Raw genomic sequence first — 55,023 nt, 5'->3', positions numbered from 1 at the left:
TCGCTCTGGAAGCACAGGTACTGCAACCTGAAGATCTGCTCCGCGTCCTGCTCGGCCGCCGCAGAGATGGTCACGCTCATGCCCATGTGCGCATGCCTCCCGCTCACCTGATCACCTGTCGTCCCCCACTCCTATCCCCGTCCTCAACGCGCCGCAACCTCCGCCGCGAGTAAACGACGCAGACATCCCAGGCATCTGGAACGTTCCGGGCCGAGACTGCCCTGTGAGATACCCAACTCCCCTGCGATTTCCCGGTAGGTCGGATCGCTCGGGGACAACAGCGCGGCGAGCAGACCGGGGCAGCGGCCGGGGAGCCGGCGCACGGCGTCGCGCAGGGCACGGCGGTGGGCGGCGAGGAGCGCGAGCCGTTCCGGGTCGTGCCGGTCCGCGTCGGCGGGTTCGCGGGTCAGCGCCGTCTCGCGGCGGGCCGTGCGGCGGATCCGGCGGGCCTCCGCGCGGACGGTCCGGCGCAGCCACAGCGGCGGGTCGCGCGGCGGTCCGTCGCGGCGGAGCCGCTCGAGCAGCCGGAGCCACACCGTCTGTTCCAGGTCGCCCGGTTCGGCGCCGCTGCCGGACGCCTCGGCGGCGGCCTCCGCGGCGAGCAGCGGGCCGAGCAGGGCGATCAGGTCGTGGGCGGAGAGCGGGTCGTGCGCGGAGAGCGGGTCGGTTCTCACACGCGCAACGACCCGTGCGCCCCGGGCGGGGTTGCCCGGGGTGTCCGTACCTCACCCCTTCCGGGGCGGGGCGGGTCAGCGGTTGACGAAGTCCTCGCGGGCCAGCAGGCCGGTGTCCGGGTGGTCGGTGAAGACGCCGTCGATGCCGGTGGCGAAGTAGGCGCGGTAGGCGCCGAAGACGTCGCCGTAGGCGTCGGGGCCGGCGCCCTTGCGGAACTCCGCGGGCAGGAACGGGTTCTCGTTGCGCAGGGTGTAGGGGTGCAGGATCAGGCCCGCGCGGTGGGCGTCGCGGACCAGGGTGGTGGGCTCGGTGAGCCGGCCCGCCGCGTCGCGCGGGACGACCAGGTCGAGGGTGGGGCCGATGCCCTGCGCGTAGGAGGCGATCTCCTTCAGGCCCTTCGGCGTGATCAGGTCGTCGACGGTGCGCGGATCGCCGGCCTCGGTGAAGTCCCAGGGGCGGGTGCCCGCCGCGCCGAGCAGGACGACGAGCGGGTTGCCGACCAGTCCGCTCAGCCGCTCGACGGCCGTCGGCTCGAACGACTGCAGGATGACGGGTGAGTTCCTGCGGTCCTTGCCGTGCCGGCGCAGCAGTCTCGCCACCCGCTCCTCCAGGCCGAGGCCGAGCGCGCGGAAGTAGGTGGGGTGCTTGAGCTCGGGGTAGATCCACACCTGCTTGCCGCGCCTCCGGGTCTGCTCGTCCTGCCAGCGCAGCACCTCCTCGAAGGTGGGGATCTCCCAGCGGCCGTCGTACAGCGTGTTGTGCGGGCGGTTGGCCGGGATGCGCTCCACGGCGCGCAGCCGCTTCAGCTCGGCGAGCGTGAAGTCCTCGGTGAACCAGCCGGTGACCCGGACGCCGTCCAGCGTCTTGGTGGTGCGGCGGCCGGCGAACTCGGGGTGGTCGGCGACGTCGGTGGTGCCGCCGATCTCCGGCTCGTGCCGGCAGACGAGGTGACCGTCCTTGGTGGGGACGAGGTCGCCGGCCTCGACGATGTCCGCGCCCATGTCGAGGGCGAGCTGGTACGAGCCGAGGGTGTGCTCGGGCCGGTAGCCGCTGGCGCCCCGGTGGCCGATGATCGTCGGCACGGGCAGGCTGCCCAGACCCCGGCCGCGTCCGTGCCCGGCGCCCTGGGCCGCCCGGGCCGTGCCGCCCAGTCCGAGGACGGTCCCGCCCGCGCCGAGGACCGCCGCCCCGAGCAGGGCCCGCCGGCCGGTCCCGCTCGCCTGCTCGTTCGACTCCCGTGTCGCCATGAACGCCTCCTGTGTCGGCTCGTCCGGTGCGGGCCGATCGTAGGTGCGCGTGGTTGACGCACGGGAGACCGTGAGCCGAACACACGGGTGGTGTCGCATGACGTACGCCCCTCCTGCGGACGACGTGCGTCTGCCGTGTTCCGGCGGCGATGTGACGGCGCGTCCGGTTCGTTCCGGCGGAGCGGGGGTACCCGGGCGGAGCACGGGACCGGGCGAGTTCCGTCACAGCGTGACGGCCGTGCCGCGTGCCGGCCGCGGACGCGGCCGCGCAGGTGAACCCGGGTCAAGAGACCGTAAGACCTCGGTCGCCTGCCACGTGCCCGACGTGCGCGACTCCCCGGACCGCGAGTAATGTCCTCACCTGCACAGACTCATACCGCATTCGTCGACGTCCGCTTCCCACCGGAGGGCCCGTTGTCCCGCTTCGCGCTCATCAAGGCAGTGCTCGGTCCGATCATGCGCCTGATGTTCCGCCCACGGGTGGAGGGCGCGGAGCACATCCCGGGCGACGGTCCGGTGATCCTGGCCGGCAACCATCTCACGTTCATCGACTCGATGATCCTGCCGCTCGTCTGCGACCGGCAGGTCTTCTTCATCGGCAAGGACGAGTACGTCACCGGCAAGGGCCTCAAGGGGCGGCTGATGGCGTGGTTCTTCACCGGCGTCGGCATGATCCCCGTCGACCGCGACGGCGGCCGGGGCGGGGTGGCCGCGCTGATGACCGGGCGCCGGGTGCTGGAGGAGGGCAACGTCTTCGGGATCTACCCGGAGGGCACCCGCTCCCCCGACGGCCGTCTGTACCGCGGCCGCACCGGCATCGCCCGGCTCACGCTGATGACCGGCGCGCCGGTGGTCCCGTTCGCCATGATCGGCACGGACAAGCTGCAGCCGGGCGGCGCGGGTCTGCCCCGGCCGGGGCGGGTCACCGTGCGGTTCGGCGAGGCGATGGAGTTCTCCCGCTACGAGGGCATGGACCGCGACCGGTACGTGCTGCGGGCGGTCACCGACTCGGTGATGGCGGAGGTCATGCGGCTGTCGGGACAGGAGTACGTGGACATGTACGCGAGCAAGGCGAAGGAAGCGGCGTAGTTTTCGGCGGGGCCGACGTTCCTTTCCGGCGGGAGCCGGCGGAGTCTCTCCGCCGGCTCCCGTCGCGTTTCGGAGTTTTCCGCGGGTGAGCGGGGGCTTGCCGCGCGGTTCCCCGCGCCCCTTCAGGAATTGTCCAGCTGCTGGTTCTTCAGCATCAGCCACGCCGCCGCCGAGGCTGACAGGAGGATCGCCGCTCCTGCTCCCGCCGCCAGGGTGAGGCCGTTCACGAAGGCCTCGCGGGCCGCGTCGAGCATGGGCCCCGCGGTGGCAGCGGGCATGTGGGTCGCCGCTTCCACCGCGCTGCCCAGGGACTCGTGGGCGGCTGCCGGGGTGCCCGGTGGGGCGGGGAAGTCGCGGTAGACGCCGGTGACGATGGAGCCGAGTACGGCGATGCCCAGGGCCGCGCCCAGCTCGTACGCCGTCTCGGAGACGGCGGAGGCCGCGCCGGCCTGTTCCTTCGGGACGCTGGAGAGGATCACGTCCGCGGTCACCGTGAACGAGAAGCCCGCGCCCGCGCCGACCACCAGCAGGGCCGCCCCGAGCAGGGGGTAGCCGGTGGACTGGCCGATGACGGTGAGGGCGGCCAGGGACAGGCCGATGGCCGCCAGCCCCCCGGCGACGACCGAGCGCACCGAGAAGCGGCGGGCGGTCCGGCCGGCGATCAGGCCGGCCGCCACCGCGCCGATCGCGGCGGGGAGTTCCGCGAGTCCGGCCTCGAACGGGCGCCGTCCCTGGACCAGTTGGAAGTACTGGGAGAGGAAGAAGACGAGTCCGGACAGGCCGAGGACGGTCAGCAGGTCGGCCAGCACCGCGCCGCTGAACCCCCGGCTGCGGAACAGCCGCATGTCCAGGAGGGGCTTCGGAAGGACGAACTGGCGGCGGACGAACAGGTACAGGGCCGCCGCGCCCAGCAGACCCACGGCCGGGGCGGACGCGCCGAACCCGTGGCTCGCGGTCTCCTTCACCGCGTAGACCACGCCGATCATGCCGGCCAGCGACAGGGCCACGCTCGTCAGGTCCCACGGGCCGGGCTCCGGCGTGCGGGACTCCGGCAGCAGCTTGATGCCGACGACCACGAGGACCGCCATGACCGGCAGGTTGATCAGGAAGACCGAACCCCACCAGAAGTGTTCGAGCAGCAGCCCGCCGAGGATCGGGCCGACCGCCGTGCCCGCGGAGGCGGTCGCGCCCCAGACGCCGATGGCGAGGCTGCGCTCGCGCGGGTCGTGGAAGAGGTTGCGGATCAGGGCGAGGGTGGCCGGCATCAGCGTGGCCCCGGCGACGCCGAGCAGGGCACGCGCCGCGATCATCACCTCGGGCGTGTGCGCGTAGGCGTTGAGCACGGAGACCACGCCGAACGCGGCGGCGCCGTACAGCAGGATCCGCTTGCGGCCGATGCGGTCGCCCAGGCTGCCCATCGACACGAGGAGTCCGGCGAGCACGAACGAGTAGACGTCGCCGATCCACAGCAGCTGGGAGCCGGTGGGCGCGAGGTCCTCGCTGATGTAGGGGGTGGCGAGGCCGAGGACGGTCGCGTCGACGGCCACCAGCAGGACGGCGAGCACGAGGACCGACAGGGCGAGCCAGCGGCCGGGGCGGCGCCCCTCCTCGGCCGGGGTCTGCGGCCGTATGGCGCTGGTCATGATTCCTTCCTGGCCGCCGGTGCTTCCGGCGTCGCCGGTTCCTGCGGGCGTCGTACGCCGCCGAGCAGCAGCTCGACGATCATGTGGGTGAAGTCCTTGGGGGCGACCCTGCCCTCGGCGACCGCCCAGGCGGCGGAGGCGAGCAGGCCGTAGAGGGCCTCGGTGAGCCAGGCCGGGGTGAGGTCGATGCGGAACTCGCCGCTCGACTGACCGCGCCGGAACAGGTCCGCGATGCTCTCGTCGATCCTGGCCCAGCCCTCGTTCTGCTCCTCGCCCTCGAACAGCTCGTTCTCGGAGTAGAGGAAGGCGAGCAGGCCCGCCTGCGGTTCGATCTCGGCGACCAGGCGCCGCACGGCGTCGGTGGCGGGCCCCTCGTCGATGCGGGCGGCGGTGAGGGCGGCCTCGCACTCGGCGATGCCCAGTGCCTCGAGGGCGCGGACCAGCGCGTCCCGGCCGGCGAACTGCCGGTGCAGGGTGGCGCGGCTGATCCCGGCCGCCTTGGCGACCTCGTCCATGGTCGCGGTGGATCTACGGGCCAGCAGTGCGGCGGCGCTGCGCAGCACGTGGTCTCGGTCGACAGCCATGAGACGACGGTACCGCATGTGAGACGCTTATGTCTCACTAGAGGTATGGACGTCTCACGATCACGACGTCACGCGGGATGAGGCTCAGTGCCAGGGCAGGCTGCCGCGGTGCTGCCAGTACGCCTCGGGGTTCTCGGCCAGCGGGGCCAGGCGGGCGAGCTGGTCGTCGGTGAGGTCGACGGCCGCGGCGTGCAGGTTGGAGGCGAGCTGGACGACCGTCGCCGCGCCGGACAGGACGACGCCCGCCCACGGCCGGCGCAGGACGGCGGCGAGGGCGACCGCGTCACAGCCGAGGCCCGTCTCCTCGGCGACGGCGCGCAGCGGCTCGGGGGCGTGCGGTCCGGCCAGGCGGCCGTTGGCCATGCCCTCCTTGACGATCACCGTGAGTCCGGCGTCGTGGGCCTCGGCCAGCGCGGGGCCGGCGGAGGTCTCCAGGATGTTGTAGGTGGACTGCACCGTGCGGAAGAGGGGTGCGCCGTCGACGGTGACGGCGAGGGCCGCGCGGACGGCGTCCGCCTGGCGGGGGCCGCTGGTGGAGAAGCCGACGGTGAGGCCCTGCGCCACCGCCTCGGCGAGCCGGGCGTGCAGGTCCTTGTCGGTGAGGGCCGGGCTGTCCGGGGTGACCGAGTGGATCTGGTAGAGGTCGAGACGGTCGCCGAGGACCGCGTCGGACTCGGCGCGCTGGCGCTCGTACGCGGCGAGGGAGTGGTCCTTGACCTCGTGGTGCTCGGCGTCGGTGGTCCAGCCGGCGGTGTAGGTGTAGCCCCACTTGCTGCCGACCACCACGTCGGCGGCGTCGGGGCGGCTCCTCAGCCAGTCCGCGAGGAACTCCTCGCTGCGGCCGTAGGAGCGGGCCGCGTCGATGTAGCGCACGCCTTGGGCGTAGGCGGCGTCGAGGAGTTCGTGGGTGCGGGTGCGGAGGGTTTCGACGCTGCGGTCGTCGCCGAGGTCGGCCTCCCGGCCGAGGGTGATGTAGCCGGGGCGGCCGACCGCGGCGAGGCCGAGGCCGAGGTGGGCGGTGGGGGTGGTGGCGGTGGCCAGGCGGGCGAAGGGCATCTCGGCTCCGTCGGTCGGCTGCGGTGTGGCTGTGCCAACGTAACCCGGGATGCGGCTTCGCCACGCCTTGCGGCGGGAGCGGCTGTGCGGGGGCGGGTGCGGGTGTGCCGGGGGTGTTCGCGCAGTTCCCCGCGCCCCTGGAGGGGGTCTCCGTGGCACGGCGGGGGCGGCGGCACGGCGACCGGGCGCGCCGTTCCCCGCGCCCTGAGGGCGTCGGCACGTGCGGCGCCGTCGTGGCCGGGCCCGCCGTTCCCCGCGCCCCCGCGGAAGCTGCTCTACCGCTTCTTCGCCGTGGCCCACTCGTGCTGGAGGGCCACGTTCTCCTTCACCTCCGCCAGCTGGACCGCCACCGCGCTGGGGGCCGTGCCGCCTCGGCCGTTGCGGGAGGCCAGGGCGCCGGGGACGTCGAGGACCGTGCGGACCTCCGGGGTGAGGTGGGCGGAGATCTTCGCGAACTGCTCGTCGGTCAGCTCGTCCAGCTCCTTGCCCTCCGCCTCGGCGACCTTGACGCACTCGCCGGCGACCTCGTGCGCGACCCGGAAGGGCACACCCTGCCGGACCAGCCACTCGGCGATGTCGGTGGCGAGGGAGAAACCGGCCGGGGCCAGTTCCTCCATGCGCTCGCGGTGCACGGTGAGGGTGGCCATCATCCCGGTGAAGGCGGGCAGCAGGATCTCGAGCTGGTCGATGGAGTCGAAGACCGGCTCCTTGTCCTCCTGGAGGTCGCGGTTGTACGCGAGCGGGAGGGCCTTGAGGGTGGCCATCAGGCCGGTGAGGTTGCCGATCAGGCGGCCGGACTTGCCGCGCGCCAGCTCGGCGATGTCCGGGTTCTTCTTCTGCGGCATGATCGACGAGCCCGTGGAGAAGGCGTCGTGCAGGGTCACGAAGGAGAACTCCTTCGTGTTCCAGATGATGACCTCCTCGGCGATCCGGGAGACGTTCACACCGATCATCGCGGTGATGAAGGCGAACTCGGCGACGAAGTCCCGGGAGGCCGTGCCGTCGATGGAGTTGGCGGCGCTGCCGTGCTCGAAGCCGAGGTCCTTGGCGACCGCCTCGGGGTCCAGGCCGAGGGAGGAGCCCGCGAGGGCGCCCGAGCCGTAGGGGGAGACGGCGGTGCGCTCGTCCCACTGGCGCAGCCGCTCGGCGTCCCGGGAGAGGGACTGGACGTGGGCGAGGACGTGGTGGGCGAAGAGCACCGGCTGGGCGTGCTGGAGGTGGGTGCGGCCGGGCATCGCCACGTCCGGGTGGGCCTCGGCGAGCCCGATCAGCGCGTCCTGGAGGTCGGCGACGAGACCGCCGATCGTCCGGGCGTGGTCGCGCAGGTACATCCGGAAGAGGGTGGCGACCTGGTCGTTGCGGGACCGTCCGGCGCGCAGCTTGCCGCCGAGGTCGGGGCCGAGCCGCTCCAGCAGGCCGCGCTCGAGGGCGGTGTGGACGTCCTCGTCGGCGATGGTGCCGGTGAAGGCGCCGGAGGCGACGTCGGCCTCGAGCCGGTCGAGGCCCTCGAGCATGCGGGTCAGCTCGTCCTCGGTGAGCAGGCCCGCCGTGTGCAGCACGCGCGCGTGGGCGCGGGAGCCGGCGATGTCGTAGGGGGCGAGCCGCCAGTCGAAGTGGACGGACGCGGACAGCTTCGCCAGGGCCTCGGCGGGGCCGTCGGCGAAACGGCCGCCCCAGAGCCGGACGTCACCGCTGTTGCTGCTCACTTGCGTGCTCCTCGAGGGTTCCGGATGTGGCGCCGCCTCCCCACGGGCGTGTGGGGAGGCGGCTGTCGGGCCAGTGCGTGTGAGGGGTCGTCAGGCGCCGCGCGCTCAGGCGAGGTCGCGCTTGGCCGCGATCTTCGACGACAGGCTGTAGATGTCGATGAAGCCCTTGGCCGCGGCCTGGTCGAAGGTGTCGCCGGTGTCGTAGGTGGCCAGGTTGAAGTCGTACAGCGACGACTCCGAGCGCCGGCCGGTGACGACGGCGCGGCCGCCGTGCAGGGTCATCCGGATGTCGCCGTTGACGTGCTGGTTGGCCTCGGCGATGAAGCCGTCGAGGGCGCGCTTCAGCGGGGAGAACCACTGGCCGTCGTAGACCAGCTCGCCCCAGCGCTGCTCGACCTGCCGCTTGTAGCGGGCCAGCTCGCGCTCGACCGTGACGTTCTCCAGCTCCTGGTGGGCGGTGATCAGGGCGATCGCGCCGGGGGCCTCGTAGACCTCGCGGGACTTGATGCCGACGAGGCGGTCCTCGACCATGTCGATCCGGCCCACGCCGTGGGCGCCGGCGCGCTCGTTGAGCTGCTGGATCGCCTGGAGGACGGTGACGGGCCTGCCGTCGACGGCGACCGGGACGCCCTCCTTGAAGGTGATGATCACCTCGTCGGGCTCCCGGGTCACGGCCGGGTTCTGGGTGTACTCGTAGACGTCCTCGATGGGCGCGTTCCAGATGTCTTCGAGGAAGCCGGTCTCGACGGCGCGTCCGAAGACGTTCTGGTCGATGGAGTACGGGGACTTCTTGGTGGTGGCGATCGGCAGGCCCTTGGCCTCGCAGAAGGCGATGGCCTTGTCGCGGGTCATCGCGTAGTCGCGGACCGGGGCGATGCACTTCAGGTCGGGGGCGAGGGCGACGATGCCGGCCTCGAAGCGGACCTGGTCGTTGCCCTTGCCGGTGCAGCCGTGGGCGACGGTGGTGGCGCCGTGCTTCTGGGCGGCGGCGACGAGGTGCTTGACGATCGTCGGCCGGGACAGCGCGGAGACCAGCGGGTAGCGGTCCATGTAGAGGGCGTTGGCCTTGATCGCCGGGAGGCAGTACTCCTCGGCGAACTCGTCCTTGGCGTCCGCGACCTCGGCCTCGACGGCACCGCAGGCGAGCGCGCGCTTGCGGATGACGTCCAGGTCCTCGCCACCCTGGCCGACGTCGACCGCAACGGCGATGACCTCGGCGCCCGTCTCCTCGGCGATCCAGCCGATGGCGACGGAGGTGTCCAGACCGCCAGAGTAGGCGAGTACGACGCGCTCGGTCACGGGTTTCTCCTCACAGTGCATTCGCTGATATGCATGAGTATGCAGTAGTCCGCATGATTCGTCAATCCGCCTGTTCGCAGGGGCCCGCCGGGACTCCGCGGCGGCCCTTCCGCACGGAAGGTGAACGCGGGAGACCGCCGGCGCGTACGACTCACCGAACACAGACGCTGCGGCCGCCCCGCGTACGCGCCGGCCGGGGCGGCCACAGCCCTTTCCGCCCCTCCGCTCCTTCGCTCCTCGGGCCGAGGGTCGTCAAATGCTTAGACAGGCGAAAGATCTGCCCGGATAATCGGTGGACATGGGAAAAACGTATGAGCGCATCGACGGGCGGCTCCGCACCTTCATCGAGGAGCAGCCCGTCTTCTTCACCGCCACCGCCCCCCTGTCCGCCGACGGCACGGTCAACCTCTCCCCCAAGGGGCTCAAGGGATCCTTCGCGGTCCTCGACGACCTCACCGTCGCCTACCTCGACTTCGCGGGATCCAACGCCGAGACCATCGCCCACCTCCGCGAGAACGGCCGGATCACCCTGATGTGGTGCGCCTTCCAGGGGCCGCCGACCATCGTGCGCGTGCACGGCCGCGGGGAGCCCGTGTTCCGTGACGACCCGCGGTTCACGGAACTGCTCGCCCGCTTCCCCACCATCGACCCGTGGACCCACGGCCTGCGCGCGATCGTCGTCGTGCGGGCCGAGCTGATCCGCGACACCTGCGGGTACGCCGTGCCCTTCCTGGCGTACGAGGGCGAACGGGACCTGCACGAGAAGCGGTTCGCCAGGGAGGACGACGCCTCCCTCGACGCGTACTTCACCAGGAAGGAGCACGTCGCGACCAGCCTGGACGGGCTTCCCGGGCTGCCGTTGCCGCTGCCCCCGTCCGGCATGTGAGCCGGCCGGGCCGCGCGCCTGATCACCTACCGGGGCACGCCCACGCCCTGGTGGCGGACCTCACCCACCACCGCCCGGTGCGTGTCCGTGCCGAAGAGCGCGACGCGGAAGATCCCGCGCCGGGCCTCCCCCGCGCGGGCCCCGCGCCTCGCGACCGGCGGGCGTGCCGCGACCACCCGCCGCCGAAACGGGCGGCGAATCCACGGTTCCCGCTGAACACCTCGGCGTGGCGGCACGTATGTGAGGGCCAAGGGCCGAGTCCCACGGAGGAACCGTGACCACCACGCTCGCCGGCGGCCGTGCCGCCCGCCGCCAGACGATGCGCCGCATCCGTCCGCGCCGCTCCCCCGCCGTGCCGCTGCTGCTCGCCGTGGCCGCGGGCGCGGTGGCCGTGCTGTGGCTGTGGTGGACCAGCACACCGTCCATCGCGGACACCACCGGGAGGATCATCGCCGCCGGCCGGATCACCGGCCTGCTCGCCGGGTACCTGATGGCCCTGGTCGTGCTGCAGATGGCGCGGGTGCCCGCACTGGAACGGCGGGTGGGCTCGGACCGGGTCGCCCGCTGGCACGCGATGAGCGGCCGCTACACCGTCAGCCTGGTGATCGCCCACGTCTTCCTGATCATGTGGGGCTACGCCCGGCAGGCCGGCCGGACCCTCACCGGCATCGTGACGCAGACGATCACCTCCGTCGACACGCTGCCGGACATGGGCAAGGCCGCCCTCGGCACCGGTCTGCTGTTCGTGATCGCCCTGCTGTCGGCCGGCCCGGTCCGGCGCCGGCTGCCGTACGACGGCTGGTACCACGTGCACCTGCTGACGTACGCGGCGGTGTTCCTGACGTTCTGGCACCAGATCACCACCGGCAACGAGTTCGCCGTCACCCCGTCCGCGAAGACCTTCTGGTACGGGCTCTACGGCGCCGTGACCGTGCTGGTCCTGTGGTACCGGATCATCACCCCGATCCAGCTGAACCTGCGGCACCGGATGCGGGTCCAGGCGGTCGTCGAGGAGACGCCGGGCGTCGTGTCGGTGCTGATCGGCGGGCGCAGGCTGCACCGGATGGGCGCGGAGGCCGGGCAGTTCTTCCGCTGGCGGTTCCTGGCGCCCGGGATGCGGTTCAGCTCCCACCCGTACTCGCTGTCCGCGGCGCCCCGCCCGGACATGCTGCGGATCACCGTCAAGGCGGTCGGCGACCACAGCTCCCGGCTGCGCGAGCTGGAGCCCGGCACCCGGGTGTGGGCGGAGGGCCCGTACGGGGCGCTGACCGCGCAGCGCCGCAGCCGCGGCAAGGTGCTGCTGGTCGCGGGCGGGGTGGGCATCACCCCGATGCGCGCCCTGTTCGAGACGCTGCCCGGCGCCTCCGGGGACATCACCCTGCTGTACCGGGCCAACAGCACGCAGGACCTGGCGCTGTGGGGCGAGCTGGCGAAGATCGCCGACGAGCGGGGCGCCCGGCTGATGTACGCGGTGAACAGCCCCGGCGGGGAGCGTCCGGACATCTCGGCGGAGAGCCTGCGGCGCAAGATCCCGGACATCGACCGCCACGACGTCTTCATGTGCGGGCCGCCCGGATTCGCCCAGCAGGTGTACGCGGCCCTGCGCGACGCGGGGGTCCCCGCGCGCCGTATCCACCACGAGTCGTTCGAGATGTGAGCGGCGGGCCGTCGGCCCCGGTCGCCCGTTACCCGTCAGGAGCCTGAGAAGCGATGAGGAAGAGTCACCCCGTCCGGCGTGCCGTTCTGGCGACCGCCGCCACCGTCTCCGGGATCGTGCTGCTGCTGTCGCTGAAACCCGCGTCCGACCCGGGGCCGGCCGCGGCGGCGGGCGGCGCCCCGCCCGCGGCGGAGTCCGTGCAGGGCGGCGCCCGGCCCATCGGGGACGGCACGGTCACCGGTGACGCGGTGCGGACCCGGTACGGTCCGGTGCAGGTGCGGATCACCGTCAGCGGTGGCAGGATCACCGAGGCCGAAGCCGTCCAGGCCCCCCAGGGCGGCCGGAGCGACCAGATCACCTCCACCGCCGTGCCCAAGCTCAACCAGGCGGCGGTGGCGGCCGGCAGCGCGGACATCGACGCCGTCTCGGGCGCCACGTACACCAGCGCCGGCTACCAGCGGTCCCTCCAGTCGGCCCTGGACAAGGCGCGCGCCGCCGCGCCGGCCGGCACGGGAGGCGGTGACGCCGCCCCGGCGCGGACCGTCACCGGTGACGTCGCGCGGACCCGGTACGGTCCGGTGCAGGTGCGGATCACCGTCAGCGGCGGCAGGATCACCGAGGCCGAAGCGGTCCAGGCCCCCCAGGGCGGCCGGAGCGACCAGATCACCTCCACCGCCGTGCCCAAGCTCAACCAGGCGGCGATGGCGGCCCGCAGCGCGGACATCGACGCCGTGTCGGGCGCCACCTACACCAGCGCCGGTTACCAGGAGTCCCTCCAGTCGGCCCTGGACAAGGCCGGTGGCTGACGCGGTGACGGGACCCGTTGAGGCGCCCGCCGCGGTGCGTCAGGTGGTGGAGACGATGGGGACCGTCTTCTCCCTCGACGTCCGCGGCGGGGAACCCGGCGCGGTACGCGCGGCGCTGGAGGCGGCCGCGGCCGGACTGCGCCGGGTCGACGAGGTCTTCAGCACCTACCGCGAGGACAGCCGGATCTCCCGGCTGGCGCGCGGCGAGCTGGACACCGGCGCCTGCGGTCCCGAGGTCGCGGAGGTGCTGGAGCTGGCCGCGGAGGCGGAACGGACCAGCGAGGGCTGGTTCAGCACGCGGTACCGGGGGCGGCTCGACCCGACCGGGATCGTCAAGGGCTGGGCCACCGAGCGCGCGGCGCGGCAGCTCCTGGCGGCGGGGGCCTCGGGGGTGAGCGTCAACGGCGGCGGCGACGTCCAGCTGCTCGGCTCACCCGGTGCGGGCCGGCCCTGGCGGGTCGGGGTGGCGGACCCGCTGCGTCCGGGCGGCCTCGCCGCGGTGGTCTCCGCGGCCGGGGCGCGGGAGCTGGCGGTGGCGACGTCCGGGACCGCGGAGCGCGGCGCCCACATCGTGGACCCGCGCACGGGCCGCTCCGCGGTGACCGACCTGGTCGCGGTGACGGTGGTCACCCCCCGTCTGACCTGGGCGGACTGCTGGGCCACGGCGGCCTTCGCGATGGGTTCCAGGGAGGGCCTGCGCTGGCTGGACTCCCTGCCCGACACGGAGGGCCTCCTGATCACCACGGGCGACGAGGTCCGCTGCACCGGCAACCTCGCCGACTGGCTGGGCTGACCAGCGCCCCGCGAGGGGCGCGGGAACCGTGTGACCGGTCCCCGCGGACCCGCGCCCGGCAGCGGGCCGAAGCGTCCCCTCACTGCCCGTTCTGAGCCAGCCGCAGCATGTGGTCGGCGAGCGCCTGCCCACCCGTGGGTTCCCTGCTGATCAGCAACAACGTGTCGTCCCCGGCGATGGTGCCGAGGATGTCGTGCAGCTCGGCCTGGTCGATCGCGGACGCGAGGAACTGCGCGGCCCCCGGAGGCGTCCGCAGCACGACCAGGTTCGCGGAAGCCTCCGCGGAGATCAGCAGCTCCTGCGAGAGCCGCCGCATCCGCTCCTCCTTGGCGGACTCCCCCAAGGGCGCGCGCGGCGTGCGAAAACCCCCCTCGCTCGGCACCGCGTAGATCAGATCCCCGTCGTTGTTGCGGATCTTCACCGCGTTCAGCTCGTCGAGGTCGCGGGAGAGCGTCGCCTGGGTGACGCTCAGTCCGTCGTCGGCGAGCAGCTTCGCGAGCTGGCTCTGGGACCGCACCGGCTGCCGGTTGAGGATGTCCACGATCCGGCGGTGGCGCGCGGTACGGGTCTGCGGCACGGCGGGCCCGGCCTGACCGCCCTGCTCCGCCTGTCCGGCCGTACGCCCCTGATCCTGCTGGCTCATCGTCGTCTCATTCCCCGGCTCGTCCTTCCCCGTCCGCGCGTCCGGCGGCGTCCAGGATGCCGGGCAGCGCCCCGAGGAACGCGGCCACCGCGTCGTCCCCGAGGTTCAGCGGCGGCATCAGCCGTACGACGTCGGGGGCGGCGGCGTTCACGAGGAACCCGGCGTCCTGAGCCGCCTGTTGCGCCTGGGGCGCGAGCGGCTCGGTGAGCACGATACCCAGGAGCAGGCCCGCTCCCCGGACGTGGTCGATCAAGGCGTGCCCGAGGCCCTCGATCCCCTGGCGGAGCTTCTCGCCCTGGCGCTTGGCGTTCTCCAGCAGTCCCTCGCCGGCGATGGTGTCGAGCACCGCGAGTCCGGCGGCGCAGGCGACCGGGTTGCCGCCGAAGGTCGTGCCGTGGTGGCCGGGCTGGAGCAGCTGGGCCGCGCGGCCGAAGGCGACGGTGGCGCCGAGCGGCAGTCCGCCGCCGAGCTGCTTGGCGAGGGTGACGACGTCCGGCAGCACGCCCTCGTGGGCCTGGTACGCGAACCAGTCGCCGGTCCGGCCCACGCCGGTCTGCACCTCGTCGAGCACGAGCAGCGCGCCCTTGGCGGCCGTGATGGCGCGGGCCGCCTTGAGGTAGCCGGCGGGCGGGACCACGACGCCCAGTTCGCCCTGGACGGGTTCGAGGATGACCAGGGCCGTGTCCTCGGTGACGGCCGCGTCCAGCGCCTGGGCGTCCCCGAACGGCACGTGGGTGACGTCGCCGGGCAGCGGCAGGAACGGCTCCCGTTTGCCGGCCTGCCCGGTGAGCGCCAGGGCGCCCATGGTGCGGCCGTGGAAGGCGCCCTCCGTCGCGACGACGTGGGTGCGGCCGGTGAGCCGGCCGATCTTGAAGGCGGCCTCGTTGGCCTCGGCCCCGGAGTTGCAGAAGAAGATCCTGCCGTCCCGGCCGAAGAGCTGCAGCAGCCGCTCGGCCAGGGCCACGGTCGGCTCGGCGAGGAAGAGGTTGGAGATGTGGCCGAGGGAGGAGATCTGCCGGGTGACGGCCTCGACGACCGCCGGGTGGGCGTGGCCGAGGGCGTTGGTCGCGATGCCCCCGACGAAGTCGAGGTACTCCGTGCCGTCGGCGTCCCAGAGCCGCTGGCCCTCGCCGCGCACGAGGGGGAGGCGGGGCGTGCCGTAATTGTTCATCAGCGCGCCCTGCCAGCGGGCGGTCAGTTCCGCGTTGCTCACGACTCCCCCTGTTCGTCGGGCACGACCATGGTGCCGATGCCCTCGTCCGTGAAGATCTCCAGCAGGATCGAGTGCTGGACCCGGCCGTCGATGACGCGGGCGGTGGTCACGCCGTTGCGCACGGCGTGCAGGCAGCCCTCCATCTTGGGCACCATGCCCGAGGACAGCTCCGGCAGGAGCTTCTCGAGCTGGGACGCGGTGAGACGGCTGATCACCTCGTCGCTGTGGGGCCAGTCCTCGTAGAGGCCTTCGACGTCCGTGAGGACCATGAGGGTTTCGGCGCCCAGAGCAGCAGCGAGTGCCGCAGCCGCCGTATCAGCATTGACGTTGTAGACATGGTGGTCGTCCTGGCTGCGGGCGATCGACGAGACGACCGGTATGCGGCCGTCGGCGAGCAGGGCCTCGATCGCGCCCGTGTCGATCTCGGTGATCTCGCCCACCCGCCCGATGTCGACCGCTTCTCCGTCGATCCGGGGCCGGTGCTTGGTGGCGGTGAGGGTGTGCGCGTCCTCGCCGGTGAGGCCGACGGCGAGCGGGCCGTGCCGGTTGAGCAGTCCGACCAGCTCCCGCTGGACCTGTCCGGCGAGCACCATGCGCACGACGTCCATGGCGTCCTCGGTGGTGACGCGCAGGCCGGCCTTGAACTCGCTGACGATGCCGTGGGTCTCGAGCGCGCGGCTGATCTGCGGGCCGCCGCCGTGCACGACGACGGGTTTCAGCCCGGCGTGCCGCAGGAAGACGACGTCCTGGGCGAACGCGGCCTTCAGGTCCTCGTCGACCATGGCGTTGCCGCCGAACTTGATGACGACGGTCCTGCCGTGGTGCCGGGTCAGCCAGGGCAGCGCCTCGATGAGGATCTGCGCCTTGGGCAGCGCGGTGTGCTTACGGGTGACGGTCATGAGGAATAGGCGCTGTTCTCGTGGACGTAGTCGGCGGTGAGGTCGTTGGTCCAGATGGTGGCGGTGGCGTCGCCGGCGGCCAGGTCGGCGACGATGTGCACCTCGCGGTAGCGCATGTCGACCTGGTCGCGGTCCTCGCCGACGCCGCCGTTCTTGCACACCCAGACGCCGTTGATGGCGACGTTGAGCCGGTCGGGCTCGAAGGCGGCCTTCGTGGTGCCGATGGCGGAGAGGACGCGGCCCCAGTTGGGGTCCTCGCCGTGGATGGCGCACTTCAGGAGGTTGTTGCGGGCGATGGAACGGCCCACCTCGACGGCGTCGTCCTCGCTCGCGGCGCCCACCACCTCGACCCTGATGTCCTTGCTGGCGCCCTCGGCGTCGCGGATGAGCTGCTGGCCGAGGTCGTCGCAGACGGCCCGTACGGCTTCGGCGAAGTCATCGTGCTCCGGGGTGACGCCGGAGGCGCCGGAGGCGAGCAGCAGCACGGTGTCGTTGGTGGACATGCAGCCGTCGGAGTCGACGCGGTCGAAGGTGACCCGGGTGGCGGCGCGGAGCGCCCGGTCCAGGGTCTCGCTGTCGACGTCGGCGTCGGTGGTGAGGACGACGAGCATGGTGGCGAGGCCGGGGGCGAGCATGCCCGCGCCCTTGGCCATGCCGCCGACGGTCCAGCCTCCCCCGGACACGACGGACGTCTTGTGGACGGTGTCCGTGGTCTTGATGGCGATGGCGGCCTTCTCGCCGCCGTGCTCCGAGAGCTGGGCGACGGCGGCCCCGACGCCCGGGAGCAGCTTGTCCATGGGCAGCAGGACGCCGATGAGGCCGGTGGAACAGACGGCCACCTCGCCCGCGCCGACGCCCAGCAGCTCAGCGGCCTTCTCGGCGGTGGCGTGGGTGTCCTGGAAACCCTTGGGTCCGGTGCAGGCGTTGGCGCCGCCGGAGTTGAGGACGACCGCGGACAGCTGCCCGCTCTTGAGGACCTGTTCGGACCAGAGCACGGGCGCGGCCTTGACGCGGTTGGAGGTGAAGACGCCGGCGGCGGCGCGCCGGGGGCCGTTGTTGACCACGAGGGCCAGGTCGGGGTTGCCGTTCTCCTTGATCCCGGCGGCGATGCCCGCCGCCGTGAATCCCTTTGCTGCCGTCACACTCACTGTGTCTCCTCGTTCGCTTCTCCGCCCGTGCAGCGCAGAGGTGCGGGCATCGTGACCGTCTGCGGCCCGGCGGCTGCGCGTGCGTCGCTCACGGCGCAACTCCGATCGTCGTCAGCCCGGTGGTCTCGTCGAGACCCAGGGCGATGTTCATGCTCTGGACGGCACCGCCCGCGGTGCCCTTGGTGAGGTTGTCGATGGCGCTGACCGCGACGACCCGGCCGGCGGCGGCGTCGTGGGCCACCTGCACCTGCACGGCGTTGGAGCCGTACACGGAGGCGGTGGCGGGCCACTGTCCCTCGGGGAGGAGGCGCACGAACGGTTCGTCGGCGAACGCCTTCTCGTAGGCGGCGCGCACGGACTCGGCGGTGGCGCCGGGCCTGGCCTTCGCGGAGCAGGTGGCGAGGATGCCGCGGGGCATCGGCGCCAGGGTGGGCGTGAAGGACACGGTGACGCGCTCGCCGGCCGCCGCGCTGAGGTTCTGGATCATCTCGGGGGTGTGCCGGTGCCCGCCGCCCACGCCGTACGGCGACATGGAGCCCATGACCTCGCTGCCCAGCAGGTGCGGCTTGGCCGCCTTGCCCGCGCCGGAGGTGCCGGACGCGGCGACGATCACGGCCTCGGCCTCGGCGAGTCCCGCGGCGTAGGCCGGGAACAGGGCGAGGGAGACGGCGGTGGGGTAGCAACCGGGCACCGCGACGCGCTTGGACCCCTCCAGCGCGGCGCGGGCACCCGGCAGTTCGGGCAGGCCGTAGGGCCAGGTGCCGGCGTGCGGGGAACCGTAGAAGGTCTCCCAGTCGGCGGCGTCCTTCAACCGGAAGTCGGCACCCATGTCGATCACCAGCACCTCGTCGCCGAGCTGCTCGGCGACGGCGGCGGACCGGCCGTGCGGCAGCGCGAGGAAGACGACGTCGTGCCCGGCGAGCGCCTCGGGGGCGGTCGGTTCCAGCACCCGGTCGGCCAGCGGCGCCAGATGCGGCTGGAGCGCACCGAGGCGCTGTCCGGCGTTGGAGTTCCCGGTCAGGGCGCCGATCTCGACCCCGGGGTGGGTCAGGAGCAGACGCAGCAGCTCACCGCCCGCGTACCCGCTCGCTCCGGCCACCGCCGCACGTACCGCCATGGAAAACCCTCCTCCTGGATGGCATGACTATACGTTTCTCTGCACGTTTATGCAACGGGTGCCGGGAGCGGGAGGAGGGGGCCGGGCAGCCGGGCCGGCGGGGGCGGGCGCGGGCGGGGCAGGACGGAGCACCGGGGGACGGTCGCCCCGTCGTCGGCCGGGCGGTCCCCCACGACGTCGTGCGGGGAGCCGGCCGCCCGGTGGTCCGGAGACGTGCCGCACTCGGGTGGGCATGCCGGAGAGCGAGCCCCACGCGGTCGCGCGGACGCCGTCCGCATGCGCTCGTCGTGCCGTACGGGAAGCCTGGGCACCCCGCCGCGGCCCTGCTCCCGGAGGGCCGGAACGCGGGGGCGCCCCCTCTCCGGGAACGGCCGCGCCGCAAGGGTCAGCGGGCGCCGCCGGAGTCGCGGGGCGGCGCGGTGCTCGACCGGACGACGAGGCGCGGCTCCACCGACTTCGGTTCCGACAGGGCGCCCGGAGCCGCGATGGCCCGCAGCAGGTGCGTCACCGCCAGCGCCCCCATCTCCGCGAACGGCTGTGCCACGGTGGTGAGCGGCGGCCAGCTGTACTCGGCGAGTTCGATGTTGTCCACGCCCACCACCGAGATGTCCTCGGGGACCCGCCGGCCCGTCTCGTGCAGCGCCTTGATCACTCCGAAGGCCATTTCGTCGCTGGCGACGAAGACGGCGGTCACGTCGGGGATGCGCCCCAGAACGAGACCGTTGCGGTACCCGGACGCGGGGGACCAGTCGCCTTCCAGCGCGGGAGGCACGGGGCGGCCGGCCTCCTCGAGGGTGTCGCGCCAGCCGTCACGCCTGCTGGCGGCCTCCAGCCACTCCTCGGGACCGGTCACGTGCCACACCGAGTCGTGCCCGAGGTCGAGCAGGTGCTGTGTGGCCAGACGCGCAGCGAGCGCCTGGTCGACGGCCACCACCTCGGTCGCGGAGGTGCGGGACCCGTCGATCGTGACGGTGGGGACCGACTCGGTCAGCTGCTCGATCCGGCGGCTGGTGTGGATGAGCGGCACGGCCAGGACGACGCCCTCGACGTCCTGGTCGGCCAGCCGGGACAGCGCGTCCTCGATGGCGGACGTGTCGAGCGAGGAGGTCGTGACGGCGTTGACGGTGTACCCGGCCGCCCTGGCCGCGTTCTCGATGCCCGAGGTGACGAGCCCGCCCGAGTAGTAGTGGGTGCGCAGCGTCACCACGCCGATGGTGCGGCTGCGGCCCGAGGACAGCACCCGGGCGGCGTTGTTGCGCCGGTACCCCAGCTCCTCCACGGCGGCCATGACCTTGGCACGCGTGTGCTCCTGGACGTTCGGATGGCCCGAGAGCACTCGGGACACCGTCTGCGCGGACACTCCGGCGGCTCGCGCCACGTCCGCCATCCCGGGTGGCCGCTTCGCGTCGGCACTCTGCTTCACCATGGGTCCTTCCTCGTGACCGTGGCCCTCGATGATATCGCTCACAGAATCGGTCGGCGTTGCGCGTGCAGCCTTCGCCGGTTTCTTGCTTGTGAACCGTTGGCATCGATAACAACTTCTGCCATAGTTCGAGCCGTCGACGGTCACTTCGCATAGCACCGCACGCCGCCTGCGCCACGGACGCCTGACGGTCTTCCCGTGCCTCACCTCCCTGGAAGAGGAGTCATGAAGAGATCAATCACCCGGTCCGCCGGAATCATCGGCACCCTGACCCTGGCCCTGACGGCCACCGCATGCGGCGGATCGGACTCGGACCCGGCCTCCTCGTCCGGCAAGGCATCGATAACATTCTGGGGCTGGGCCCCGGGTTACGAGGACGCGGTCGAGGCGTTCAACCGGAGTCACCCGGACATCAAGGTCACGTACCAGTCGGTGCAGCCGGGAGCCAAGGGCGGCTACCAGAAGATGCTGAACGCCGTCACGGCGGGCAACGCCCCCTGCCTGGCCCAGGTCGGTTACGAGACGCTTCCCAGTTTCGCCGCCCAGGGGGCCCTGCTGGACGTCGCCGAGCACGCCTCCGGGGCCGAGGGCGACTTCCAGGAAGCGGCCTGGAAGTCGGTGACCCTCGGCGACCAGGTCTACGGAGCGCCCGTGGACACCGGACCGATGGTGATGTTCTACAACAAGGAGGTCTTCGACTCGCTCGACCTCGCGCCGCCGACCACGTGGGCCGAGTACGAGGAGGCGGCCAGGAAGATCCACGCCTCCGGTCCCGAGCGGTACATCACGTCGCCGTACATGGACTACGACTACGCGGGCCTCGCCTGGCAGGCGGACGCCGGCTGGTTCGGGATCAAGGACGACGCCTGGCAGGTGACCATGGCCTCGAAGGCCAACCGGAAGGTCGCCGACTACTGGCAGGGGCTGGTGGACGAGGGCCTGGTGAGCAACGCCCCGATGTACGACCAGGCCTGGTACACCGGTCTCGGCGACGGTGACATCGCCACCGTCGTGGGCGCGGTGTGGCAGGCCGGCGTCATCAAGGGCGGCGCGGCGAAGGGGGCCGGCAAGTGGGCGGTGGCCCCCATGCCGCAGTGGACCGAGGGGGGCGACCAGGTCGGCAACGCCGGGGGTTCCGCCACCGCCGTCCTCGCCGGCTGCGCCGCGCCGGAGGCGGCCTGGACGTTCGCGCACTGGCTCAGCACCGACCGGGAGGCGTTCGGTGACCTCGTCGACAAGGCCGCGCTCTACCCGGCGGCCAAGGACCTGCTCGACCTCCCCCGGCTGAGCGGGGCGGACGAGTACTTCGGCGGACAGAAGATCTACGACGTCGTCGCCGAGGCGGCCCCGCGCGTCAGCTCCTTCTGGACCTGGGGCCCGATGATGACCAGGACCTCGGCCGACCTCAACGACGGCCTCGGCAAGGCGTGGGCGGGCAAGGGCACGCTCGCCGGAGCCCTGAGGACCGCGCAGCAGGCGACGGTGAGCGAGATGAAGAAGCAGGGCATGGAGGTCGCCGGGTGACCGGCCCGCCGCACCGACGAGCCCGCCCGGTCCACCGCGCACAGTGAGGAACAGCCCCGTGAGCAACGCCGCCGCTCCGGCGGACGTCCGAAGCAGCAGACGCTCCACCGGCGGGCCGCCGCCCGCCGGCGGTGCCCGCCCCGTCCCCGGGGGCCCGCGGAAGAGCCGGCCGGGGGCGCTGAGGCCCCTGCTGTTCTGCGCCCCGTTCATCGTCCTGTTCCTCGGCATGTACGTCGCGCCGATCGTCTACGCCGTGGTCAAGAGCCTGTACACCGTCCGACGGTCGGGACTCGGCCTGACGGCGCCGACCGAGGAGTTCGACCCGCTCGGGAACTACCTGCGGGTGTTCGACGACGGCGCGTTCCTCTCCTCCCTCGGCCGGGTCGCCCTGTTCGGTGTGGTCCAGGTCCCCCTGATGCTGGGCGCGGCCCTCGTCCTCGCCCTGCTGATCGACTCCCGGTCCGCGCGCGGCAAGGGCTTCTTCCGCCTCTCCAGCTTCCTCCCCTACGCGATCCCCGGGGTGAGCGCCGCGCTGGTCTGGTCGTTCATGTACTCACCGCAGTCGAGCCCGATCAACCGGATGCTGGAGCCGACCGGCGTCGGCATCCCGTTCTTCGACGGTGATCTGGTGCTGTGGTCGGTGGCGAACATCGTCACCTGGAGCTGGACCGGCTACAACATGATCATCATCTACGCGGCGTTGCAGTCGATTCCCGCGGAGGTGCTGGAGGCCGCCAGGATGGACGGCGCCTCGGCCGTGCGCATCGCCTGGAGCATCAAGGTGCCGGCGGTGCGCGGCGCGCTCGTGCTCACCGCCGTCTTCTCGATCATCGGCTCGGCCCAGCTCTACAACGAGCCGGTGGTGCTCCAGCCCGTCTCCGACGGCGCGGTCTCCTCCACGTTCACCCCGATCATGTCCGCGCAGAGCGCGATCGCCGCCGGCAACTACCCGTACGCGGCCGCCCAGTCCGTCCTCCTCGCCGTGCTGGTGGGTGTCGTGTCGTTCGTCTTCTTCACGTTCACGGCCCGGGGAGAGCAGGAATGAGCGCGACCGCCACGAACGCGGCCACCACGAAACCGCCCACGATCCGCTCGCGGCGCGACGCGAGCGTGCCGAGCCGGGTCACGGTCACGGCACTGCTGGCCCTGTCGGCCTTCTACTTCCTGCTTCCCCTGTGGTGGCTGCTCGTGTCCGCCACGAAGCCGTTCGGCGAGCAGTTCTCCGGCACCGGCCTGTGGTTCGACGGCTTCGGCCTCTTCGGCAACGTCGCGCGGCTCGGCAGCCATGACGGCGGCATCTTCTGGCGCTGGATGCTCAACAGCGTGCTGTACTGCGGCATCGGAGCGCTGCTGGGCACGGCCTTCTCGGCGCTGGCCGGCTACGCCCTGGCCAAGTACCGCTTCCCCGGCCGCGGGCTGCTGTTCGGGGTGGTGCTGGCGGCGGTACTCATCCCGAAGGTGCTGTTCACCCTGCCGCTGTACCTGATGTTCTCCGGCGTGGGCCTGATGGACAACCCGCTGGCCGTGCTGCTGCCGAGCATGGTCAGCCCGTTCGGTGTCTACCTCTGCCGGGTGTTCGCCGCGCAGAGCGTGCCGGACGAGGTGCTGGAAGCCGGCCGGATCGACGGAGCGGGCGAGTTCCGCGTCTTCCGCTCCCTCTCGGTACGGATGATGCTGCCCGCTCTGGTGACCGTCCTGCTGTTCCAGTTCGTGGAGATCTGGAACAACTACCTGCTGCCCTCGATGGTCCTCGGCGACGACCGGCTGCAGCCCGTCACGGTGGGCCTGGTCGGCTGGAACGCCAGCCATGTCGCGGTACCGCCCGCGCTCGTCGTCGTGGGCTCGCTCGTGTCCCTCGTCCCCCTCCTGCTCGCCTTCCTCTCGCTGCAGCGGTTCTGGCGCGCGGGCATGACCGCGGGAGCCGTGAAATGACCGCATCGGAGCCCGGCACCATGGGACATGCGTCCCCCCGCGGCGGACCGGCCGCCCTCACCTTCCGGGACGGAACGCTGCTGCGGGAGGGACGGCCGCACCGCGTCCTGTCCGGCTCCCTGCACTACTTCCGGGTCCATCCGGACCAGTGGACCGACCGGCTCCGGCGGCTGGCCGCCCTCGGACTCAACACCGTCGACACCTACGTGGCCTGGAACTTCCACGAGCGCACTCCGGGCGACGCGGACTTCGAGGGCCCGCGCGACCTGGAGCGCTTCGTCCGGCTCGCCCGGGAGGAGGGGCTGGACGTCATCGTGCGACCGGGCCCCTACATCTGCGCGGAATGGGACAACGGCGGCCTGCCCGCCTGGCTCACGGACACCCCCGGCATGCGGCTGCGCACCTCCCACCCGCCCTTCCTGGACGCGGTGGGGCGCTGGTTCGACGAGCTGATCCCCCGGATCGCCGCCCTCCAGGCCGGCCGGGACGGACCGGTGGTGGCCGTGCAGATCGAGAACGAGTACGGCAGTTACGGCGACGACCACTCCTACGTCCGCTGGGTGCGGGACGCACTGGTCGAGCGTGGCGTCACCGAACTGCTCTACACCGCCGACGGCCCGACGGCGCTCATGCAGGACGGCGGCTCCCTGGCCGGGGAACTGGCCGCCGCCACGTTCGGTTCCAGACCCGCGCAGGCCGCGGCGCTGCTGCGGGAGCGACGGCGGGGCGAGCCCTTCTTCTGCGCGGAGTTCTGGAACGGCTGGTTCGACCACTGGGGGGAGCACCACCACGTCCGGTCGGCCGACAGCGCGGCGGACGCCCTGGACGGCATCCTCGCCGAGGGTGGTTCGGTCAGTCTGTACATGGCGCACGGTGGCACCAACTTCGGCCTCTGGTCGGGCGCCAATCATGACGGCGAGCGGATCCAGCCGACCGTCACCAGCTACGACTCGGACGCCCCGATCGCCGAACACGGGGCCCTCACCCCGAAGTTCTTCGCGGTGCGGGAGCGGCTGGCCGCCGTCGACCCCACCGTGGCGGACCGGCCCGTTCCCGCGGACCCGCCCCTGCTGGAGCCGCGCTCCCTGGAGCTGACCCGGCGTGCGGCCCTGCTGGAGGGACTGCGCGCCACCGCCGAGCCGGTACGCGCACCGGTACCGCTGAGCTTCGGCGAACTGGGGCAGGCCGCGGGACTGGTGCTGTACGCGGCCGAACCGCTCCTCCCCCCGGGGCCCGTCGACCTGTCCGTGCGGGACCTGCACGATCGTGCCCAGCTGTTCGTCGACGGTGAGCCCGTGGCCGTGCTGGACGACGACAGCTCCGCGGTCACCGTCCGCGGCGCCGGACGACGCGTCCGGCTGGAACTGCTGGTGGAGAACCAGGGCCGGATCAACTACGGCCCTCTGCTCGGCCAGGGGAAGGGCATCCTCGGCGGCGTGCTCGTGGACCGCCGGCAGGTGCACAACTGGAGCATGTACCGGCTGCCGCTGGACGAGTGGACCCGGCAGGACGTCTCCCGGGCCGCCTCGGCCGCGGCGCCCGGGGGGCGGGCGGGCTTCGCCGACGCCCGGCTGGAGGTGGCCGAGCCCGCAGACACCTTCGTCGCCCTGCCCGGCTTCGGCAAGGGATTCCTGTGGGTCAACGGAACCCTGCTGGGCCGCTACTGGGAGATCGGCCCGCAGCGGACGCTCTACCTCCCCCGGCCGCTCCTGCACGCCGGCGAGAACGTCCTCACCGTGCTGGAGACCGAGCGCTTCGGCGACCGCGTCGTCCTGCGCGACCGTCCCGACCTCGGCCCGCCGCAGGAGTACGTCGAGACCTTCGGCTGACCGCGGCGGTGGCCGCGGTCAGGGCCGTGGCCGCGGCGTCGCACGTGCGCCGCGGACGCCCGGACGCCGCGGCTGCCCAGATGTCGCGGTGCGCCGCGCTCGTCGTCCGCGGGGACCGGCCGGGGGGCCGGGTCCGGGGCGGGCGGGTCCGGGGCCGCCCGACCCGGACGGCAGACCCTGTCGCGGGCGTCGCCCGGGAGCGGCGTCCGCACGGGATGACCGGCCGGACCCGCGCAGACGCGGGGAAGGGGGCGCGGACCGGGCCGTGGCCGGCCGCCGCGGGACGCGGTCCGCGCTGACGCGCACGGACGGGGACGAGGCGGGTTCCGCGATCCGGCGGTCACGCTCGACGCCGGTCCTGCGCGCGTCCGCGGCCCGGCCCCTCTCCTCGCGCCGCCCTGGGGGGGTCGGGACCCTGTCAGGGCATCGGTCGCACGTCGAACGGCAAGATGGGGCGGAGGCAGGAGCACGCCGGCGGGTCGTGCACCGAGGAGCAGGGGAGAACGGGGCGCCATGGGCGAGTTCTGGCCGGTACCCGACGTACTGGCGTACCTGAGCGGCAGGTGGCGGGCCGAGCGCGTCGTGCGGGATCTCGCGAGCGGGGACGAGGGGCGGTTCCTGGGGACGGTGGTGTTCGCCCCGCCGGAGGACGGGGACGGCGGTGGCCTGCTGCAGCGGGAGTCCGGTGACTTCACCTGGCGGGGTGTCACCCGGCCCGCCGAGCGCACGCTCCGCTTCCTGCCCGGGCCCGACGGCACCGCGGACGTGCGGTTCGCGGACGGCCGGCCGTTCCACGACCTGGACCTGCGGTCCGGGCGGCACGTCGCCCACCACCCCTGCTCGGCGGACCTCTACCGGGGTGAGTTCACCGTCCGGGACGCCGGCCACTGGCGCGCGGTCTGGCGGGTGCGCGGTCCGGCGAAGGACCTGGAGCTCGTCACGGACCACGCGCGCGAGGCCTGAGCACCGCGGGCGCGGGCCGGGCCTGGCGCAGGAGCGGGCTACGTACAAGGGCGGGCTATGCGCGCAGAGGCTGGGCCGAGACGTTCTCCAGGCGCAGGCTCCACCGGCCCGGCCGCCCGACGACGCTGATCGTCGACAGCGAGCGGACGTCGAAGTTCCAGTAGGTGGCGGGCGGCGCCTCGAGCGCGTGGACGAGCGCCGCGCGGATCACCGACGGTTCGGCCACCGCGACCACCCGGCAGCCGTCCTCGGCGGGCCGGGTGTCCAGCCAGCCGCCGACGCGTCCGATGAAGTCCTGCAGGGACTCCCCGCCGTGCGGTGTGGACCGCGGGTCGGCGAGCCAGGCGTCCGCCGCCTCCGGCTCGCGCGCCATCGCCTCCCCCAGGGTCAGTCCGCGCCAGCGCCCCATGTCGCAGTCGCGCAGCGCGAGTTGGACGAGCGGTGCGTAGCCGAGCCCTTCTCCGGTGGCACGGCTGCGCGGCGCCGGGGAGCAGTAGCGCAGGTCGGCCGCGGCCAGGGGCAGCAGTTCGTGCGCGACGCGTTGCACCTCGCTCCATCCGGCCTGGTCCAGCGGCCGGGGGTCCTCGAACCGCTCGGACAGCACCGTGGAGCTCCCCGCTGCGGCGACGAACGTGACCCGAAGTGCCATGCGGCGATGGTCGGCCGCCGGGGTCGGCTGGTCAAGAGGTACCGGCCGGCCATGACGCAAGGTGGCACGGCCCTCACCCTCCGGCGGGGACGTACGGAACGACTCCGCACGGAACGCCCGCCGGACGCCGTGCGACGCCGCCGGTGGACCGTATGCGCGGCTACTCGAAGAGGAGCGCCATCCACTGGTCGGGCCGCTCCAGTGGCCGGAACCCGAGCGGGGCGTACACCTCGTGCGCGTCGTGCGTGGCCAGCAGCACGCGCCGCACGCCATGGTCCCGCACCTCCTCCCGTACGGCGGTGACGAGCGCGGTGCCGAGGCCCTTGCCGCGGACGGCGGGGTCGACGTACACGTCGCACAGCCAGGCGAAGGTGGCCCGGTCGGTGATGACCCGGGCGTAGGCGGCCTGCGCGCCCGTGACCGTGTCGTACACGCCGAAGTTGAGCGAGCCGCCGATCGCCCGGTCCTGTGTCTCGCGGGGGCGGCCGAGGGCCCAGTAGGCGTCGGTGGACAGCCACCGGTGCACCGTGTCGGCGTCGATCCGGGCGGGGTCGGTGGAGAGCTCGTAGCCCTCGGGCAGGCGGGGGTCGGCAGTCATGCGCCGATGCTCGCAGCCGGCGGCGGCGGGCGTCGAGCCGTCATCCCACCACCTGGGACCAGGCTGTGCGCAGCCGGTGCACGCCCTCGGTGATCTCGCCGGCGCCGGCCACGGCGGCGAAGCTCAGGCGGAGGTGTCCGGCGGGCGGTTCGGCGCTGAAGTAGGGGCGTCCGGGGGTGACGGCGACGCCCGCGCGCAGGGCGGCGGCGGTCAGGGCGGACTCGGACGTGCCGTCGGGCAGCCGTCCCCACAGGTGGTAGCCGCCGGAGGGGATGTGCGGCAGGGCGAGGCCGGGCAGGTGCAGGCGGAGCGCGGCGGTCATGGCGTCGCGGCGGGTGCGCAGGGCGGTGGCGACGGCGCGCAGGTGGCGGGGCCAGGCGGGCGAGCCGACCAGTTCCAGGGTGGCCTCCTGCAGCGGGCGCGGCACGAAGAAGGTGTCGACGATCTGGATGGCCCGCAGCCGTTCCAGCACCGGGCCGTGCGCGGCGAGGGCGCTCACCCGGAAGCTGGGCGAGGTGGCCTTGGTCAGCGAACCGACGTGCACCACCACGCCGTCGGGGTCGTCGGCGGCGAGCGGGCGCGGCAACGGTCCCGCGTCCTCGTGCACCAGCCGCCGCACGAAGTCGTCCTCGACGACGAACGCGCCGGCCTGCCGGGCGATGCGCAGCACCTCGCCGCGCCGCTCGGGGGCGAGGACCGCGCCGGTGGGGTTCTGGAACAGCGGCTGGCAGACGAGGACGCGGGCGCCGGACGCGCGGAACGCGTCGGCGAGCAGCGACGGCCGTACGCCGCCGGCGTCCACCGGGACGGGCACCGGGCGGAGTCCGGCGGCGCGGGCGATGGCCAGCATGCCCGGGTAGGTGGGCGACTCGACGAGGACGGGCGCGCCGGGCGGGGCGAGCGCGCGCAGAGCGGTGGTCAGGGCGGACTGCCCGCCCGCGGTGACCAGCACGCCGGCCGCTGTCACGGGCCCGCCGATGGAGCGCGCGAACCACTCGCGCAGCTCGGGCAGACCCTCCACCGGCGGCCTTCCCCACGCCCCCGGCCGGCGACCGGCCCGGGCCAGCGCGGCCGCCATGGCGCGCTCCGGCTGGAGCGAGGGGTGCAGATAGCCGCCGTTGAACTCGATCACCCCGGGCGCGGGGGCGGCGAGCGAGACGAGCACGCCGGACGCGTCGACCGAGCGGGGGACGAGGTCGGCGGCGCCGTCGGCGCTGAGGGCGACCTCCTGCCACGAGGTGTCCCCGGTGGGGGCGGCCGGTGTGCGGGGCACGGCGCGGAAGGCGCCGGCGCCGGGCCGGGTGACGACCAGCCCCTCGGCGGCGAGCCGCGCCAGGGCCCGGGAGACGGTCACGGGGCTGACCCGGAACCGCTCGACCAGGGCCCGGCTGGACGGGAGCTTCTCTCCGGGAGAGTAACGGTCCAGCTCCTGCCGCAGCCGTTCCGCCAGTTCACCGACGCTGCTACTCTCCTGCATGAGAGCACAGAGTAGCGCTACTGCCAGCGTTCCGATAGCAGTCCCCGCTCCCCCGCGCGGCCGTGGCTTCGGCACCCTCCAGGCCGCCCTCGGAGTGGTCGCCTTCTCCCTGACGTTCCCCGCCACCGCCTGGGGCCTGGAGGGCTTCGGCCCCTGGTCGCTGGTGGCGGTGCGCAGCGTGCTCGCGGCGGTGATCGCCGGGGGCTGTCTGCTGGCCCTGCGGGTCCCGCTGCCCGCCCGTCGCCACTGGCCGGGGCTCGCGGTGGTGGCCGCGGGCGTGGTGCTCGGCTTCCCGATGCTGACCACACTGGCGCTGCGGACGTCCACCACCGCGCACGCCGCCGTGGTGGTGGGCCTGCTCCCGCTCACCACGGCGCTGTTCTCGTCCCTGCGGACGGGCTCGCGCCCCTCGCGCACCTTCTGGGCGGCGGCCCTCGCCGGCGCGGCGGCGGTGGTGGCGTTCACCGTGCGGCAGAGCGGGGGCGCGCTGACCACGGCGGACCTGTACCTGTTCGGGGCGCTGCTGGTCTGCGCGGCCGGCTACACCGAGGGCGGCCGGCTGGCCGGGGCGATGCCGGGCTGGCAGGTCATCGGCTGGGCACTGGTGCTGTGCCTGCCGCTCACCCTGCCGGTCGCCGCGGTCGCCCTGACCGCGGAGCCGGTCCGGCTGACCGCGCACAGCGTGACCGGCCTGCTGTGGGTGGCGGCGGGCTCGCAGTTCCTCGGCCTGATCGTCTGGTACCGCGGCATGGCGTCCATCGGCATCCCGAAGGCCAGCCAACTGCAACTCGCCCAGCCGCTGCTGACGCTGGTCTGGTCGGTGCTCCTCCTGGGCGAGCACCTGCCGGTGGCGGCCCCGGTCACGGCGATCGCCGTCCTGGTGTGCATCGCGGTGACGCAGCGGGCGCGGGGCTGACACACGGTCCGCCGACCGGCGGCAACGCTGTCGGACCGCTGGCGTGTCCCAGCCCCCGCCGTAGACTCGAAGGAGCATGGACCGCTGCTCCCGTACAGGTGAGGAGGCGACGATGCGCGCAACCGAGGGCGACCGGCTTGTCCAGCACGGCAGGGTGGTCGGCCAGCACGACAAGGCCGGCGAGATCGTCGAAGTGCTCGGCCGGGACGGCAGCCCGCCGTACCGGGTCCGGTTCGAGGACGGGCACGAGGGCATCTGCTCGCCCGGTCCCGACACCGAGATCCGGCACCGGGAGAGCGTGACCCGGCACTGATCAGGACGGGGGACCGGCGCTCCGTCCGTGGTGGTCGGCGACCACCCGTGCCATCGCCCCCGCCGGATCGGCCGTCACCTCGCGCGCCGCGAAGAACACGTGCCCCCGCACCTCGGGGTACCGCTTCGCCAGCGTGAGGTGACGGGACAGCTCGGCCGGGTCCTGCCAGGCCGCGGGCTGCGCCGGGTCCCCCGCCTTGTACAGCGCCTCCCCCGCGTACAACCGCGTGCCCGAGCCGCGGACCGCCTCGGCCCACCAGGGCAGCAGCTTCGCGTAGTCGGCGGCGGCGAAGCCGATGTGCCAGTACAGCTGCGGACAGATGTAGTCGATCCAGTTCTCCCCGGCCCACTTCCGGGTGTCCGCGTGCAGATCGTCGTACGACTGCACGCCTGCCCGGGTGTCGGAGCCCCGCGCGTCGACGTCGGCGTTGCGCCACACCCCGAAGGGACTGATCCCGAAGCGGGTGCCGGGGCGGATCGCCCGGATGCCCTCGGCCGTCTCGCGGACCAGCCGGTCGACGTTGTCCCGCCGCCAGGCCGCCCGGTCCGGGAAAGCGGCGCCGTACCGGTCGTAGGCGGCGTCGTCGTCGAAGGTCTGCCCGGCCACCGGGTACGGGTAGAAGTAGTCGTCGAAGTGGACCCCGTCCACCGGGTAGCGGCGCACCGCGTCCAGCATCGCCTCCCGCACGAACGCCCGGACCTCGGGCAGCCCCGGGTCGTAGTACAGCTTCCCGCCGTACGGGATCACCCAGCCGGGGTGGCGGCGCGCCGGGTGGGAGGCGGCGAGCCGGCCGGGGTCGGCGTGCAGGGCGACGCGGTACGGGTTGAACCAGGCGTGCAGGTGCAGCCCCCGCGCGTGCGCCTCCGTGACGGCCGTGCCGAGCGGGTCCCAGCCGGGGTCCGCGCCCTGGGTGCCGGTGAGGTACTGCGACCAGGGTTCGTGCGGGGACGGCCACAGCGCGTCGGCGGTGGGCCGCACCTGGAGCATCACGGTGTTGAGGCGGGCGCGGACGGCGGTGTCCAGGTGGGCGACGAGTTCGGCGCGCTGCCGCTCGGCGCTCAGGCCGGGGCGGGACGGCCAGTCCCGGTTGGTGACGGTGGCCACCCACATGCCGCGCATCTCGCCGGCCGCCGCGCCTCCCCGGGCGGGAGCGCCCGCCGTGTCCGGCGCCGGCCGTGGGGCGGCGGACCCCTGCGTCATGGTGGCCAGGGCGGCCATCGCCGCCGCCGCGAAGCCCCTGCGTGACATCCGCACCCTCGTCCTCCCCCGGACCTCTGTCACGATCGTCCCGGAACCGCCTGGTCAAGGCGGTCCCCCGGCCAGGATGTCCCACCCCCGCGATCGATCATCGATACTTCGGAGTAACGTGCTCGAACGGAGCAGGCGCCGGGACCCGGCACCTTGCCACAGCCGTAAGCAGGAGCGAAAGGGACGATGTGACCGACATCGAACGCGTCGGAGTGGTGGGCTGCGGTCAGATGGGCGCGGGTATCGCCGAGGTGTGCGCCCGGGCCGGGCTGGACGTCAAGGTCGCCGAGACCACCGGCGAAGCCCTGGAGATCGGCCGTACCCGGCTGTTCAACTCCCTGTCGAAGGCGGCGGAGCGCGGCAAGATCAGCGAGGAGGAACTGGCGGCCACCCAGGCCCGGCTGACCTTCACCACGGACCTCGGCGAGTTCGCCGACCGTGACCTGGTGATCGAGGCCGTGGTCGAGAACGAGCAGGTGAAGACGGAGATCTTCCAGGTGCTCGACCAGGTGGTGACCCGCCCCGACGCGATCCTGGCGTCGAACACCTCCTCCATCCCGCTGGTGAAGCTGGCGGTCGCCACGTCCCGGCCGGACCACGTCATCGGCATCCACTTCTTCAACCCGGCCCCGGTGCAGAAGCTGGTCGAGCTGATCCCGGCGCTCACCACCTCCGAGGGCACGCTGAGCCGCGCGCAGGTCTTCACCGAGAAGGTGCTGGGCAAGCACGCGATCCGCGCCCAGGACCGCTCCGGCTTCGTGGTCAACGCGCTGCTGATCCCGTACCTGCTCTCCGCCATCCGGATGTTCGAGTCGGGCATCGCCAGCCGCGAGGACATCGACAACGGCATGGAGATGGGCTGCGCCCACCCGATGGGCCCGCTCAAGCTCTCCGACCTGATCGGCCTGGACACGGTCGCCTCGGTCGCGTACTCGATGTACGAGGAGTACAAGGAGCCGCTGTACGCCGCTCCGCCGCTGCTCCAGCGGATGGTGGACGCGGGGCGGCTCGGGCGGAAGACCGGGTCGGGGTTCTACACGTACGAGTGAGGTCTCATCCGCGGGTCCCGGGCCGGTTCTCCGGCGCGGGACCCGCGGCGTCCTTGCCGAACGCCCGGCGGCAGTGGGTGAGCAGGGCGCTCAGCGCGGGGTTGCGGGCGGGTCGCCAGACCAGGGCGAGCAGGGCCGGTGTGCGCACGTCGGCGATGACGTGGGCGGTGAGGCGGTCGCGGTGGCTCTCCGCCATCGACTCGCTGAGGACGGCGACGCCCAGGCCGCGGGCGGCGAGGCCGGCGACGGCGTCGGCGGCGCTCGCCTGGAGCGCGATGGACGGGGCGACGCCCTGCGCGGCGCAGGCCTGGTCGAACACCGCGCGCAGGCCGGAGCCCGGCGGCATGCACACGACCGGGTACGCGGCCAGGTCGCGCAGGGTGACCTGCCGCCGCTTCCCCAGGGCATGGCCGGGAGGAACCGCCGCGACCAGGCGTTCGCTGACGACCGTCAGCGCGTCCAGCCCGTCCGGTGTCCGGGCCGCCGCCCCGATCAGCGCCAGGTCCACGGCGCCGGTGCGCACCGCCTCGGCGAGCCGGTCGGAGGCGTCCTCCAGCAGCGAGATCTCCACGCCCGGGTGGGCGGCGTGGAAGGCGGCCAGTGCCTCGAACAGCGGCGTGACGGTGCAGCCGATCACCATGCCGACGGTGATCCGGCCGCGGATCAGGCCGCTCACCTCGTCCACGGCCCGGCCGACCGCGCCCGCCGCCGCGAGCGCGTCACGGGCGTGTTCCAGCGCTGCCTTTCCCGCCGGGGCGAGGGTGACGGCGCGGGCGGAGCGGTCGAACAGCTCGGCGCCCAACTCCCGTTCGAGCTGGCGGATCTGGGCGCTGACCCCGGACTGGCTGATGTGCACCCGCTCGGCGGCCCGCGTGAAGCTCCCCTCCTCGGCGACGGCGACGAAGTACTCCAGCTGCCTCAGTTCCATGACTGGAAATTCTAGGTGGCGGAAGAGGCATCTGTTGGACTTCCGATGCGCCGACGGTGACGCTGGGAGTGTCCGAGCGTGACACCAGGAGGAACCGTGTCGGAGTACGAGAAGGCCATGCGTCCGGAGGACCTCACCCGGCTGTTCGTCGAGCGGTCCAACGCCGGTGACGCCGCCGGGGTCGCCGCGCTGTACGAGGAGGACGCGGTGATGGCGTATCCGCCCGGCGAGCTGACGGTGGGGCGGGAGGCGATCCGCGCGCTGTGGGAGAAGGTGCTGGCGAACGCCCCTCGGTTCGAGCCGGAGCCGCCCCTGCCGACCCTGGTCAGCGGGGACATCGCGCTGACCTCGACCCCGCCGCGGGACGGGGCCGGCGCCCGCGCCCAGGTCGTGCGGCGGCAGCCCGACGGGAGCTGGCTGCGGGTGCTGGACCAGCCGGAGTTCGTGCGGCCCGCCTCCTCCGGGGCCTGAGGCGGCGGCGGACGCCCCGCTGGCCGCGTGCGTCCGCCGTGCGGGGTGGCGCGGGCCGTCTACAGGCGCAGGTGGTGCAGGAGGAGTAACGCCGCGGCCATGTTGGCCGCCGGCACCTCGCCACGGGTGATCAGGTCCGGGACCGCTTTCAGGGGCACCCATGCGCGGCGGTCCGACTCGAAGGCGTCCACGGGGTCCCCGACGTACTCGCCCTCGTCGGACCAGTAGATGTGGTGGCGGGCGTCGGTGAGGCCGTTGGACGGCTCCACGCTCATCAGGTGGTGCAGGGGGCCCGGGCGCCAGCCGGTCTCCTCCTCCAGTTCCCGGGCCGCCGCGCCGGCGACGTCCTCGCCGTCCTCCACGACGCCCGCCGCGAGTTCCCAGCCCCAGCTGTCGGTGATGAAGCGGTGCCGCCACAGCAGCAGGACCTCGTCGGCGTCGTTGACGACCGTGGCCACGGCGACGGGCCTCAGCCGTATGAGGAAGTGGTCGAGGTGACGGCCGTCCGGCAGTTCCACCTCCGCGAGATTGACGCTGAACCAGCGGTTCGCATACACGGGCTGTTCGTTCCGCTTCGTCCACTGCATGGTTCCGCCGCCTTCCGGTGAGTAAGGGGCAGAATCGCAGCAGCGGCGGCCGTGCAGCAGGCGCACGAGGGCCGCCCGTGACGCATGGGGCGGCGCGGCGGAGGCACGCGCCGGGCGCGGGACGGTCCGGGACGGGTCGCAGCCGCCCGTCGTGCGCCGGAGGCGGCGCCCGGCCGTCTACAGCGGGACCCGCAGCGCCCCGTCGATGACTTCGGCCGCCTCGGCGGTGCCCGCGCACCCGCTGCGCGTCAGGTGCTCGCGGACCTCGCGCAGCCGGTCGCGCAGCCGCTGCGACTCCATCCCGCGGGCCTGTTCGGCCATCTGCACGGCCACGGCCACCGCCCGGTCTGCGTTGCCCTGGCGCAGTTCGACGGTGCAGAGCATGGCCAGCCGGTGCACCCGGCCCCGGTCGTGCGCCGGGTTGCCCACGGCCGCCGCCGCGTGCTCCCTCGCCGCCGCCAGCTCACCGAGGCTCAACAGCGCCTCCGCCACTTGTACGTTGACCAGGCCGGGCTGGACATAGCCGGTCTCGTCGGGCTCGTGGCCGTGCCGGATGCGCTCGGCGGACCGCTCGGCCCGCCGGATGCAGGACAGCGCGCTCGTCCCGTCGCCGAGATGGGCGTAGGCCTTGGCCTGCATCGCGTACAGGTCGGAGGCGAGCGCCGGGGTGATGCGGTGGCCGGCGGCGCGCAGCGCGGCCTCGGCGAAGGCGACGGCCTGCCGGAACTCCCGCATGAACAGCGACTGGTTGACGAGCAGGGCGATCACATAGGCGCCGAGACCCCGGTCGCCGCTGGCCTTGGCGAGCCGCAGCGCCTGGTGGAAGTAGCGCTGGGCGAGGCCGTGCGCGTCGGAGTCATAGGCGCAGATGCCCGCGACGGCGACCAGCCCGCCGGTGGCGCGGTGCAGGTGACGGCCCGTGGCGTCGGTGTAGCTGCCGCGCAGCAGCGGGGCGGCCTCGGCGTTGAGGAAGCCGACGATCCGGGCGCGGGTCGCCATGCCGCCCGCCTTGCGGTACATCTGCTCGTAGTGGGCGCGGGCGGCGCGCAGCATCTCCAGGTCGCCGGGGGTGACCCGGTGCGGGCCGCCGCGGGAGACGTCGGCGTCCTCGGGCGGGTTCTCCCACTCCCATACGGGCATCACGGCCGGGGTGCCGGTGACGGCGGGGGCGCCGAGGAGGTGCGGGCGGCCCTGCTGGTCGGAGCGCCACAGGGCGGTGGCCCGCTCGACGAAGCCGGAGAGCGGACCGGTGTGCGGGACGGCCGGCCCGCCGGGGACGCCGAGGCCGATGTCGTCGAGGGTGACGGGGCGGCGCAGCCGGGCGGCGAGCACCTCGCAGATCAGGTCGGGCACCTGCCCCCGGGGGCGCTGCCCTTTCAGCCACCGGGCCACGGAGGTGTGTTCGTAGCGCAGCGTCAGGCCGCGTGCCCGCCCGGCCTGGTTGACGTGCGCGGCCAGCCCCGCGTGGGAGATGCCGGCCTCGTCGAGGATCGCGTCGAGCAGAGTGTTGGGCTGCATGTCGGGCCCCCGGTGGCTCGGTGCGGACAGGGTAGTGGCTGCGCGTTCACACGGGGTGTGAACGGAGTGCCCGCATCCGCAGTGTGCGCGCGCTGTCGCGGAACGTGCCCGGCCGGTTGACTGGATTGCCTCGAAAGAGGCCGGCCGGGCCGCCGGCTCCCCCTCGTACAGCGGCGGCCCGTTCTCTCGCCGTCCGCCCGGCCGCCTGCCCGACACTCCGTGGCGGGGCGGACGGCCCGCCGGCCCCGCGCGGCGCTACCGGTCGGCCGTGGCCGAGCGGGTCACGCCGCGGGGCTGCCGCGTGGGCGGGGAGCAGCGTTCGTTCCTGAGGATCAGCAGGGCCACGTCGTCCTTCGGCGGGCCGACGCTGTGGTCCAGCAGTGCCGTGAGCACCGTCCGCAGGACGGCCTGGGGCGTCCGCGGCCGCTCGCGGGCCGCCTCGGCGAGGACGTCCCGGAGCGGGAAGAAGCGGCCGTCGGCGTCGCGGGCCTCCTCCGCTCCGTCGGTGTGCAGGACGAGGATGTCGCCGGGGAGCAGACGGCCGCAGGCGGCGGTGGGCAGCTCGCCGGGGAGCGGGAACGGGCCGAGCGGCGGAAGGGGGTCGGCACGGGCCAGCGGTTCGGCGCCCGCGCCGGTCAGGCGGTGGGGCCATGGGTGGCCGCAGTTGAGGGCGTGCACCTCGCCGTCCGGGAGGATCTCCAGCAGCAGGACGGTGACGAACTCCTCGGCGGCGGGGGCGCCGTCCTCCATGTCGCGCTCACTGTGCACCCGTTCGCGCAGGTGCCGGTCCATGGCGCGCTCCAGCCGGCGCAGCACCCCGGCGAGGTCCTCCTCGTCGTGGACGGCCTCGCGGAAACTGCCGAGGACGGCGGCGCCGGTGCCCACGGCGCCGATCCCGTGGCCGCGGACGTCGCCGATGACGGCCCGCACGCCGTGCTCGGTGGCCGTCACCTCGTACAGGTCCCCGCCGATGCGGGCGCCGGGGTCCGCGGAGAGGTGGACGGCGGCGACGGCCAGCCCGTCGACGCGTGGGGGCGGGGGCCGCAGCAGGACGCTCTGGGCGGCCTCGGCGACCCGGCGGGCGGACCGGACCTCGCGCAGCATGCGGCGCCGGATGTGCAGGACGATGCCGGTGCCGACCGCGCAGAGGACGGCGCTGCTGACCAGGCGGGCGCCGAGGGCGTCGTCCCGGGCGAGCGGGCAGGTCAGGCGGTGGGCCACCGCGACGGCGCTCCACGCCGTGGGAACCGCGAGGGAGCGCAGCCGTGACAGGAACCGGGGTGGCGCCCCGCGGGGAGCCCCAGGCTTGAAGCGGATCATGCCGATGGCCCCCCAAATAGGCCCGGACAGCGCAGACCGGCCTCGAGAGGCCGGTCCGATTCTGTCGAGTGCGGCCCCCGTTCCGGCCGCTTCACCCGGCTCAGTCACCCGAACGAGTGAGTAACCGGCGGGACGCCGGGGTTCCGCCTGCTGACCAGCCCTGACATGCCCGCGCCGACCCCCGCATATGCCGGAAGCGGAAGCATTCCTCCGGCTCCCTTGGGGCTCCGGCGCCCCGACGATCCCTCCCTGGACAGTCGCCGGCACCATGTACGGCCGCTCGGCGCCGACCACCGCAAGGACGTGCCGGCCGACACCCCGGCCGCGCTCCTCACCCGTGCTGCGCTGCGCCCGTCACGCGGTGCGCCGCCGCCCTCCCGGCCGTGCCGTCCGGGATCTCGACGACCGGCGGCACCGCCCCGCGCCGAGGGCCCGGGGCCCCCGCCCGGGGGGGGGGCCCCCGTGGGCCGCCCAGCCCGGCGGGGGCCCCCGGGCGGGCCCCCCCCCCCCCGGCGCCCCGCCCCGCCCCCCCGGCGCGGGCCCGCCCGCCCCGGGGCGGCCCCGCCGCTCGACTCCGATCCGCTTCGGCTCCGCGAGGCTGCGCACAGGCGCGGTGCGGAGCGGTGGCTGCGGTAGGGCGGGGGCGGGAGCACGGGCTCCCGTCTCATCCGAGGGCTCGGTCGGAGAGGCCGTGGAGGGGCCGGAGGCGACCGGCACGGACCGCAGGGGGCCGGACCGGCGGGGCGGGGCCTTGCGCCAGACCCTGATCCACCACACCCGCCCGCGGCAACGCCACCACACTCCACCGCGCGGGCCCCGCGCCACGTGCCCGTGCGCCCGCGTCCTCGTCACCCGCCGAAGACGGGCCCACGGCGCTCCCCGCCGCGCGAACACACGCCGGGCCGGTCACCAGGCGTGTCGCCTGGTGACCGGCCCGGACGGGGGGAAGCGTGCGGCGTCAGCCGCGGAGTACCGCGCCGGTGCGGTCCGCCGCCAGGGCGACGGCCGCCTCACGGGCCGCCGACGCCTCGTCGACGGTCAGCGTGCGGTCCTCCGCCCGGAACCGCAGCGCGTACGCCAGGGACTTGCGGCCGTCGCCGAACTGCTCGGCGTTCTCGTACACGTCGAACAGACGGATGGACTCCAGCAGTTCGCCGGCGCCCTCGCGCAGTGCCGCCTCCACGTCCGCGGCGGGCACGTAGGCGTCGACGACCAGGGCGACGTCCTGCGTGGCGACCGGGAAGGTGGAGATGGACGGCGCCTGCGGGAGGGTGTCGCCGACCCGCTCCAGAATGTCCAGGTCCAGCTCCATCGCGCAGGCGCGCGCGGGCAGGCCCAGCGTCTTCAGGACGCGCGGGTGCAGCTCACCGGCGTGGCCGACGACGCGCTCGGCGCCGTCGACGGTGACGGTCAGCTCGGCGCAGCGGCCCGGGTGCCACGGACCGTACTGCCCCTTGCGGATGCCCAGTTCGGCGCCGGCCTCGCGGGCGACGGTCCGGGCGGCCTCGATCGCGTCGGCCCAGTCGGCCGGGCGGCCCTTGCCCCACCAGCCGGCCTGCTCGCGGGCCCCGGCCAGGACCACGGCGACGTGCCGGGGCTGGTCGGGCAGCGCGGCGTTCAGCGCGGCGATGTCGTCGGGGCCGGGACGGCGGTCGACGGGGAGGTTCGCGGCTGCCTCGGCCGCGTCCCGCGGCTGGAAGACCAGACCGGTCTCGAACAGCGCGAGGTCGTGCGAGCCCCGGCCGTCGTTGCGGCGCAGCGCGGCGAGCAGGCCCGGCAGCAGCGAGGTCCGCAGCGCGGGCTCCTCGTCGCTGAGCGGGTTGACCAGCTTGACGACGCGGCGGGCCGGGTCGTCGGCCTCCAGGCCGAGCTGGTCGAAGACCTGCTCGCTGACGAACGGGTAGTTCAGCGCCTCCACGTACCCGGCGCCGGCGAGCGCCCGGCCGATGCGGCGGTGCAGCCGCTGGCGGGCGGTCAGGCCCCGGCCGGCGGACGGCCTGGGCAGGGTGGAGGGCAGGTTCTCGTAGCCCTCCAGCCGGATGACCTCCTCGGCGAGGTCGTTCGGGTCGGTGAGGTCGGGCCGCCAGGACGGGACCGTGACGATCAGCTCGTCCGCTCCGTAGACGTCGCAGCCCACCTCCTGGAGGCGGCGTACGACGGTCTCCCGGCCGTAGGTCACACCGGCGACCTTGTCCGGGTGGTCGGCGGCGACGGTGATGGTGTGCGGCGCGCTCGGGGCGATGACCTCGGTCACGCCGGCCTCGGCGGTGCCGCCGGCGAGCAGCACCAGCAGGTCGACGGTGCGCTGCGCGGCGGCCGACGCGGCCTGCGGGTCCACACCGCGCTCGAAGCGGCGGGAGGCCTCGGAGGACAGCTTGTGGCGGCGGGCCGTGCGGGCCACGGACACCTGGTCGAAGTGGGCGGCCTCGATGATCACGTCGGTGGTCGCGGCGCCGCCCTCCGCGGCGGGGTCGTGGTCGGCGATCTCGGTGTCGGCGCCGCCCATGACGCCGGCCAGGCCGATCGGGCCGCGGTCGTCGGTGATGACGAGGTCCTCGGCGTGCAGCTTCCGCTCGACGCCGTCGAGGGTGACGATCTTCTCGCCCTCCTGCGCGCGGCGGACGCCGATGGCGCCCTGGACCTGGCTGCGGTCGTAGGCGTGCAGCGGCTGGCCGAGCTCCATCATCACGTAGTTGGTGACGTCGACGGCGAGCGAGATCGGGCGCATGCCGACCTTCTGCAGGCGGCGCTGGAGCCAGATCGGGGAGCGCGCCTCGGGGCTGAGGCCGGTCACCGTGCGGGCGGTGAAGCGGTCGCAGCCGACCGGGTCGGAGACCTTCACCGGGTGGCCGAAGGCGTTGGGCCCGGGCACGTCGAGCAGTGCCGGGTCGCGCAGCGGCAGACCGTAGGCGATGGCGGTCTCGCGGGCGACGCCGCGGATGGACAGGCAGTCGCCGCGGTTGGCGGTGACGGCGATGTCCAGGACCTCGTCGACCAGTTCGAGCAGCTCGATGGCGTCCTTGCCGACCTCGGTCTCCGGCGGCAGCACGATGATGCCCTTGGTGCCGTCGTCGCCCATGCCCAGCTCGTCGCTGGAGCAGATCATGCCGTGCGAGACCCTGCCGTAGGTCTTGCGGGCGCTGATGGAGAAGCCGCCGGGCAGGGTGGCGCCGGGCAGGACCACGACGACCTTGTCGCCGACGGAGAAGTTGCGGGCGCCGCAGACGATCTCCTGGGGCTCGCCGGTGCCGTTGGCCCGGCCGACGTCGACGGTGCAGAAGCGGATCGGCTTCTTGAAGCCCTCCAGCTCCTCGATGGTCAGCACCTGGCCGACGACCAGCGGGCCCTTGAGGTCGGCGCCGAGGTGTTCGACGGTCTCGACCTCCAGCCCGGCCGAAATGAGCTTGGCCTGCACGTCACGGCCGGTCTCGGTGGCCGGCAGGTCGACGTACTCCCGCAGCCAGGAAAGCGGGATCCGCATCAGATCTCCATCCCGAACGGCCGGGTGAACCGGACGTCACCTTCGACCATGTCTCGCATGTCCTCGACGTTGTGGCGGAACATCAGCATCCGCTCGATGCCGAACCCGAAGGCGAAGCCGCTGTACTTCTCCGGGTCGACGCCGCAGGCGGTGAGCACCCGCGGGTTGACCATGCCGCAGCCGCCGAGCTCGATCCAGCCCTCGCTGGAGCAGGTGCGGCAGGGCCGGTCGGGGTTGCCGACGGACGCGCCCTTGCAGACGTAGCAGAGCATGTCCATCTCGGCGCTGGGCTCGGTGAAGGGGAAGAAGTTCGGCCGCAGCCGGGTCTTCATCTCCGCGCCGAACAGCGACTGGACCATGTGGTCCAGGGTGCCCTTGAGGTCCGCCATGGTCAGGCCCTCGTCGACGGCGAGCAGCTCGACCTGGTGGAAGACGGGGGTGTGCGTGGCGTCCAGCTCGTCGGTGCGGTACACGCGGCCGGGGCAGATCACGTAGACCGGCAGCTCGCGGTCGAGCAGGGAGCGGATCTGCACGGGCGAGGTGTGGGTGCGCAGCACGACGCCGGACTCGGCGGCGGAACCGCTGTCGGACGCGGCCCGGACGAAGAACGTGTCGGCCTCGCCGCGCGCCGGGTGGTCCGGGCCGATGTTGAGGGCGTCGAAGTTGAACCACTCGGCCTCGGCCTCGGGGCCCTCGGCGACCTCGTAGCCCATGGCCACGAAGACGTCCTCGATGCGCTCGGAGAGCGTGGTGAGCGGGTGGCGGGCGCCGGCCGGGACGCGGTCGTGGGGCAGCGTGACGTCCACGGCCTCCTCGACGAGGACGCGCGCGTCGCGCTCGGCCTCCAGCTCGGCCTGGCGGACGGCGAGCGCCTTGTTCACGGCACCGCGCGCCTGGCCGACGCGCTTGCCGGCCTCGGCCTTGGCGTGCGGGGGGAGCGCGCCGATCTCGCGGTTGGCCAGGGCCAGCGGGGAGGTGCCACCGGTGTGGGCGACCTTCGCCTCCTGGAGCGCGTCGAGGGAGTCCGCGGCGGCGAAGGCGGCGAGCGCCTCGTCCCGCATGCGCTCGATCTCTTCCGGTTTCAACGCCTCGACCTCGACAGGGTCGTACGACTTATTGGGTGCCGACATCTCTTCCCGTGTTTCCGTTTGTCCCCCAGCTACCGCTGGGAGGTGCCCCCAGGCTGATGGTCCCCGTCATCGACTCGTGGACGAATGGTCCGTCGCGCGTCTGCTCGGCGTCGCGGCTTTCCGTCCTCGGGACGCAAAGGTGCCAAAGGCCGAGTCTAACGGGGTGGGAGTGCGCGATGGCGCCCGTGGGGGCCGCAGGCGTCTCAGGTGAGATACGCGGGGGCCGCCACGGGCAACGTAAATCGGAACTCGGCGCCGCCGCCGGGGGCGCGTCCGACCGTGATGGTGCCGCCGTGGGCCTCGACGATGCCCTTGACGATGTACAGCCCGAGGCCCGTGCCGCCGCGCTTGCTGCCCCGCCAGAAGCGGGTGAAGACGCGGTTCATGGACTCCTCCGGGATGCCGGGCCCCTCGTCGCTGACGGTGACCGACGTGGCTGCGGGTTCGGCGAGCTCGCGGTCGCGCGGGGACGCCGAGGGTGTGATGTCGATGGTGACGGTTCCCTCGCCGTGGCGCACGGCATTTTCCAGCAGGTTGCTCAGCACCTGGTCGATCTTGTCGGGGTCGGCCCACAGCGCGGGCAGCGGGTGCTGCACCCGCAGCAGGAACCGGTCGGCCGGCTGGCCCGCGGCGACGTACGCCTGGATGTGCCGGCCCACCGCCGCGCCGATGTCGACGGGCTGGCGGCGCACCTCCAGGCGTCCGGAGTCGATGCGGGATATGTCGAGCAGTTCGGCGATGAGCCGGGTGACGCGGTCGGCGTCGGCGTCGACGGTCTCCAGCATCAGCCGCTTCTGGTCGTCGGTGAAGCGTTCCCACTTGGCGAGCAGGGTGGCGGTGAAGCCCTTGACCGAGGTGAGCGGGGAGCGCAGTTCGTGCGCGACGGTCGCGATCAGCTCGGCGTGGCTGCGCTCGGTGCGGCGCCGCGCCTCGGTGTCGCGCAGGGTGACGACGACGCGGCGGACGGGTCCGGTAGGGCGGGTGCGGACGTAGCGGGCGGAGACGAGGACCTCCCGGCCGCCGGGCAGCAGGAGGTTGCGCTCGGGCTGGCCGACCCGGATGGCGAGGCCGCCGTAAGGGTCGGTGAGCTGCCACCAGCGGCGGCCCTCCAGGTCCTCTAACGGCAGTGCCGTCTCCAGGGACCGGCCGAGGGCCTGCTCGGCGGGGACGGCCGTGATGCGTGCGGCGGCGCTGTTGAAGCAGATCACCCGTCCGTGCTCGTCGGCGACGACGAGTCCGTCGGGGAGCTGGTCGGGGTCGATGCCGAGGTCGGCGAGGTCACCGGGCCGGGGGGCGGGCGGGCGCGCCGTCCGTTCTGCTCCCGGTGCGCTGCTCGTGCCGACGCTCATCCCCGTACCCCACCTCTCGGAACGTCCTCGGGGCGCCCCGTTCCCGGGCCCCGGCCGAGAGCTTGGGGAGGTCCCCGAGCTGGTCAGCCTACTAGCTCTCGGTGACGGAGCGGGACCCTCCGGCGGCGCGCTGTGCACGTGCCGACGCGTAGAGACATACGGCGGCGGCGGTGGCGAGGTTCAGGCTCTCGGCCTTTCCGTGGATGGGGACGCGGACGACGGCGTCGGTGAGGGCGCGGGTCTCCTCGGGCAGACCCCACGCCTCGTTGCCGAAGATCCAGGCGGTGGGACCGCCCATGGTGCCCTTGTCGAGCTCCTCGTCGAGGTCGCGGTCGCCGGCCCCGTCGGCGGCGAGCAGCCGTACGCCCGCCTCGCGCAGCCCCGTCACGGCCCGGTCGACCGGCACGTTCACGGCGACGGGGAGGTGGAAGTGGGAGCCGACGGAGGCGCGCACGGCCTTGGGGTTGTACAGGTCGACGGAGGCGTCGGTGAGGACGACGGCGTCGGCTCCCGCGGCGTCGGCGCAGCGCAGCACGGTGCCGGCGTTGCCGGGGTCGCGCACATGGGCGAGAACGGCGACGAGGCGGGGACGGGCGGCGAGGATCTGCTCGAACGGGGTGTCCAGGAAGCGGCAGACGCCGACCAGGCCCTGCGGGGTGACGGTGGTGGAGATGTCGGCGACGACCTGCTCGGAGGCGAGGTGCACCCGGGCCCCGGCGTCCCGGGCGGCGCCCACGATGTCGGCGTGGCGCTCGGCGGCCTCGGGGGTGGCGAACAGCTCGACGAGCGTGGCGGTGTCCCCGGTGCGGTGCGCGGCGGCCTCACGGACGGCCTGCGGTCCCTCGGCGAGGAACAGCCGTTCCTTCCCGCGGAAGTTCCGCTTGGCGAGCCGCCGGGCGGCGCTCACGCGGGCGGACCGGGGAGAGATCAGCTCAGGACCGACGGACACCATTTCAGTCACCTTCAGGAAAGACGGCCAGGGGCGCGGGGAGCTGCGCGACCAGCCACGACGGGCCCGCAGCCGCCGCCCCGGCCGACGGACAACGACACAGCACGGGACCCGCAGGCCGAAGCCTGCGGGTCCCGGAAGATTCACGTCGGCACAGGGCCGACGAACCTCACGCAGCCTTGGGCGCGTTCACGTCCGCCGGCAGCGCCTTCTGCGCGACCTCGACGAGCGCGGCGAAGGCGGTGGCGTCGTTGACCGCCAGCTCGGCCAGGATCTTGCGGTCGACCTCGACGTTGGCGGCCTTCAGACCCTGGATGAAGCGGTTGTACGTGATGCCGTTGGCGCGGGCAGCGGCGTTGATGCGCTGGATCCACAGCTGACGGAAGTCGCCCTTGCGCTTCTTGCGGTCGTTGTAGTTGTAGACCAGCGAGTGGGTGACCTGCTCCTTGGCCTTGCGGTACAGGCGCGAGCGCTGACCGCGGTAGCCGGAGGCCTGCTCGAGGATCGCCCGGCGCTTCTTGTGGGCGTTGACTGCCCGCTTGACGCGTGCCACTTGTTAACTCCTTGTAGCGGGGCCGTGGTGGTGCTCACACGGCCCGGAATCGATTGGGTCCCGGTCTGACGTACGTACGGCGCTCACGCGCCGGGGCGTCACTTGCCGAGAAGCTTCTTGATCTTCGCGGCGTCGCCCGGGGCCATCTCGGCGTTGCCGGTGAGGCGACGCGTCACACGGGACGACTTGTGCTCGAGCAGGTGGCGCTTGCCGGCACGCTCGCGGAGCACCTTGCCGGAGCCGGTGATCTTGAAGCGCTTGCTGGCACCGCTGTGCGACTTGTTCTTCGGCATAGCGCCGTTCTCTCCTCGTCGGTGGCGCTCCTGTGCCCGGTCGTGAAACCGGGCACGGTGGAGCGTCGTACTGGTGGGGTTGCTTCCTGGGGCTCGCGCCCCGGGGAGTCACGCCTCGGCCGGCTCCTCGGCCGCCTGGGCGCTGTCTGCGTCCGCGGCGTTCTGCGACTTGCCGGGATTGGCCTTCGCTTCCGCCTTGCGGGCTTCCTGCGCCTGGCGTGCCTCGGCCATCGCCTCGGTCTTCTTCTTGTGCGGACCGAGAACCATGATCATGTTGCGGCCGTCCTGCTTCGGGTTCGACTCGACGAACCCGAGGTCCTGGACGTCCTCCGCGAGCCGCTGCAGCAGCCGGTAGCCGAGCTCCGGCCGGGACTGCTCGCGACCACGGAACATGATCGTGATCTTGACCTTGTCGCCCTGCTTGAGGAACCGGACGACGTGACCCTTCTTGGTGTCGTAGTCGTGCGGGTCGATCTTCGGCCGGAGCTTCATCTCCTTGATGACCGTGTGCGCCTGGTTCTTGCGCGCCTCACGGGCCTTCATGGCCGACTCGTACTTGAACTTCCCGTAGTCCATGAGCTTGCACACGGGCGGACGGGCGTTCGCCGCGACCTCCACGAGGTCGAGGTCGTACTCCTGCGCAAGCTCCAGGGCCTTGGCAAGCGGGACAATCCCGACCTGCTCGCCGCTGGGACCGACAAGTCGCACCTCGGGAACGCGAATCCGGTCGTTGATGCGGGGCTCGGCGCTGATGGATCCTCCTCGGTAGCACCACGCGACGGTCTGGCGGACAGCCGCGTAACGTCTGTGTTCGTTAGACCTAACCGCGCCGAGACACGAAAAATGCCCCGGACGATCACAGGCGGGGCTCCTCGAACTACCGGAGCACCGCCGCAGAGACCGCGGGGCGCGCTTTCGGGCCGGTCGCCGACTCGGGGACGGGACCTGCCTGACCGGTGACCCGCCGCCCTGAGGGCGGCCAGGTGGGAGTTCGAAAGCCTCCACTTGTGGGCCGGGCTCGCGTGCCGTGAGGCATACGGGTCCGACCGGTCGTCCACCAGATTACCAGGATCGCTTGACAAGGGCTAACCGGAGGGCGCGGCACGCCACCGCCTATCGTGTGGGGCATGAGTGAGACCTCCCCCTCGGAGACCCCCGAGACCCCCGGCAGCCCCGACTTCGACGCCATGGCCCGCGACATCGCGGAGGTCCCGGCGGTCGAGGTGATCGTCACGGTCGCCGTCAACCTGATGAGCGCCGCCGCCGTGAAGCTCGGTCTGACCGAGGAGAGCGACACGTACAAGGACCTGGACGAGGCCCGCAAGCTGGTGCACGCGCTCGCCGGTCTGCTGGACGCCTCGGCGACCGAGATCAGCTCGTTCCACGCGGCGCCGCTGCGGGACGGCCTGAAGTCGCTGCAGCTCGCCTTCCGCGAGGCCTCCGTGGTGCCGGACGAGCCGGGCAAGGGGCCGGGCGAGAAGTACACGGGCGCGGTCTACGGCTGACGGCCGGGCGCCCCGGTGCCGGGACGCCTCGCTCCTTCCTCAGTCACGTACGTACAGGGGCTCGCCGGGAGGCGTCGCCTCGGCCGGCAGGACCGCCAGGTCGAGGCCGCGCACCAGGCGGGCCCTCAGCGTCTCGTCGGCGGCGAGCCGCCGGGCCACCGTGCGGGCGGCCTCGGCGACCGGCGCGGCCGGGTCGAGGACCAGGGCGAGGGTGCCGTCCGCCTGTCCCGGCCCGAGGTGGGCGCGGACGACGGAGGGCTCGGCGGCGACGGCGGTCCGCACGGCCTCGACGACGGCGGGGTCCTCCAGCGGATCGGTGCTGGTGCGGCCCTCGGCGAGGGCGAGCAGCGCGGGCCCGGTCAGTTCGAACGGCACGGGTCCGGCCAGGTCCAGGACCACCGTGTCCGCCTTCTCGTGCGCGGCGGCCTGGAGCACCTGGTGCAGCGGTACGGCGACGGGGCGGGCCGCCGGGTCCCAGCGGGCGAGGGAGTCGGTGGAGGTGAAGGCGGGCAGCGCGGTGCGGCCGCCGGCCCTCAGCGTCGGCACGGCCATGTCGCTGGTCTTCTCGCGGCGCAGTCCGCCCCCCCGTCGCCCGCCACCGCCCTTCCGAGGAGCTTCGCGCCCCTCTTCGTCGTCCTCCTCGACCTCCTCGACCTCCCCGAGCACGGCGACGACGGGGACGAGCAGCCGGGCGCCCTTGAGCGCCTCCAGGACCGGCCGGACGGCGTTGCCGTCCTCCGCCCAGGCGGCGAGCGCGGCGCTCAGCCGGGGGTCGGCGGATCCGTCGTCGTCGCGGAAGGGGGAGTCGGGGATGTTCTTGTTCGCCACGGTCACCGACCTTAGCGGCCGTGGAAGGGGCGCTCGGACGCGGGCGGAGGGAGCGCGTGGTGACGGACGGGCCGAGGGTGTCGGCGGCGGTGCTGGACCTGGCGGACGGGGAGACGCACGCCTCGGACGACGCGGAGTTCGTGACCGCGAGCGTGGTGAAGGTCGACATCCTGACCGCGCTGCTGCTGACCGCGCGGGACGCCGGACGCGGTCTGGCCGCCGCCGAGCGGGCGCACGCGGAGGCGATGATCGTGCGCAGCGACAACGACGCGGCGACGGCGCTGTGGCAGGGCATCGGGCGGGCGGGCGGACTGGACGCGGCGAACGCCCGGCTCGGCCTCGCCCGCACGGTGGCCGACGCGCGCTGGGGACTGACCCGCACGACGGCCGCGGACCGGGTGGCGCTGCTGCGGCAGGTCCTCGCGCCGGACGGGGAGGCGGGCCCGGGGCCGGACGGGCCCGCGCGGGCGTACGTGCGGGAGCTGATGGAGCGGGTCGTGCCGGAGCAGGCCTGGGGCGTGCCGGCGCTGGCCGACCCGGACACGCGGTGGGGCGTGAAGAACGGCTGGCTGCCGCGCGACGCGACCGGCCTGTGGGTGGTGAACAGCACGGGGTGGGTGACCGCCGGCGGGCGCGCGTACGCGGTGGCGGTGCTGTCCGACGGCCACGCGACACTGGCGGAGGGCGTGGCACGGGTGGAGGCGGCGGCGCGGGACGCCGTGGACGTACTGGCGCGGCGCGGTTAGAAGGTCCGGCTCCCGGGGCGGCGGCCGCGCCACAGGACCACCGCGGCCACCAGAAGCACCCCGCCGGCGCCGCCCGCGAGGGGCGCGGCCCAGTCGGCGGTGTCGTCGCCGGGGGCGTCGGCGTCCGGGCCCGGGCCGAAGTACTCGTCGCCGTACGCCGCCGCCTCGAGGCCCTCCGGCTCCAGCCGGCCGGCGGCCTCGATCGCGGCGGCCGGGTCGACGAAGCCGGAGCCGCGCGAGTCGTCGCGTCCGGCGGCGGGCGCGTTGCGGGCGGTGTCCTCCAGGAGCCGCTTGATCTGTGCGGGGGTCAGGTCCGGGTGCGCGGACCTCACCAGGGCGACGGCGCCGGAGACGAACGCGGCGGCGGCGCTGGTGCCCCAGCCCTCGTAGTACTTGTGGTCGGGGTCGGCGATGATCACGTCGACGCCGGGGGCGCTGACCGTCGCGTACCAGCGGCGGGTGGAGAAGGGGGCGCGGGTGCCGTAGCGGTCGACGGCGGTGGCGGCGATGACGCCCGGGTAGGCCGCCGGGTAGGAGATCCGGTCGCCCTTCTCGCCGCCGTTGCCGGCGGAGGCGACGACGACCACGCCCTTGCGCAGGGCGTACTGGATCGCCTCGTCCTCACCCGGCTCCGGGTGAGCGGAGGCGGAGTCGTCGCCGAGGGAGAGGTTGATGACGTCGGCGCCGTGGTCGGCGGCCCAGCGGATGCCTTCGGCGAGGGCGTTGCCGCGGGTGCTGCGGGCCTTGGCGCGGGCCGGGTCGCGGTCCTCGAGGATGACGCGGACGGGGAGGATCTTCGCCTCCGGGGCGACGCCGAGGACGCCGTCGCCGTTGCCCGGGCCGTGGCCGTGACCGGCGATGATGCCGGCCATGGCGGTGCCGTGGCGGGCCCAGGCCTCGTCGCCCTCGCGCGCGCCGAAGCCGACGAGGTCCTTGCCCTCCAGGACGTTGCCGTCGAGGTCGGGGTGATCGGCCTCGACGCCGGTGTCCAGGACGGCGACGGTGACGCCCGCGCCGCGCGTGGTGCGCCAGGCCTCCTCGGTGTGCAGGGCCTCCAGGGACCACTGCCGGTCGCGGATGCCGTCGGCGCGCGCGGTGGTCGTGGGGACCAGCACCAGGGCCGCGGCGAGCAGGCCGCCGAGGGCGGCGGGGCGCTTCCTCATGACGGACGCTCCGTGGGGGCACCGGCCCGCTTGCGCAGGGCGCGTTCGAAGCGGTCGGCGAGGCCGCGGGCCTCGTGGCCGAGGCCCGCCTGCGCGGGGGCGGTGGTGGCGCCGGACCGCATGGCGTCCTCGGCGGGCTGCGGCTCGTCGACGGCACGGCCGTCGGCCCAGCCGGTGACGGCGTAGACCACGACGGGGGCGTCCGTCAGCACGGAGACCGCCCAGGAGGCCCGCTGCTCCGGGCCGAAGCCCTCGGCGGCGGTGTCCTTCGCCGCGTACGGCAGCGGCATCAGGTCGCTGCGGCGGTCCAGGCGTTCACGGTCGAAGCGGCGGGCGAGGGCCTCCATGCCGGCGTCGTCGGCCTCGGTGAACAGCAGGCCGACGGTGGTGACATGGCTCTGCGTGGCGTCGGTGTAGGTGGCGCGCAGCAGGCGCTCGCAGCCGACGGGGGCGAGGACGCGGGCGAGCGGGGCGTCGAAGGCGCCCTTGCAGCCGCTGTCGGGGGCGACGGCGATCCGCGTCCAGACGCGGTCGGCCTCGCCGGGACCCGCGCCCCGGCCCTGGACGGTGAGCGGGAACAGCTGGTCCACGGGGACCTCGTGCCACAGGTCCCCGGCGACCGCGAAGGCGTGCCGGGTGCCCGGGCCCTCGGGTCCGTCGGCGAGCCACGCGCCGGTGACGGCGCCGCCGATCAGCCCGGTGCCGAGGACGAGGCAGACGGCTGCGGCCACGGCCTGCCCGCGGGTGCGGCGGGCGAACGGGCGGGGGTGTCTCTCGGGTTCCCCGAAGGACACGGCGGCGGGACGTCCGCCGCCGGGAACCCCGCCCGGGGGCATGCGCGCACTCCAGGACAGCGCGGGGTCCGGCTCCGCCGGGACGGGGCGCAGCCGGGTGGTCGCCTCGGACGCGCCCTCGGCACGGGGGCGGTGCGCGGGGCGCGGCGGCGCGGAGGGGGCGGGGCGGGCGGAGGGCACGCCCCGCCCGACGGCGGGCAGCGCGTCGGGAAAGCGGGCGGACGCCTGGGGCGGCGGGGGCGCGGTGCGGCCGGGGGCGTCGGCGCCGACGCGGGGGAAACGGGGGCGCTCGGATGCACCGCCGGAGGTGGTGGGGGGGACGGTGCGGTCATCGGCACGGTCGCCGGCCGGGAGGTACGGCGGTTCGGCGTTCCCCGGGCCGGTGGGTCCGCGCTCGCCGGACGCGGCGGGGGGCGTGACCGGGCGGCCGGTGGAACCGTCGCCGTTGGGGCGGAACGTCGGCCCGGTGCCGGCGGTGCCGGTGGCTTCGCGGTCGCCGGACGCGGCGGTGGCGGGACGCGGGGTCCCGGCGCTGCCCGCGCCGTCGGCTTCGCGGTCGCCCCATGCGCCGGGCGACCCGTACGCCCGTTCGTCCCGGCCGGCGCCCGTGTCCCCCGCGCCGGACGGGTCCCGTCCGTCCGGCGCGGGGCGCGGGGCGCCCACGTGGCCGGTGTCGTCAGGGGCGGACCGGTCCGGCTGCTCCGGGGGCGAAGGCGTGTCGTCCAGGGGGGTGCGGGGGCCGAAGGGCCCCGGGTCGCCCGCGGTGCGGGGGGCGTGGGACGGGCGCGGGGGGAGGGAGGCGCGGCGCGCTTCCGTGCTCATGCACCCCCCGTTCCCTCGTGCCCGGGCCGGTCCTCGTCGTCCGCGGCCGGTGTGTCGCTGCCAGGTGGCCCGGCGCGGACGCGTCCCGGGCACAGATACCCGCACGGCCGGCGCGTCATCCGCCCGAACGACCGGGCCGGCCCCGTACCGCCGTGCGTGCGCGTCACTCTACGGCGTGCCGCGGCTCGTACGGGAACCAGTCGGCAGGCCCGCGGCATCTGCCCGGAACGTCCCCCTACCCTGCGGTAATCCGGTCTGGCAGGCTGCCGTCATGACTGCGCGCGCCGCCGACCGGGCCCGTTACGACCGGGCCACCGCCCAGTTCGACGCCCCCGTCGCGATCGTGGACCTGGAGGCCTTCGACGCCAACGCGGACGATCTGGTCCGCCGTGCCGGGGGCAAGCCGATCCGGGTCGCCAGCAAGTCCGTGCGCTGCCGGGCGCTGCTCGAACGGGTCCTGGCCCGTGAGGGTTTCGCGGGCATCATGTCGTTCACGCTCGCCGAGTCGCTGTGGCTGGCCCGCTCCGGTTTCGACGACGTCCTCCTCGCCTATCCGTCCGCCGACCGCGCCGGGTACGCCGAACTCGCCTCCGACGCCGAACTCGCCGCCGCCGTCACCGTCATGATCGACGACCCGGCGCAGCTCGACCTGATCGACGCGGCGCGGGCCGGTGGCGGCGAAGTGGTGCGGGTGTGCCTGGAGTTGGACACCTCACTCAAGCTGCTGGGCGGACGCGTGCGGATCGGCGCCCGCCGTTCCCCGCTGCACTCCCCCGCCCAGGTCGCCGAGGTGGCCCGCGCGGTGGCCCGGCGGCCGGGGTTCGAGGTCGTGGGCGTCATGGCGTACGAGGGGCATGTGGCCGGGGTCGGGGACGCGGTGGCCGGGCGGCCGCTGCGGTCCCGCGCGGTGCGGCTGATGCAGGCCGCCGCGCGGCGTGAACTCGCCGAGCGGCGGGCCGCGGTGGTGCGGGCGGTCCGGGAGGTCGTGCCGGACCTGGAGTTCGTCAACGGCGGCGGCACGGGCAGCGTGCAGCACACGGCGGCCGAGGACGCGGTGACCGAGATCGCGGCCGGGTCGGGGCTGTACGTGCCGCGGTTGTTCGACAACTACACGTCGTTCAGGGGGCGTCCGGCCGCGCTGTTCGCCCTGCCGGTGGTACGGCGGCCCGGGGTCGGCGTGGTGACGGTGCTGGGCGGCGGCTACCCGGCGTCCGGCGCGCCCGGCGCGGACCGGCTGCCGGTGCCGTACCTCCCGGAGGGGCTGCGCCACGACCCGCAGGAAGGGGCCGGCGAGGTGCAGACGCCGCTGCTGGGGCCGGTCGCCGACGACCTGCTGATCGGCGACAAGGTGTGGTTCCGGCACGCCAAGGCGGGCGAGCTGTGCGAGCGGTTCGACGCGCTGCACCTGGTGGAGGACGATGCCGTGACGGCGACCGTGCCGACGTACCGGGGCGAGGGGCGCACGTTCTTGTAAGGCTCAGCCGGTGGGACCGATGCTGCTGCCGACCCCGCCCCCGGAGGACTGGTCGGCGACGGAGCGGATGCCCTCGGCGATGCGGTCCATGTCGGCCAGGGGCGGTCCCTCCGGGCCCGCCTCGAAGACGAACCGGACGAGGACCGGGGACTCGGTGCCGACGCCGGACGGGAAGACGAGGGACTGGACGTAGCCGCCGGGTCCCTCGGCGGTGGTCACCCGCCAGCGCACCAGGTACCCGGCGCGGCCCGCCACCGCGACCGGGCCCGCCTTCACGACCTGGTGGGACGTCATGCCGCCGTAGGGGCGGCGGCCGAGGGCGTCCTCGTCGAAGGCCTCCTCGGCGGCTTCGGGGACGTCCGCCTCGGCGAGGGCGCGCGGCGAGGACTCGTCGGTGGCGGTCACCGTGCGGGAGACGACGAGGCCGCCGCGGCAGAGGGTGCCCTCGCCGGGGCAGCCGTGGGTGCCGTCGGTGGTCATGACGGCGTCCTTCTCCACCACGTGCCGCGGCCGGACCCAGCCGTCGAGGAGCGGGAACGTGACGCCGTTCAGCTCGTCCACGACCACGCCCTCGTCCTGGGGAGCGGGCTCGGAGGCGGACGGCGAGGGTGACGGTTCCGTCGTCGGTCCCGCGGTGGGCGCGGGCGCGGTCGGGCTGGGGCCGGTACGGGCCTGCGGATCCTCCCCGTCGCGGGTGAGCGCCACCGCCCCGGCGACGACGGCGGCGACCAGCGCGGCCCCGGCGACGGTCAGGGCGACGGCCTTGGCCCCGCCGGAGCCGCCGGTACCACCATCTCCACCACCGGGCCCGCCCGGGACGCCGGGACTCCCCGGCCCCGCGTAGAAACCCGGTGCGCCGGGAACGCCGAAGCCGCCCGGACCGGCAGGCCCGCCGCCGATCGCCCCCGGCCCCTGTCCCCGCGGGAGCGGCGGCGCAGCCGCCGGTGTGCGGCGGTGGTCGGTCCAGGCCGTGCCGTCCCACCAGCGCTCCAGGTGGGGGGCGTGCGGGTCTCGGTACCAGCCGGGTGGGGGCGTCGTACTCATCCGGGCACTGTAACGACGGACGCCGTCACCGTGGGGCGGCCGCTACAGCGGTGTGACGTACGCCCCCGAGATGCCGCCGTCGACGAGGAAGTCGGTGGCGTTGACGAAGGAGGAGTCGTCGCTGGCCAGGAAGGCGACGGCGGCGGCGATCTCCTCGGCCTCGGCGAACCGGCCGAGCGGGATGTGCACCAGCCGGCGCGCGGCCCGCTCCGGGTCCTTGGCGAACAGCTCCTGCAGCAGCGGGGTGTTGACCGGCCCGGGGCACAGCGCGTTGACCCGGATGCCCTCCCGCGCGAACTGCACGCCCAGCTCCCGTGACAGGGCGAGGACGCCGCCCTTGGAGGCGGTGTACGAGATCTGCGAGGTGGCCGCGCCCATGCGGGCCACGAAGCTCGCGGTGTTGACGATGGAGCCCTTGCCCTGCTCCCGCATGTAGGGGATGGCGGCCTTGCAGCACAGGTAGACGGAGGTGAGGTTGACCTCCTGGACCCGCTTCCACGCCTCGAGGCCCGTCTCCAGGATGGAGTCGTCGTCGGGCGGCGAGATGCCCGCGTTGTTGAACGCGACGTCGACGCTGCCGTACGTCTCGTACGCCGTGCGGAACAGCGCCTCGACCTGTTCGGGGTCGGTGACGTCGGTGTTGACGTAGATCCCGCCGGTCTCCTCGGCGGCGGCCTTGCCGCGGACCTCGTCGACGTCCGCGCAGACCACGCGGGCCCCCTCGGAGGCGAGCCGGCGCGCGGACGCGAGACCGATGCCGCTGCCGGCTCCGGTGACGACGGCGGTGCGGCCGGCCAGGCGGCGGCAGATGATGTCCTCGCTCATGTGCGGTCAGGCCTCCGTGCTGATGAAGACGTTCTTGGTCTCGGTGAAGGCGGTCAGGGCGTCCGGCCCCAGCTCGCGGCCCACGCCGGACTGTTTGAACCCGCCGAAGGGAGTCCAGTAGCGGACGCCGGCATGGGAGTTGACGGACAGGTTCCCGGCGCGCACGGCGCGGGAGACGCGCAGGGCGCGGCCGACGTCGCGGGTCCACAGCGAGCCGGCGAGGCCGTAGTCGGTGGCATTGGCGAGGCGGACGGCGTCGGCCTCGTCGTCGAAGGGGAGGACGACGGCGACGGGGCCGAAGACCTCCTCGACGGCGACACGCGCGGCGGGGTCGACGCCGGTGAGGACGGTCGGCGGGAACCAGTGGCCGGGGCCCTCGGGGGCCTTGCCGCGGATGCCGTCGTGGCCGTCGGGGACGTAGGAGCGGACGCGGTCGAGCTGGGTGCGGGAGATCAGCGGGCCCATGTCCACGTCCTCGTCGCGGGCCGGGTCGCCGACGCGGACGGCCTCGATCGCGGGGGCGAGCAGCTCCAGGAAGCGGTCGTGGACGGAGCGCTCGACGAGGATGCGGGTGCGGGCGCAGCAGTCCTGTCCGGCGTTGTCGAGGAAGGACATGGGGGCGGCGGCCGCGGCGGCCTCCAGGTCGGCGTCGGCGAAGACGATGTTGGGGCTCTTGCCGCCGAGTTCGAGGGTGACCCGCTTGAGGCGGGCGGCCCCCTTGGCCCACACCCGCTTGCCGACGGCCGTCGAACCGGTGAACACGATCTTGGCGACGCCGGGGTGTTCGACGAGGGCGTTGCCGGCGACCGCTCCGTGGCCGGGGAGCACCTGGAACAGGTCCTCGGGGAGCCCCGCCTCCAG

General features: G+C 73.8%; 52 protein-coding genes (2 of these 52 running past the window's edge). 17 read left to right on the top strand and 35 right to left on the bottom strand.

Annotated elements, in window-relative coordinates; genetic code table 11:
• From ACIQ8B_RS11050 to ACIQ8B_RS11040, 3 genes are all read right to left on the bottom strand, one after another.
• On the bottom strand, positions 1 to 86 hold the 5' end (the start) of the coding sequence (locus tag ACIQ8B_RS11050) for a GNAT family N-acetyltransferase (RefSeq protein WP_403546576.1). Its footprint begins 412 nt before the window's first position; only the first 86 of its 498 coding nucleotides appear in the window; its start codon is at positions 84 to 86; its stop codon lies off the left edge, out of view.
• A gap of 57 nt (positions 87 to 143) precedes the next feature.
• Positions 144 to 674, bottom strand: a complete 531-nt coding sequence (locus tag ACIQ8B_RS11045; RefSeq protein ID WP_290004407.1) for a sigma factor — start codon at positions 672 to 674, stop codon at positions 144 to 146.
• A gap of 75 nt (positions 675 to 749) precedes the next feature.
• The gene (locus ACIQ8B_RS11040) at positions 750 to 1,922 is read right to left on the bottom strand and encodes a glycerophosphodiester phosphodiesterase (protein WP_290004408.1); all 1,173 of its coding nucleotides are present in this window, start codon (positions 1,920 to 1,922) and stop codon (positions 750 to 752) included.
• A gap of 414 nt (positions 1,923 to 2,336) precedes the next feature.
• Here ACIQ8B_RS11040 and ACIQ8B_RS11035 point away from each other — a divergent pair, with 414 nt between their 5' ends.
• Positions 2,337 to 3,011, top strand: a complete 675-nt coding sequence (locus tag ACIQ8B_RS11035) for a 1-acyl-sn-glycerol-3-phosphate acyltransferase (RefSeq protein WP_137210160.1) — start codon at positions 2,337 to 2,339, stop codon at positions 3,009 to 3,011.
• 122 nt (positions 3,012 to 3,133) lie between these two features.
• Here the strand turns inward: ACIQ8B_RS11035 and ACIQ8B_RS11030 are convergent, their stop codons facing one another.
• From ACIQ8B_RS11030 to ACIQ8B_RS11010, 5 genes are all read right to left on the bottom strand, one after another.
• Positions 3,134 to 4,654, bottom strand: coding sequence for an MFS transporter (locus ACIQ8B_RS11030; protein ID WP_403546502.1), 1,521 nt, complete (start codon positions 4,652 to 4,654; stop codon positions 3,134 to 3,136).
• Positions 4,651 to 5,238 (bottom strand): TetR/AcrR family transcriptional regulator, encoded by a 588-nt coding sequence (locus tag ACIQ8B_RS11025; RefSeq protein WP_290004410.1) that lies wholly within the window; start codon positions 5,236 to 5,238, stop codon positions 4,651 to 4,653. Before ACIQ8B_RS11025 ends, ACIQ8B_RS11030 begins: the two co-directional genes overlap by 4 nt.
• An 84-nt stretch (positions 5,239 to 5,322) precedes the next feature.
• Positions 5,323 to 6,294, bottom strand: coding sequence for an aldo/keto reductase (locus ACIQ8B_RS11020; protein ID WP_403546501.1), 972 nt, complete (start codon positions 6,292 to 6,294; stop codon positions 5,323 to 5,325).
• 275 nt (positions 6,295 to 6,569) lie between these two features.
• On the bottom strand, positions 6,570 to 8,000 hold the full coding sequence (gene argH, locus ACIQ8B_RS11015) for an argininosuccinate lyase (protein ID WP_106415062.1): 1,431 nt from the start codon (positions 7,998 to 8,000) through the stop codon (positions 6,570 to 6,572).
• 105 nt (positions 8,001 to 8,105) lie between these two features.
• Complete coding sequence (locus ACIQ8B_RS11010) at positions 8,106 to 9,299, bottom strand: argininosuccinate synthase (RefSeq protein ID WP_290004413.1); 1,194 nt, start codon at positions 9,297 to 9,299, stop codon at positions 8,106 to 8,108.
• 298 nt (positions 9,300 to 9,597) lie between these two features.
• Here ACIQ8B_RS11010 and ACIQ8B_RS11005 point away from each other — a divergent pair, with 298 nt between their 5' ends.
• From ACIQ8B_RS11005 to ACIQ8B_RS10990, 4 genes are all read left to right on the top strand, one after another.
• The gene (locus ACIQ8B_RS11005; protein WP_290004414.1) at positions 9,598 to 10,185 is read left to right on the top strand and encodes a pyridoxamine 5'-phosphate oxidase family protein; all 588 of its coding nucleotides are present in this window, start codon (positions 9,598 to 9,600) and stop codon (positions 10,183 to 10,185) included.
• A 274-nt stretch (positions 10,186 to 10,459) separates the two neighbouring features.
• Complete coding sequence (locus tag ACIQ8B_RS11000; RefSeq protein WP_403546500.1) at positions 10,460 to 11,842, top strand: ferric reductase-like transmembrane domain-containing protein; 1,383 nt, start codon at positions 10,460 to 10,462, stop codon at positions 11,840 to 11,842.
• 53 nt (positions 11,843 to 11,895) lie between these two features.
• Entirely contained in the window at positions 11,896 to 12,648 is a 753-nt protein-coding gene (locus ACIQ8B_RS10995; RefSeq protein ID WP_403546499.1) for an FMN-binding protein, read from the top strand.
• A 55-nt stretch (positions 12,649 to 12,703) separates the two neighbouring features.
• Positions 12,704 to 13,441 (top strand): FAD:protein FMN transferase, encoded by a 738-nt coding sequence (locus ACIQ8B_RS10990; protein ID WP_403546575.1) that lies wholly within the window; start codon positions 12,704 to 12,706, stop codon positions 13,439 to 13,441.
• A gap of 79 nt (positions 13,442 to 13,520) precedes the next feature.
• On the opposite strand, the gene ACIQ8B_RS10985 is transcribed toward ACIQ8B_RS10990, so the two are convergent.
• The 6 genes from ACIQ8B_RS10985 to ACIQ8B_RS10960 all read right to left on the bottom strand — a co-directional run bounded on the left by ACIQ8B_RS10985 (position 13,521) and on the right by ACIQ8B_RS10960 (position 19,887).
• Positions 13,521 to 14,084 carry an arginine repressor gene (locus ACIQ8B_RS10985; RefSeq protein ID WP_106415060.1) on the bottom strand — a complete coding sequence of 188 codons (564 nt, stop codon included), beginning with the start codon at positions 14,082 to 14,084 and terminating at the stop codon, positions 13,521 to 13,523.
• Positions 14,085 to 14,091: 7 nt separating this feature from the next.
• Entirely contained in the window at positions 14,092 to 15,297 is a 1,206-nt protein-coding gene (locus tag ACIQ8B_RS10980; RefSeq protein ID WP_403546498.1) for an acetylornithine transaminase, read from the bottom strand.
• Positions 15,294 to 16,196 (bottom strand): acetylglutamate kinase, encoded by a 903-nt coding sequence (gene argB / locus ACIQ8B_RS10975; protein ID WP_106415058.1) that lies wholly within the window; start codon positions 16,194 to 16,196, stop codon positions 15,294 to 15,296. The genes ACIQ8B_RS10980 and argB overlap by 4 nt, the downstream gene beginning before the upstream one ends.
• Positions 16,193 to 17,344 (bottom strand): bifunctional glutamate N-acetyltransferase/amino-acid acetyltransferase ArgJ, encoded by a 1,152-nt coding sequence (gene argJ / locus ACIQ8B_RS10970; RefSeq protein WP_403546497.1) that lies wholly within the window; start codon positions 17,342 to 17,344, stop codon positions 16,193 to 16,195. Before argJ ends, argB begins: the two co-directional genes overlap by 4 nt.
• 88 nt (positions 17,345 to 17,432) lie before the next feature.
• Entirely contained in the window at positions 17,433 to 18,461 is a 1,029-nt protein-coding gene (gene argC / locus ACIQ8B_RS10965; protein ID WP_403546496.1) for an N-acetyl-gamma-glutamyl-phosphate reductase, read from the bottom strand.
• A gap of 385 nt (positions 18,462 to 18,846) precedes the next feature.
• Positions 18,847 to 19,887 carry a LacI family DNA-binding transcriptional regulator gene (locus tag ACIQ8B_RS10960; RefSeq protein WP_106415055.1) on the bottom strand — a complete coding sequence of 347 codons (1,041 nt, stop codon included), beginning with the start codon at positions 19,885 to 19,887 and terminating at the stop codon, positions 18,847 to 18,849.
• 222 nt (positions 19,888 to 20,109) lie between these two features.
• On the opposite strand from ACIQ8B_RS10960, the gene ACIQ8B_RS10955 reads away from it, so the two are divergent.
• From ACIQ8B_RS10955 to ACIQ8B_RS10935, 5 genes are all read left to right on the top strand, one after another.
• The gene (locus ACIQ8B_RS10955; protein WP_403546495.1) at positions 20,110 to 21,408 is read left to right on the top strand and encodes an ABC transporter substrate-binding protein; all 1,299 of its coding nucleotides are present in this window, start codon (positions 20,110 to 20,112) and stop codon (positions 21,406 to 21,408) included.
• A 58-nt stretch (positions 21,409 to 21,466) separates the two neighbouring features.
• Entirely contained in the window at positions 21,467 to 22,453 is a 987-nt protein-coding gene (locus tag ACIQ8B_RS10950) for a carbohydrate ABC transporter permease (RefSeq protein ID WP_403546494.1), read from the top strand.
• Complete coding sequence (locus tag ACIQ8B_RS10945; protein WP_403546493.1) at positions 22,450 to 23,340, top strand: carbohydrate ABC transporter permease; 891 nt, start codon at positions 22,450 to 22,452, stop codon at positions 23,338 to 23,340. Before ACIQ8B_RS10950 ends, ACIQ8B_RS10945 begins: the two co-directional genes overlap by 4 nt.
• The gene (locus ACIQ8B_RS10940) at positions 23,337 to 25,169 is read left to right on the top strand and encodes a glycoside hydrolase family 35 protein (RefSeq protein ID WP_403546492.1); all 1,833 of its coding nucleotides are present in this window, start codon (positions 23,337 to 23,339) and stop codon (positions 25,167 to 25,169) included. The genes ACIQ8B_RS10945 and ACIQ8B_RS10940 overlap by 4 nt, the downstream gene beginning before the upstream one ends.
• Positions 25,170 to 25,682: 513 nt before the next feature.
• Positions 25,683 to 26,132 carry a DUF6314 family protein gene (locus tag ACIQ8B_RS10935; RefSeq protein ID WP_290004423.1) on the top strand — a complete coding sequence of 150 codons (450 nt, stop codon included), beginning with the start codon at positions 25,683 to 25,685 and terminating at the stop codon, positions 26,130 to 26,132.
• Positions 26,133 to 26,187: 55 nt separating this feature from the next.
• On the opposite strand, the gene ACIQ8B_RS10930 is transcribed toward ACIQ8B_RS10935, so the two are convergent.
• The 3 genes from ACIQ8B_RS10930 to ACIQ8B_RS10920 form a co-directional block, all read right to left on the bottom strand.
• Positions 26,188 to 26,781 (bottom strand): histidine phosphatase family protein, encoded by a 594-nt coding sequence (locus ACIQ8B_RS10930; protein ID WP_403546491.1) that lies wholly within the window; start codon positions 26,779 to 26,781, stop codon positions 26,188 to 26,190.
• 160 nt (positions 26,782 to 26,941) lie between these two features.
• Positions 26,942 to 27,379, bottom strand: coding sequence for a GNAT family N-acetyltransferase (locus ACIQ8B_RS10925; protein WP_403546490.1), 438 nt, complete (start codon positions 27,377 to 27,379; stop codon positions 26,942 to 26,944).
• Positions 27,380 to 27,419: 40 nt separating this feature from the next.
• The gene (locus ACIQ8B_RS10920) at positions 27,420 to 28,856 is read right to left on the bottom strand and encodes a PLP-dependent aminotransferase family protein (RefSeq protein WP_290004426.1); all 1,437 of its coding nucleotides are present in this window, start codon (positions 28,854 to 28,856) and stop codon (positions 27,420 to 27,422) included.
• Here ACIQ8B_RS10920 and ACIQ8B_RS10915 point away from each other — a divergent pair.
• Both ACIQ8B_RS10915 and ACIQ8B_RS10910 read left to right on the top strand, forming a co-directional pair.
• On the top strand, positions 28,855 to 29,772 hold the full coding sequence (locus ACIQ8B_RS10915) for a DMT family transporter (RefSeq protein WP_403546489.1): 918 nt from the start codon (positions 28,855 to 28,857) through the stop codon (positions 29,770 to 29,772). The genes ACIQ8B_RS10920 and ACIQ8B_RS10915 overlap by 2 nt on opposite strands.
• A gap of 112 nt (positions 29,773 to 29,884) precedes the next feature.
• The gene (locus ACIQ8B_RS10910; protein ID WP_290004428.1) at positions 29,885 to 30,085 is read left to right on the top strand and encodes a DUF1918 domain-containing protein; all 201 of its coding nucleotides are present in this window, start codon (positions 29,885 to 29,887) and stop codon (positions 30,083 to 30,085) included.
• Here ACIQ8B_RS10910 and ACIQ8B_RS10905 read toward each other — a convergent pair whose 3' ends face one another.
• Positions 30,086 to 31,333, bottom strand: a complete 1,248-nt coding sequence (locus tag ACIQ8B_RS10905; RefSeq protein ID WP_403546488.1) for a glycoside hydrolase family 10 protein — start codon at positions 31,331 to 31,333, stop codon at positions 30,086 to 30,088.
• Between the two features lie 188 nt (positions 31,334 to 31,521).
• On the opposite strand from ACIQ8B_RS10905, the gene ACIQ8B_RS10900 reads away from it, so the two are divergent.
• Positions 31,522 to 32,382, top strand: a complete 861-nt coding sequence (locus ACIQ8B_RS10900) for a 3-hydroxybutyryl-CoA dehydrogenase (protein ID WP_106415043.1) — start codon at positions 31,522 to 31,524, stop codon at positions 32,380 to 32,382.
• Between the two features lie 4 nt (positions 32,383 to 32,386).
• Here the strand turns inward: ACIQ8B_RS10900 and ACIQ8B_RS10895 are convergent, their stop codons facing one another.
• Complete coding sequence (locus tag ACIQ8B_RS10895; protein ID WP_403546487.1) at positions 32,387 to 33,310, bottom strand: LysR family transcriptional regulator; 924 nt, start codon at positions 33,308 to 33,310, stop codon at positions 32,387 to 32,389.
• A gap of 96 nt (positions 33,311 to 33,406) precedes the next feature.
• On the opposite strand from ACIQ8B_RS10895, the gene ACIQ8B_RS10890 reads away from it, so the two are divergent.
• Positions 33,407 to 33,781, top strand: a complete 375-nt coding sequence (locus ACIQ8B_RS10890) for a nuclear transport factor 2 family protein (protein ID WP_290004431.1) — start codon at positions 33,407 to 33,409, stop codon at positions 33,779 to 33,781.
• 59 nt (positions 33,782 to 33,840) lie between these two features.
• On the opposite strand, the gene ACIQ8B_RS10885 is transcribed toward ACIQ8B_RS10890, so the two are convergent.
• The 10 genes from ACIQ8B_RS10885 to infC all read right to left on the bottom strand — a co-directional run bounded on the left by ACIQ8B_RS10885 (position 33,841) and on the right by infC (position 45,714).
• The gene (locus ACIQ8B_RS10885; protein WP_403546486.1) at positions 33,841 to 34,368 is read right to left on the bottom strand and encodes an NUDIX hydrolase; all 528 of its coding nucleotides are present in this window, start codon (positions 34,366 to 34,368) and stop codon (positions 33,841 to 33,843) included.
• 177 nt (positions 34,369 to 34,545) lie between these two features.
• Positions 34,546 to 35,886, bottom strand: a complete 1,341-nt coding sequence (locus ACIQ8B_RS10880) for a transcriptional regulator (RefSeq protein ID WP_403546485.1) — start codon at positions 35,884 to 35,886, stop codon at positions 34,546 to 34,548.
• A 255-nt stretch (positions 35,887 to 36,141) separates the two neighbouring features.
• The gene (locus ACIQ8B_RS10875; RefSeq protein ID WP_403546484.1) at positions 36,142 to 37,206 is read right to left on the bottom strand and encodes a PP2C family protein-serine/threonine phosphatase; all 1,065 of its coding nucleotides are present in this window, start codon (positions 37,204 to 37,206) and stop codon (positions 36,142 to 36,144) included.
• 958 nt (positions 37,207 to 38,164) lie between these two features.
• The gene (pheT, locus tag ACIQ8B_RS10870) at positions 38,165 to 40,687 is read right to left on the bottom strand and encodes a phenylalanine--tRNA ligase subunit beta (protein ID WP_403546483.1); all 2,523 of its coding nucleotides are present in this window, start codon (positions 40,685 to 40,687) and stop codon (positions 38,165 to 38,167) included.
• The gene (gene pheS, locus ACIQ8B_RS10865) at positions 40,687 to 41,817 is read right to left on the bottom strand and encodes a phenylalanine--tRNA ligase subunit alpha (RefSeq protein ID WP_403546482.1); all 1,131 of its coding nucleotides are present in this window, start codon (positions 41,815 to 41,817) and stop codon (positions 40,687 to 40,689) included. The genes pheT and pheS overlap by 1 nt, the downstream gene beginning before the upstream one ends.
• A 203-nt stretch (positions 41,818 to 42,020) precedes the next feature.
• Entirely contained in the window at positions 42,021 to 43,166 is a 1,146-nt protein-coding gene (locus tag ACIQ8B_RS10860) for an ATP-binding protein (RefSeq protein ID WP_290004437.1), read from the bottom strand.
• A gap of 91 nt (positions 43,167 to 43,257) precedes the next feature.
• Positions 43,258 to 44,118 carry an RNA methyltransferase gene (locus tag ACIQ8B_RS10855; protein ID WP_290004438.1) on the bottom strand — a complete coding sequence of 287 codons (861 nt, stop codon included), beginning with the start codon at positions 44,116 to 44,118 and terminating at the stop codon, positions 43,258 to 43,260.
• A 166-nt stretch (positions 44,119 to 44,284) separates the two neighbouring features.
• Positions 44,285 to 44,668: a 50S ribosomal protein L20 gene (gene rplT / locus ACIQ8B_RS10850; protein ID WP_004933571.1), complete on the bottom strand. Its 384-nt coding sequence runs from the start codon at positions 44,666 to 44,668 to the stop codon at positions 44,285 to 44,287.
• Between the two features lie 98 nt (positions 44,669 to 44,766).
• Positions 44,767 to 44,961 carry a 50S ribosomal protein L35 gene (gene rpmI / locus ACIQ8B_RS10845; protein WP_003977225.1) on the bottom strand — a complete coding sequence of 65 codons (195 nt, stop codon included), beginning with the start codon at positions 44,959 to 44,961 and terminating at the stop codon, positions 44,767 to 44,769.
• A 108-nt stretch (positions 44,962 to 45,069) separates the two neighbouring features.
• Positions 45,070 to 45,714: a translation initiation factor IF-3 gene (gene infC / locus ACIQ8B_RS10840; RefSeq protein WP_106416495.1), complete on the bottom strand. Its 645-nt coding sequence runs from the start codon at positions 45,712 to 45,714 to the stop codon at positions 45,070 to 45,072.
• Positions 45,715 to 46,088: 374 nt separating this feature from the next.
• Between infC and ACIQ8B_RS10835 the strand changes: the two genes are divergently transcribed.
• Positions 46,089 to 46,466, top strand: a complete 378-nt coding sequence (locus tag ACIQ8B_RS10835) for a DUF1844 domain-containing protein (protein ID WP_403546481.1) — start codon at positions 46,089 to 46,091, stop codon at positions 46,464 to 46,466.
• 39 nt (positions 46,467 to 46,505) lie between these two features.
• On the opposite strand, the gene ACIQ8B_RS10830 is transcribed toward ACIQ8B_RS10835, so the two are convergent.
• A complete protein-coding gene (locus ACIQ8B_RS10830) occupies positions 46,506 to 47,294 on the bottom strand; it encodes an SseB family protein (protein ID WP_403546480.1) in 789 nt (262 codons plus the stop codon).
• A gap of 59 nt (positions 47,295 to 47,353) precedes the next feature.
• On the opposite strand from ACIQ8B_RS10830, the gene ACIQ8B_RS10825 reads away from it, so the two are divergent.
• Entirely contained in the window at positions 47,354 to 48,040 is a 687-nt protein-coding gene (locus ACIQ8B_RS10825) for a serine hydrolase (protein ID WP_403546479.1), read from the top strand.
• On the opposite strand, the gene mycP is transcribed toward ACIQ8B_RS10825, so the two are convergent.
• Positions 48,037 to 49,203 (bottom strand): type VII secretion-associated serine protease mycosin, encoded by a 1,167-nt coding sequence (gene mycP, locus ACIQ8B_RS10820; RefSeq protein ID WP_403546478.1) that lies wholly within the window; start codon positions 49,201 to 49,203, stop codon positions 48,037 to 48,039. The two genes, ACIQ8B_RS10825 and mycP, sit on opposite strands and share 4 nt — an antisense overlap.
• Entirely contained in the window at positions 49,200 to 50,819 is a 1,620-nt protein-coding gene (locus ACIQ8B_RS10815) for a hypothetical protein (protein WP_403546477.1), read from the bottom strand. Before ACIQ8B_RS10815 ends, mycP begins: the two co-directional genes overlap by 4 nt.
• 271 nt (positions 50,820 to 51,090) lie before the next feature.
• On the opposite strand from ACIQ8B_RS10815, the gene ACIQ8B_RS10810 reads away from it, so the two are divergent.
• Positions 51,091 to 52,293, top strand: coding sequence for an amino acid deaminase/aldolase (locus ACIQ8B_RS10810; protein ID WP_403546476.1), 1,203 nt, complete (start codon positions 51,091 to 51,093; stop codon positions 52,291 to 52,293).
• A gap of 3 nt (positions 52,294 to 52,296) precedes the next feature.
• On the opposite strand, the gene ACIQ8B_RS10805 is transcribed toward ACIQ8B_RS10810, so the two are convergent.
• The 3 genes in view from ACIQ8B_RS10805 to ACIQ8B_RS10795 are tightly spaced (at most 42 nt apart) and all read right to left on the bottom strand, a layout consistent with a single transcriptional unit that may run on beyond the window.
• Positions 52,297 to 53,337: a DUF2510 domain-containing protein gene (locus tag ACIQ8B_RS10805; RefSeq protein ID WP_403546475.1), complete on the bottom strand. Its 1,041-nt coding sequence runs from the start codon at positions 53,335 to 53,337 to the stop codon at positions 52,297 to 52,299.
• A 42-nt stretch (positions 53,338 to 53,379) separates the two neighbouring features.
• Positions 53,380 to 54,162, bottom strand: coding sequence for a 3-oxoacyl-ACP reductase (locus tag ACIQ8B_RS10800; RefSeq protein ID WP_290004445.1), 783 nt, complete (start codon positions 54,160 to 54,162; stop codon positions 53,380 to 53,382).
• A gap of 6 nt (positions 54,163 to 54,168) precedes the next feature.
• A protein-coding gene (locus ACIQ8B_RS10795) for an aldehyde dehydrogenase family protein (RefSeq protein WP_403546474.1) crosses the window boundary here: on the bottom strand, positions 54,169 to 55,023 show its 3' portion. Its footprint extends 522 nt past the window's final position; 855 of the gene's 1,377 nt are visible here — the last part of the coding sequence; the start codon falls outside the window, past its right edge; its stop codon occupies positions 54,169 to 54,171.

The organism is Streptomyces sp. NPDC096105 (assembly GCF_044763335.1).
In the GTDB taxonomy this organism is placed as follows: Bacteria; Actinomycetota; Actinomycetes; order Streptomycetales; family Streptomycetaceae; genus Streptomyces.
This window is presented reverse-complemented; position numbering and strand designations above follow the sequence as displayed.

Bases quoted from the DNA above. Each gene is read 5' to 3' on its own strand.
- ACIQ8B_RS11040 (WP_290004408.1), bottom strand. From the start codon at position 1,922: ATGGCGACACGGGAGTCGAACGAGCAGGCGAGCGGGACCGGCCGGCGG.
- ACIQ8B_RS11030 (WP_403546502.1), bottom strand. From the start codon at position 4,654: ATGACCAGCGCCATACGGCCGCAGACCCCGGCCGAGGAGGGGCGCCGC.
- ACIQ8B_RS11025 (WP_290004410.1), bottom strand. From the start codon at position 5,238: ATGGCTGTCGACCGAGACCACGTGCTGCGCAGCGCCGCCGCACTGCTG.
- ACIQ8B_RS11020 (WP_403546501.1), bottom strand. From the start codon at position 6,294: ATGCCCTTCGCCCGCCTGGCCACCGCCACCACCCCCACCGCCCACCTC.
- ACIQ8B_RS11005 (WP_290004414.1), top strand. From the start codon at position 9,598: ATGGGAAAAACGTATGAGCGCATCGACGGGCGGCTCCGCACCTTCATC.
- ACIQ8B_RS10995 (WP_403546499.1), top strand. From the start codon at position 11,896: ATGAGGAAGAGTCACCCCGTCCGGCGTGCCGTTCTGGCGACCGCCGCC.
- ACIQ8B_RS10990 (WP_403546575.1), top strand. From the start codon at position 12,704: ATGGGGACCGTCTTCTCCCTCGACGTCCGCGGCGGGGAACCCGGCGCG.
- ACIQ8B_RS10985 (WP_106415060.1), bottom strand. From the start codon at position 14,084: ATGAGCCAGCAGGATCAGGGGCGTACGGCCGGACAGGCGGAGCAGGGC.
- argB (WP_106415058.1), bottom strand. From the start codon at position 16,196: ATGACCGTCACCCGTAAGCACACCGCGCTGCCCAAGGCGCAGATCCTC.
- argC (WP_403546496.1), bottom strand. From the start codon at position 18,461: ATGGCGGTACGTGCGGCGGTGGCCGGAGCGAGCGGGTACGCGGGCGGT.
- ACIQ8B_RS10960 (WP_106415055.1), bottom strand. From the start codon at position 19,887: ATGGTGAAGCAGAGTGCCGACGCGAAGCGGCCACCCGGGATGGCGGAC.
- ACIQ8B_RS10955 (WP_403546495.1), top strand. From the start codon at position 20,110: ATGAAGAGATCAATCACCCGGTCCGCCGGAATCATCGGCACCCTGACC.
- ACIQ8B_RS10945 (WP_403546493.1), top strand. From the start codon at position 22,450: ATGAGCGCGACCGCCACGAACGCGGCCACCACGAAACCGCCCACGATC.
- ACIQ8B_RS10940 (WP_403546492.1), top strand. From the start codon at position 23,337: ATGACCGCATCGGAGCCCGGCACCATGGGACATGCGTCCCCCCGCGGC.
- ACIQ8B_RS10935 (WP_290004423.1), top strand. From the start codon at position 25,683: ATGGGCGAGTTCTGGCCGGTACCCGACGTACTGGCGTACCTGAGCGGC.
- ACIQ8B_RS10930 (WP_403546491.1), bottom strand. From the start codon at position 26,781: ATGGCACTTCGGGTCACGTTCGTCGCCGCAGCGGGGAGCTCCACGGTG.
- ACIQ8B_RS10925 (WP_403546490.1), bottom strand. From the start codon at position 27,379: ATGACTGCCGACCCCCGCCTGCCCGAGGGCTACGAGCTCTCCACCGAC.
- ACIQ8B_RS10915 (WP_403546489.1), top strand. From the start codon at position 28,855: ATGAGAGCACAGAGTAGCGCTACTGCCAGCGTTCCGATAGCAGTCCCC.
- ACIQ8B_RS10920 (WP_290004426.1), bottom strand. From the start codon at position 28,856: ATGCAGGAGAGTAGCAGCGTCGGTGAACTGGCGGAACGGCTGCGGCAG.
- ACIQ8B_RS10910 (WP_290004428.1), top strand. From the start codon at position 29,885: ATGCGCGCAACCGAGGGCGACCGGCTTGTCCAGCACGGCAGGGTGGTC.
- ACIQ8B_RS10905 (WP_403546488.1), bottom strand. From the start codon at position 31,333: ATGTCACGCAGGGGCTTCGCGGCGGCGGCGATGGCCGCCCTGGCCACC.
- ACIQ8B_RS10895 (WP_403546487.1), bottom strand. From the start codon at position 33,310: ATGGAACTGAGGCAGCTGGAGTACTTCGTCGCCGTCGCCGAGGAGGGG.
- ACIQ8B_RS10885 (WP_403546486.1), bottom strand. From the start codon at position 34,368: ATGCAGTGGACGAAGCGGAACGAACAGCCCGTGTATGCGAACCGCTGG.
- ACIQ8B_RS10880 (WP_403546485.1), bottom strand. From the start codon at position 35,886: ATGCAGCCCAACACTCTGCTCGACGCGATCCTCGACGAGGCCGGCATC.
- ACIQ8B_RS10875 (WP_403546484.1), bottom strand. From the start codon at position 37,206: ATGATCCGCTTCAAGCCTGGGGCTCCCCGCGGGGCGCCACCCCGGTTC.
- pheT (WP_403546483.1), bottom strand. From the start codon at position 40,687: ATGCGGATCCCGCTTTCCTGGCTGCGGGAGTACGTCGACCTGCCGGCC.
- pheS (WP_403546482.1), bottom strand. From the start codon at position 41,817: ATGTCGGCACCCAATAAGTCGTACGACCCTGTCGAGGTCGAGGCGTTG.
- ACIQ8B_RS10860 (WP_290004437.1), bottom strand. From the start codon at position 43,166: ATGAGCGTCGGCACGAGCAGCGCACCGGGAGCAGAACGGACGGCGCGC.
- ACIQ8B_RS10855 (WP_290004438.1), bottom strand. From the start codon at position 44,118: ATGGTGTCCGTCGGTCCTGAGCTGATCTCTCCCCGGTCCGCCCGCGTG.
- rpmI (WP_003977225.1), bottom strand. From the start codon at position 44,961: ATGCCGAAGAACAAGTCGCACAGCGGTGCCAGCAAGCGCTTCAAGATC.
- ACIQ8B_RS10835 (WP_403546481.1), top strand. From the start codon at position 46,089: ATGAGTGAGACCTCCCCCTCGGAGACCCCCGAGACCCCCGGCAGCCCC.
- mycP (WP_403546478.1), bottom strand. From the start codon at position 49,203: ATGAGGAAGCGCCCCGCCGCCCTCGGCGGCCTGCTCGCCGCGGCCCTG.
- ACIQ8B_RS10815 (WP_403546477.1), bottom strand. From the start codon at position 50,819: ATGAGCACGGAAGCGCGCCGCGCCTCCCTCCCCCCGCGCCCGTCCCAC.
- ACIQ8B_RS10810 (WP_403546476.1), top strand. From the start codon at position 51,091: ATGACTGCGCGCGCCGCCGACCGGGCCCGTTACGACCGGGCCACCGCC.
- ACIQ8B_RS10805 (WP_403546475.1), bottom strand. From the start codon at position 53,337: ATGAGTACGACGCCCCCACCCGGCTGGTACCGAGACCCGCACGCCCCC.
- ACIQ8B_RS10800 (WP_290004445.1), bottom strand. From the start codon at position 54,162: ATGAGCGAGGACATCATCTGCCGCCGCCTGGCCGGCCGCACCGCCGTC.